Raw genomic sequence first — 57,671 nt, 5'->3', positions numbered from 1 at the left:
TGAACAGCGAAATACACGCTGCCAGTGCCTGGTTGGCCGTGCTGGCCGTCGGCATGACGCTGTGCTGGGCCTGGCGACGCCAAGTGGAAAAGGCCGGCATAAGCTTGGCGGTAGCGGTGCTGCAAGGCGGCCGCCAGCACATTGGCGCCCAGGTAGCACAGCTGCCACTGGGTTGGTTCACCCCTGACAACACCGCGCGGCTCGGGCATGTGATCACCCAGGGCACGATGGCCGTGGCCCAACTGCCGGCCCATGTGCTCACGCCCTTGATCAGTGGCAGCGTCACGCCGCTGGTGCTGTTGGTAGCGCTGTTCATCCTGCACCCGCCGCTGGGGCTTGTCGCCCTGCTAGCGCTGCCGGCGCTGGCTGCAGTGCTGCTGTTCAGCGCACGCCTGGGGCGCCGGGCCGATCACGCCTTTCACCAGCACTTCGCCGCCGCCAGCCAGCGTATGGTGGAGTTCGCCCAGGCACAGTCGGTGCTGCGGGCCTTCAATGGGGAGGGTGGGGGCACACGGTTGCTGGCGCAAAGCCTGGAGCGCCAGCGCAGCAGCGGCATGGGCCTGATCATTCGTGCTTCGCTGTCAGTACTGCTCAACAGTTGGGCCGTGCAGGCAACATTTGCCGCGCTGTTGGTGGCCGCCGGCCTGTGGTTCGGCGATCAGGCGGGTGGCCAAGCGCAGGACGCAGTTGCGGTGATCGTGGCACTGGTGCTGGTGTGCCGCTTCATCGACCCGCTGCAGGACGTGGCCAGCCATGTCGATTTCCTGCGCGGGGCCCATGGCCAGCTGCAGGAAATCGAACGGATCCTGGCAGCCAAGCCGTTGCCAGAACCCGCCTCGCCCCACCGGCCGGTGGACGGCGCAATCAACCTGCAAGGGGTGAGCTTGCGCTACAATCCCACCGGGCCCGACGTGCTGCAAAACGTGAACCTGCACATCCCGGCAGGCAGCATGACCGCCGTCATCGGCGCCTCGGGCTCAGGCAAGACATCACTGATGCGCCTGATTGCACGGTTCTTCGATACCACCGAAGGCAGTGTGCGCATTGGCGGCGTCGACGTGCGGCAAATGGCCCGCGCCAGCCTGACCGACACAGTCAGCCAAGTACTGCAGGACACCTGGCTGTTCCAGGGCAGCATCGCCGACAACATCCGTATCGGCAAACCCGATGCCAGCGACGCCGAGGTACTGCAAGCGGCGCACATGGCCGGCTTGGGACACACCCTCGAACGGCTGCGCGGGGGCCTCGATACGTCCGTGGGCGAAGGTGGTGCGCAGCTTTCCGGTGGCGAACGCCAGCGTGTGACCATTGCCCGTGCGCTGATCAGGCAAGCACCAGTACTGCTGGTGGACGAAGCCACCGCCGCCCTTGATGCCGAGAACCAGGCCGTGATTGCCCAGACGCTACACAGCCTGCATGGGCGTTGCACCTTGGTGGTCATCGCACACCAGCTCAGCACCGTGGCCATGGCCGACCATATCGTGGTGCTGGACGCCGGGCAGGTTGTCGAGCAAGGCACACCGGCCACACTGCGCGCCAATGGCGGGCACTATGCACGCATGCTCGAACAGCGCCACGCCGCCAACGGCTGGCGCATCGGGGCACCGAGGGTGGAACACGACTGATGCGTGTTGCATGCCTCATCCTGTTCCTGGTGTTGTGCGCGGCCTCACTGGCTGTCGGCGTTCGTGAGCTGGCCTGGTCTCAGCTGCTTACCCTGCAAGGCGACGCCTGGTTGACCCTGACCGCAAGCCGCCTGCCACGGCTGGCCGCATTGATACTGGTGGGTGTCGGGCTGGCGGTATGCGGTGTGATCCTGCAGCAGATCGTGCGCAACCGTTTCGTTGAACCCGGCACCACCGGCGGGCTCGATGCCGCGCGCCTGGGCATCCTGCTGTCGCTGGGCCTGGCGCCCGCGGCCGGGGCACTGCCGCGCATGCTGTTCGCACTGGCCGTGTGCTTTGCCTCCAGCCTGCTGTTTGTCGCCCTCATCCGCCGCATACGCGCCCGCAACGCGGTGCTGGTGCCGGTCATCGGCCTGATGTACGGCGGCGTGCTGAGTGCGCTGGCCGAGTTCTACGCCTACCGCTTCAACCTGCTGCAAAGCATGCAGGGCTGGTTACTGGGTGATTTTTCCAAGGTGGTGCAGGGCCGCTACGAAATTCTCTACCTGATTGTACCGATCGTGTTGCTCACCTACCTGTACGCACAGCGCTTCACCGTGCTGGGCATGGGCGAAGGCATGGCCACCAGCCTGGGCCTGAACTACACCGCCAACGTGACGGTGGGCCTGCTGCTGGTAGCAGTGACGGTGTCGGCCAGCGTGATCATCGTCGGCGCCATCCCCTTCGTCGGCCTGGTGGTGCCCAACCTGGTCGCCCTGCGCCATGGCGACAACCTGCGCCGCACCCTGCCACTGGTGGCGCTGGGCGGTGCGGCCTTGCTGCTGGTCTGCGACCTGCTCGGGCGGTTGCTGATCTACCCGTTCGAAGTGCCCATCGGCCTGACTGCAGGCGGCCTGGGCGGGCTGATCTTCCTCGGGCTGATCATCTGGAGGCAGCGATGAAAGGCCGACACTGCTTGTGGCTGGCCGTGGTCGCTCTGGCCACGCTGTTCGTGTTCGTCAACGCCGGGGCGGATTTCGCCTACCTCATCCCCAAGCGCCTTGTGCGCCTGGCGGCCATGGTGATCGGTGGCGTGTGCGTGGCCTGCTCCGCCATCGCCTTCCAGACCCTTTCCGGCAATCGCATCCTCACCCCGGCGATCATGGGCTACGAAGCCGTGTACCTGCTGCTGCAGGCGCTGCTGGTGCTGGGCATGGGCGTGCAGGGGCTGATCGTGCTCGGCAGTGACGGCAATTTCCTGCTCTCGATGCTACTGATGCTCGGCTACTCCTGGGCCCTGCACCGCTGGCTGTTTCGTGACGGCAAAAACAACGTGTACTTCCTGCTGCTGGTCGGCCTGGTGCTGACCATGGTCATGGCCACGTTCACCCAGTTCGTCCAGCTGAAAGTCAGCCCCGGCGAGTTCTCGATGCTGCTGGGCTACACCCAGGCTTCGTTCAACCGGGCATCGCCACAGTTGCTGCTGTATTCGGCCGTGCTGGTGGCGGGCGTGTGTGTGCTGCTGGCCCGGGCCGTACCGGTGCTGGACGTGCTGGCACTCGGGCGCGACCAGGCCATTTCACTGGGCGTGGACTACCGGCGCAACGTGCGCCTGCTGCTGGCGCTGATCGCAGCGTTGGTCGCGGTGTCGACCAGCCTGTTGGGGCCCACGGCATTCATGGGCGTGTTCGTCGCCAACATCACCTATGCGATGGCCGGCACCTTCCGCCACCGGGTCACCCTGGCCCTCGGCAGCGCCGTGGCCATTGCCGTGTTCATTGCCGCCCAGTTGCTGGTCGAGCATGTCTTCAACTACAGGACCACCGTCGGCATCCTCGTGAACCTGGTGTGTGGCACCTACTTCCTCGCCCTGATGGTGCGCAACCGGGGAGCCGCATGATTACAGTCCACGACCTGCACAAAACCTATGGCAGCAAAGAGGTGTTGAGCGGGGTAAGCGCCAGCTTCCCGCGCGGGCAGCTGACCTCGCTGATCGGCCCCAATGGCGCCGGCAAGACCACCCTGCTGATGATGCTGGCCCGGCTGCTGGCGCCTGCCAGCGGTGACATACGCCTGGACGGGCAAAGCATCGACAGCATCGCCATCGGCGACTATGCCCGGCGCGTGGCCACCCTGCGCCAGTCGGTCGACTTCAACCTGCGCCTGACCGTCGACGAACTGGTCGCGTTCGGCCGCTTCCCCTACAGCCGTGGTGCGCTCACCGCTGCAGACCGTCGGGCCATCGACCAGGCCATTGCCTTTCTGTCCCTGGAGCCGCTGCGCCAGGCCTACCTCGATGAACTCAGCGGCGGCCAGCGGCAAATGGCCTTTCTGGCCATGACCATCGCCCAACAGACCGACTATCTGCTGCTGGACGAGCCGTTGAACAACCTCGACATGCGCCACGCCGTGCAGATCATGCGCGCCCTGCGTCGGCTGTGCGACGAGTTCGGCCGCACGGTGATTTTGGTGGTGCACGACATCAACTTTGCAGCCGCCTACTCCGACTGCATCGTCGCCATGCAGGGTGGCCGTGTGCATTGCAGCGGCAGCGTCGAGCAGGTTGTGACCGAGCGACAGCTGCACGCGCTGTACGGGCTGGATTTCGACATCACCCACAGCGCGCGCGGCCGCCTGTGCAACTACTTCAACCCACCCGGAGAACAGCAATGAACCGCAACCACCCCGCCAACGGCTGGCCATTGGCGCTACTGCTAGCCGCCACCCTCGCCCTGCACGGCTGCAACGAGCCCACGGCAGCCACAGCGGCACCGGCGAACACCACGCGCCATGGCGACTACACGCCGTTAACCGTACAGCACAAACTGGGCACCACAGTGATCAGTCAACTGCCACAGCGCACGGTGGCTCTGGACATGAACGAAGTGGACTTCCTCGACCAGTTGGGCGTACCCGTGGCGGGCATGCCCAAGGACTTCGTGCCGGACTTTCTTGCACGCTATAAGGATGCCGGGCAAACAGCAGATGTCGGCTCGATCGTGCAGCCCAACCTGGAGCGGGTGCATGCGGCGCGGCCTGACCTGATCCTGATCACCTCGCTGCAGGCCAACCACTATGACGAACTGAGCGAAATGGCGCCGACCCTGCACTTCGATGTGGACTATCGCGACAGCGAAACCGGGCATGTCGCCATGGTCAGGCAGCACCTGCTCAGCCTTGGGCAGGTGTTCGGCAAGCAAGGCTTGGCCCAGCGCAAGGCTGACGCACTGGAGGCCAAGCTGGCCCAGGCGCGCAGCGTCACCCGCGACCGCCCGGAGCGGGCCCTGGTGGTGCTGCACAACAACGGCGCCTTCAGCGCCTTCGGCGTGCAGTCGCGCTACGGCTTCATCTTCAATGACCTGGGCGTCAAGCCGGCCACCACTACCCTGGATACCGGCCTACATGGCCAGCCGATTTCCAGTGAGTTCATCCAGCAGGCCAACCCTGACATCCTCTATGTGGTGGATCGCACCGCCGTCATGGAGCACCGCCCAATGATGACGGCAGACACCTTGGACAACCCCCTGCTGCGCCAGACCAACGCCTGGAAGCACGGCCGCGTGGTGTTCGTCGACCCGCAGGCCTGGTACGTCACGGCCGCCAGCCCGACCTCACTGGCTTTGATCGCGGATGACGTGATCAGGGGCTATCAGGACTAGGCACTGCCTTTTTGCAAATGCCTGTCACTGCGTGAGCGCGTGATTCTCATTTGCCTTACGTCTTCGCTTTTTAAATGCAAAAACACAACCCGCCATTTGTCCCTCTGGAGCCATCGCGTGTCCATCCGTACCTTGCACACACTCTCGTCCCCTACCTTGGCATTGCCTGCGCTGCCGCGCACCCCGCTGGCACATGCCGTATTCATTGGCCTGGCCCTTGGTAGCTGCACACTGGCGCCAATCGCCGCACACGCCGACGCAGCCAACCCCCACGAGGCCGCTGAAGAAAAACCCGCCGCTCCGGAATTGCCCGCCACCCTGATCGACGCCCAAGCCAGCGCTGCCGATCCACTGCCACCGGTGTATGCCGGCGGCCAGGTGGCCACCGGCGGGCGGGTGGGCCTGCTGGGCAACAAAGACTTCATGGAAACGCCGTTCAGCACCGTCAGTTACACCGACACCTACATTCAGGATCTGCAGGCCCGGGACATCACCGACGTTATCGCCGCCACCGACCCGTCAGTGTTCAGCAACGGCCTGACCGGCACCTACAGCGAGAACTACTCGATCCGCGGCTTCCAGACCAGCGTCAGTGACATGACTGTCGATGGCCTGTTCGGCATGGCCCCCTACTACCGCGCCTCACCCGAAATGTACGAACGCATCGAAGTACACAAAGGCCCGTCGGCGCTGCTTAACGGCATGCCGCCCGGCGGTTCGGTGGGCGGTGTTGTCAACCTGATTCCCAAGCGCGCTGGCGACACGCCGCTGACCCGGCTGACCGCCACCTACGCTTCCGATGCCCAGCTTGGCGGCCATGTCGACGTTGGCCGGCGCTTCGGTGAGGGCAACCAGTTTGGCGTGCGCTTCAACGGCATGTACCGCGACGGCGACACTGCCATCGACGATCAACGCCAGCGCAATGTGCTGTCTTCTCTGGCCCTGGACTGGCGTGGCGAACGTGGCAAGCTGTCGCTCGACCTGTTCGATACCGACGACCACATCAGCGGCCAGAACCGCGGCATGGGCCTGGCCGCTGGGGTGCCAGTCCCCAAACCGCCAAAAAACGACACACTGCTCAACCCCGACTGGGCTTATGTGGAAACCAAGGACAAGGGCGTCATCCTGCGCGGTGAGTACGAGCTGAACGACCAGTTGCTGGCCTATGGCGCGGTCGGCACCAGCAAGACGGACTATCGCTACAGCGGCGCACTCACAGCCACGGTGAACAACAGCGCCGGTGATTTCACCACCGCGATGGGCCAGTTGCAGATGGAGATCCACAAGACTTCTGCCGAGGTGGGGCTGCGTGGCCATTTCGACACCTTCGGCATCAACCACCAATGGTCGGTCAACGCCACCCAGTACAGCGACACGCAAAAGGACTTCGGCCGCCGCGCCGCCGGCTCGAACTGGACGACCAATATCTACAACCCTGTCTGGGGCCCGAAGGTATCGGAGGCCTGGCCACTGATTGCCCACACGGAAAACGACCTGAAAAGTTATGGCATCGCCGACACCCTGTCGGTGCTGGATGACAGGGTGCAACTGACCCTCGGCGTACGTCGCCAGGAAGTGGTCACCGACACTTACAACACCAATACCGGTGCCCGCAACAAACCAGGCTATGACACCCACGCCACCACCCCCGCCGGGGCCATCCTGTTCAAGCTGACCGATGAGCTGTCGCTGTACGCCAACTACATCGAAGGCCTGAGCAAAGGCGCGGCCGCACCGATCACCGCTGCCAACTATGGCGACGTGTTCGCGCCGTACAAATCAAAACAGAAGGAAATCGGCCTCAAGCTCGACCTGGGCACCTTCAGCCACACCTTGGCGCTGTATGAAATCAAGCGCCCGGGCAGCTACACCGACCCGGTCACCAACATCTTTTCGTTCGGTGGCGAGCAGCGTAATCGGGGCGTGGAATGGAGCTTCTTCGGTGCCCCTCTGCCCGACGTGCGCCTGATGGGGGGCGTGGCTTATGTCGACCCCAAGCTGACCAAGACCGCAGGCGGTGCCAACGATGGCAAGACCGCCACGGCCTACCCCAAGGTGCAGGGCAAGCTGGGCATGGAGTGGGACATCCCCGGCCTGGATGGGCTGACCCTGACCGGCAACGTGACCTCACAGTCCAAGCAATACATCAATGCCGAGAACAGCCTGTCGATTCCGGGTTACACGATCTTCGACGTTGGCGCCCGCTTTGTGACCCAGGTCGCCAACAAGCCGGTCACCTTGCGAGCGAACATCGCCAACCTGGGGGACAAGGACTACTGGGGTGTGCCACTGACCCAGACCCTGGGGTTGGGGGCGCCGCGGACCTATCAGCTTTCGGCTAGCGTGGACTTCTAACCGGGTCCCGCTGCGGCGCCAGATACGGCCTCTTCGCGGGCGCGCCCGCTCCCGCAGGTCCAGCACAACCCTCAGACTTGTGCTGAACCTGTGGGAGCGGGCATGCCCGCGAAGCAGACGACGCGGTCAATGATCAATACATCAGCCGCGCAACTGGTACCAGGTGGTCTTGAGTTGCGAATACTTGTCGAACGAATGCAGTGACAGATCGCGGCCAAACCCCGACTGCTTGCCCCCACCGAACGGCACCGTCACATCCAGCGCATCGACCGTGTTCACCGATACGGTACCGGCTTTCAACGCCCGCGCTACCCGGTGCACCTGGTTGAAGTCGTCGCTCCACACCGAGGCTGCCAGGCCATAGATGCTGTCGTTGGCCAGGCGCACGGCTTCTTCTTCCGTGTCGAAGGCGCTGACCGCCAGTACCGGGCCGAACACCTCCTCCCGCGCCAGGCCCATGCGGCCCTCGACACCGGCAAAAATGGTGGGCTCGATGTAGTTGTCCGACCCTTCGATGGTCAGGCGCCGACCGCCACACACCAACCGTGCGCCCTCTTGCCCGGCGCGCACGATGGCAGCCTCGATACGGCCGGTCTGCTCGGCATCGACAATGGCCCCGGCGCGGCTCGCCGGATCCAGCGGGTTACCGGGCAGCCACTGGCGAGCCTTGGCCTGCAGGCGCTCGATGAACTCATCGTGGATGGCACGCTGCACGTACAGCCGCGAGTTGGCCGAACACACCTCGCCCTGGTTGAAGAAAATGCCGAAGGCGGCCTTTTCCGCAGCCAGGTCCAGGTCCTGGCAGTTGTCGAACACCAGGTTTGGGCTCTTGCCGCCGCACTCCAGCCACACCTGCTTGAGGTTGGACTGCGCCGAGTACTGCATGAAGTACTTGCCCACCTGGGTGGAGCCGGTGAAGACCAGGCAGTCCACATCCGGGTGCAGGCCCAGCGCCTGCCCGGCCTGCTCGCCCAGGCCCGGCACCACGTTCAGTACGCCTTCCGGCAACCCTGCTTCCAGCGCCAGTTGGGCCAGGCGCAGGGCCGAAAACGGTGATTGCTCGGCGGGCTTGAGTACCACACTGTTACCGGCAGCCAGCGCCGGGGCCAGCTTCCAGGCGGCCATGTCGAGGGGAAAATTCCACGGCACCACAGCCGCGACCACACCCAGTGCTTCGCGGGTGATGGTGGCCAGCGCCGTGGGCGCCGTGGGCGCCACCTGGTCGTACAGCTTGTCCAGCGCTTCACCGTACCAGCCGAACACATGTGCCGAGCCCGGCACGTCTATGTTGTAGGCGTCCATCACCGGCTTGCCCATGTTCAGCGAGTCCAGCAACGCCAGTTCTTCACGATGGGCCATGATCAGCTCGGCCAGGCGCAGCAGCACTTTCTTGCGCTCGCCCGGCGCCATGCGCGGCCAGGGGCCTTGCTCGAAGGCTCGACGGGCGCTGGCGACGGCCAGGTCGACCTCGGCATGGCCGCAGGCGGCAACCTGTGCCATTACGTTGTTGGTGGCGGGGTTGATGGCTGCGAAGGTAGCGCCATCCCGTGCGTTGACGGGTTTGCCACTGATCAGCGCTTTGGATGGCAGGTACAGGTCCGAGGCGCGTTGTTGCCAGAATTCGAGGGTGTACATTTGTACTCCAGGCGACCGCGGTGGCGATCATTTTTTGCGGAAGTGACAGGTACCACACAGTCCGCAAGCGCGCCGCGCCTCCTCTGTGGGAGCGGGCGTGCCCGCGATTCAGGCGACACGGAGGATGGCACCGGCTTCGCCGGTGTTCGCGGGCATGCCCGCTCCCACAGGGGAAACCGGTTGCCCTTGGCAACGGCTTAGAGCTTGCCGACCAGCCGCGCCGTGCGGTCTACGGCTATCCGGGTCTTCTCCACCAGCTCATCCAGCTCGCTGTGGTTGGCGATCAAGGCCGGGGCCATGATCATCCGGCCCAGAGTCGAGCGAATGATCACCCCTTCCTCGAAACCAAAGGTGCGGCACTGCCAGGCCAGGTCGTTCTCGTTGGCAAAGCGCTTGCGCGTCGGCTTGTGCTCGGCGAACTGCAGCGCCGCCACCAGTCCGGCCCCTTGCACCTGGCCGATCAATGGGTGGTCGGCAAACACTTCCCGCAGAATGCGCTGCAGGTACGGCCCCGTGTCGTCCTTCACCTGGCGCACGATGCCTTCGTCACGCAGCGCCTTCAGGTTGGCGATGGCCACTGCCGCCGCCACCGGGTGGCCGGAATAGGTCAGGCCGTGGGCAAATACCCCGCCGCGTTCCACCAACGCCTCGGCAATGCGCTTGCCAAGCACCAGGCCACCCATGGGCACATAGCCACTGGTCAGGCCCTTGGCAATCGACAGGGTGTCGGGCTCGAAGCCGAAGTATTCATGGGCGAACCATTCGCCGGTGCGGCCAAAGCCACCGATCACCTCATCGGCGCACAACAGCACGTCGTACTGGCGGCAGATACGCTGGATTTCCGGCCAGTAGCTTTCCGGCGGGAAGATCATGCCGCCTGCCCCCTGGAAGGGTTCGGCAATGAAGCCGGCAACGTTTTCGGCACCCAGTTCGAGGATCTTTTCCTCCAGCTGCAGGGCGCAGCGGCGGCCGAACTCGGCCGGGGTCAGTTCACCGCCCTCGGCGTACCAGTAGGGTTCGTCGATGTGTGCCACATCCGGAATCAACCCGCCCATGTCGTGCATGAACTTCATCCCGCCCAGCGCCGTGGCCGCCAGGGTCGAGCCGTGGTAGCCGTTCCAGCGGCCGATCATGACCTTCTTGCCTGGCTGGCCAACCACCTGCCAGTAGCGGCGCACGGTGCGGATCAGTACCTCGTTGGCCTCGGAGCCCGAGTTGGTGTAGATCGCGTGGCTGTAGTGCCCCGGCAGCAGGCTGAACAGCAACTCGGACAGTTCGATCACCGCCGGGTGGGTGGTGTGGAAGAACATGTTGTAGTAGGCCAGCTGATCCATCTGCGTAGCCGCGGCGGCCGTCAGGTCACGACGGCCATAACCGAGCTGGGTGCACCACAGGCCAGACATGCCATCCAGGTAGCGCTTGCCCTCGCTGTCCCACAGGTGCAGGCGTTCGCCCCCGACGATCACCCGCGGCCCTTCGGCGTTCAGCGCCTTCTGGTCGAGGAAGGCATGAATGTGGTGGGCGGCATCGGCTGCCTGGTAGTCACGGGTCTGGCGTTGCGGGGCGAAAGGCGCGTTCATTGTTGGTTTTCCTTTGCGGTGGGGTTGCAGGGCAGCTGGCGTTCAGCGCAGCTTGCCCATGTAGCTTTCCAGCGGGTCCTTGCCCAGCACGCCCTGGGCATTGGCCAGTGCATCGATGAACAGGGAGAACAGTTCGGACTGGGTGCCGATGTCGAGCTTGGCGTAGACGTTCTTGCGGTGCGACTTGATGGTGTCTTCCGACACCCCCAGCCGCTCGGCCAGCGACTTGGTCGAGTGGCCACGCAGGATCAACTGGGCGATACGGCATTCACGCTCGGTCAGCAGCGAGCTGCCAAAATTGTTCAGCGCGGCATGGATACGTTGCTCGAGGATGTTCTCGAAGCGCCCTGCGCGGCTGTCCAGCCCGGCAAAATGCTTGCCGAGTACCGCCAGTACCCAAGGCGTGATGAGCCCGAACAGCGTGCGGCTTTGCCCATCCAGCTTGTCGGTGAAAGCCAGCGACACCGCCAGGCTTTGCCCGGGCGCCACCTGCAGGATGTAATTGAGTTCATCCTCCAGGTGCGAGTGGCGGTAGAACGATTGGTAGTATTCGCTGACCTCGAAGTGATCGGGTGCCACTTCGAACAGGCCGTAGCAGCCGGATTCGACCTGTTCCACGCAAGCACCGTAGAACGGGTCGAGCAGGTAGAAGCCCGACAGGTAGCGGCTGACATTGCCCTCGGGTTGCCAGGGCGCCTTGTCATCCTGCTCGAACAGCGCACAGGGCATGCCGTCGTGCGGGTACAGGTAAACCGTGGTCGCCTGGATCGGCCGTATCACACCCAGTGCAGCAAACAGGCTGGCGGCAAAGCCCGGCCGGCCGATAGCCTCGGTGACCTTGGCCTGGTGCTCGAACCATTGAGCTGAAAGCAATTGATTGGTCACTGTAAGCCTGCCGTTTCTTCTCAGTGGCACCGCCGCCAGTGCGGTGCGTCGTTGAGCAGATACTCCCACGGCGCTGCAGGCACCGGAATCACCCTTTGGGGTGAGCCGGGCAAGGGCTGTGTCCGCTCACCCCAAAGGGTGATTCCGGGTGCCTGCAGGGTGTGGGAGCATCAACCCGCCCCAGCGCTGCGAGCTTTCCGCTCGACCTCCTTGCACTACACCTGACGGTCGCGAGCCTGCTCGCCTGCCGCGGTGTCCTGCATCCCTTTTCAGGAGTTAGCAATGCATACAACAACAAGTACAGCCCATAGCCCCGCCCCGCATGCAACCTCGCAACCCGGCACCAGCACCGGCCGCTTCCGCAAGTCCATGAGCATGACCGCCCTGGTGCTGTTTGGCCTGGCCTACATGGTGCCCCTGGCCGTATTCACCACCTACGGGCTGGTCACCCAGATGACCAAAGGGCACCTGCCCACCGCCTACCTGCTCACGCTCGCCGCCATGCTGCTGACCGCCTACAGTTACGGCCGCATGGTCCAGGCCCACCCCTACTCCGGCTCGGTCTACACCTACACGCGCAAGGCCTTCGGCAGCCATATCGGCTTCATCACCGGTTGGACACTGCTGCTCGACTACATCTTTCTGCCGCTGCTCAGCTACCTGCTGATCGGCATCTACATGTCGGAATACTTCCCGACCATCCATGCCTGGGTGTGGGTAGCGGGTTCCATTGCCCTGGTCACCTTCCTCAACCTGATCGGCATCGAGTCGATCACTCGGGTCAACTGGATCCTGGTGGTGGTGCAACTGGTGTTCATCATCGTCTTCGTCGCTTTGTCCATTCTCAAGCTCAGCGGACAGGCGGAGCCGGTGTCGCTGCTGGCCCCCTTGCACCACGAAGGCTTCAGTGTGCCGTTGATCATGACCGGCGCCGCCGTGCTGTGCCTGTCGTTCCTCGGCTTCGATGCGGTGTCGACCATGGCTGAGGAAACCAGTAACCCGACCTACCGCATTCCCGTGGCGATTCTGGCGGTGTCGTTGATCGGCGGCCTGCTGTTTCTGGTGGTGTCTTATTGCGCACAGATGGTATTCCCCGACTGGGGCAGCTTCGCCGACCCGGATTCGGCGTCGGTCGACGTGATGCGCCGGGTGGGCGGCGAGCTGCTGGTAACCGCCTTCACCGCTACCTACGTGGCGGGCTGCTTCGCCTCGGCCATGGTGTCCCAGGCCAGCGTGTCGCGCGTACTGTTCGCCATGGGCCGCGACGGCGCCTTGCCGCGGGCATTCGGCCAGCTGGTGACGAAAAAGCGCGTGCCGGCCACTGCCATCCTGGTGGTCAGCCTGCTGTCGCTGATCGCCCTGGTGATCACCCTGGATACCGTGGCGAACATGATCAGCTTTGGCGCACTGTTCGCCTTTTCGGCGGTGAACCTGGCGGTGGTCAAGCACTACCTGGTTGACCAGAAACTACGCGGTTACCGCAACTACCTGCTGTACGGCGCCATTCCCGGCCTGGGCTTTCTCAGCACGCTGTGGCTGTGGAGCAGCCTGACCAGCCTGTCGTTCGCCATCGGCCTGTGCTGGATGGCGTTGGGCCTGTTGGTGCTACTGGGGCTGACCCGGGCGTTGCGCGTGAAGCTGCCAGAGTTGCAGATGGCCGAGTGAGCCCTGACGCCTTGCATGACCGCTCCTGCAGGGCATCGCGAGAACCCGGGTGATAACGGCTCGTTATCACCCGATCCGTATTAATCATTATTCAGCCCCCCGTTCGCCCCCTACAGTCCTGACCAACGATTGTCATTGCCAACGGGAAACGAAATGTCCATCGAACACCGCCTGAACCACATCGCCGGCCAGCTCAGCGGCCACGGTGACGTGCTGCTGCACAGCCTCGACGCCCACACCGGTGAAACACTGCCATACGCCTTCCACCAGGCGACCGGCGACGAGGTGGAGGCCGCCGCGCAGGCCGCCGAGGTGGCTTACCCGAGCTACCGCAGCACCCTCCCCGACCAGCGCGCCGCCTTTCTTGACGCGATCGCCAGCGAACTGGACGCGTTGGGTGATGACTTCATCCAGGATGTGATGCGCGAAACCGCACTGCCTGAAGCACGCATCCGCGGCGAACGCAGCCGCACCAGCAACCAGCTGCGCCTGTTTGCCGAGGTGGTACGGCGTGGCGACTTTTACGCTGCACGCATCGACCGCGCCCTGCCCCAGCGCACCCCGCTGCCGCGCCCGGACCTGCGCCAGTACCGCATCGGCGTGGGCCCGGTGGCCGTGTTCGGCGCCAGCAACTTCCCTCTGGCCTTCTCCACCGCTGGCGGTGACACCGCTTCGGCGCTGGCCGCCGGCTGCCCGGTGGTGTTCAAGGCACACAGCGGACACATGCTCACTGCGGCCCATGTGGCCGCGGCCATCGACCGTGCAGTGACCGGCAGCGGCATGCCGGCAGGCGTTTTCAACATGATCTACGGTGCCGGTGTGGGCGAAGCGCTGGTCAAGCACCCAGCCATCCAGGCAGTCGGCTTTACCGGCTCGCTGCGAGGTGGCCGCGCCCTGTGCGACATGGCCGCAGCGCGCTCGCAGCCGATCCCCGTGTTCGCCGAAATGAGCAGTATCAACCCGGTGATCGTGCTGCCGCAAACTCTGCAGGCTCGCGGTGAACAGGTGGCGACCGAGCTGGCCGCCTCGGTGGTGCTGGGCTGCGGGCAGTTCTGCACCAACCCGGGCCTGGTGGTGGGTATCCGCTCGCCACACTTCGAGCATTTCCTGCAAACGCTTGTGGCACGCATGGCAGACCAAGGCCCGCAGACCATGCTCAACGCTGGCACCCTGCGCAGCTACCAGAATGCTGTGCAGCACCTGCTGGCGCACCCGGATATCCAGCATCTGACCGGCCAACCGCAAACGGGTAACCAGGCTCAGCCGCAGTTGTTCAAGGCCGACGTGAGCCTGCTGCTCAATGGCGACCCGCTGTTGCAGGAAGAAGTGTTCGGCCCTTGCACCGTGGTGGTTGAAGTGGCCGATGCCCAGCAACTGGCCGAAGCATTGCGTCACCTGCAAGGTCAGCTGACTGCCACCCTGATCGCCGAAACTGACGACTTGCGCACCTTTGCCTCATTGGTGCCGTTGCTGGAACGCAAGGCCGGGCGCTTGCTGCTCAATGGCTACCCGACCGGCGTGGAGGTTTCCGATGCCATGGTGCATGGCGGGCCCTACCCGGCCACCTCCGACGCCCGCGGCACTTCGGTCGGCACCTTGGCCATCGACCGCTTCCTGCGCCCGGTGTGCTTCCAGAACTATCCGGACGCACTGCTGCCGGATGCGTTGAAAAACGCCAACCCGCTGGGGATTGCCCGATTGCTGGAGGGTGTGAGCAGCCGCGAGGCGGTGTGATCTTTCATGGCTGCAACCCGTGCCGGCCTCTTCGCGGCTCTAGCCGCCAAGAGGCCGGCACTCGCACTTCGAGCTGTATACAATCAGTAAAAAGCTTGCTTACAATACCGAGCGCCTATGACATCGGTAATCGCCGATGCGTATTGCGCAGGCTTGCACCATGTCATCTACAAATCCTGCAAAAACGCTCCTCGTCAAAAACGCCGCACTGCTGGTCACCATGGACGGCGAACGCCGCGAAATCAAGAACGGCGGCCTGTTCATCGAAGGCAACCTGATCAAGCAAGTCGGCCCCAGCGATACCCTCCCGCAGCACGCCGACGTGATTCTGGACATGGCCGGCAAGGTGGTCATCCCAGGCTTGGTCAATACCCACCACCACATGTACCAGAGCCTCACCCGCGTGGTACCGGCAGCTCAGGATGGCGAGCTGTTCAACTGGTTGACCAACCTGTACCCGATCTGGGCGCGCCTGACCCCCGAGATGATCGCGGTGTCGACCCAGACCGCCATGGCCGAGCTGATCCTGTCCGGCTGCACCACCTCCAGCGATCACCTGTATATCTACCCCAACGGCTGCAAGCTCGACGACAGCATCCACGCCGCTGCCGAGATCGGCATGCGCTTCCACGCCGCGCGCGGCAGCATGAGCGTGGGCCAGAGCCAAGGCGGCCTGCCACCTGACGCGGTGGTGGAAAAGGAAGCCGACATCCTCAAGGAATCGCAACGCCTGATCGAGGACTACCACGATGCCAGCCACGGCTCGATGCGCCGCATCGTGGTCGCGCCATGCTCGCCGTTCTCGGTCAGCCGCGACCTGATGCGCGAAGCTGCCGTGCTGGCGCGCCAGTATGGGGTGTCGCTGCACACCCACCTGGCCGAGAACGTCAACGACATCGCCTACAGCCGCGAGAAGTTCGGCATGACCCCTGCCGAGTACGCCGAAGACCTTGGCTGGGTCGGCCATGATGTATGGCATGCCCACTGCGTGCAGCTCGACCAGCACGGCATCGAGCTGTTCGCCCGCACCGGCACCGGCGTCGCCCACTGTCCATGCTCGAACATGCGGCTGGCCTCAGGCATCGCCCCGGTACGCAAGATGCGCGACCACGGCGTACCGGTAGGCCTGGGGGTCGATGGCTCTGCCTCCAACGACGGCGCCAGCATGATCGGTGAAGTGCGCCAGGCGCTGTTGCTGCAACGGGTGGGCTTCGGCCCTGACGCGATGACCGCACGCGAAGCACTGGAGATTGCCACCCTGGGTGGCGCGAAGGTGCTCAACCGCAATGATATCGGTGCCCTGGCCCCGGGCATGGTCGCCGATTTCGTCGCCTTCGACCTGGGCCATGTGGCGTATGCCGGCGGCCACCATGACCCATTGGCGGCACTGGTGTTCTGCACCCCGACCCAGGTGCATACCAGCGTGATCAACGGCCGCGTCGTGGTGAAAGACGGCCAGCTGGCCACCGTCGACTTGCCGCGCGTACTGGAACGCCACAACCAGCTGGCCCATCAGCTGGTCAGTGGCACTTGAGGCCTGGAATCAGCTCGGCATCGCCGGGTTGAATGAAGGTCATGCGCAGCCCTCTGGGCTGCGCTGCCATGTAGAAAAGCTGCGGGTAGCGCGCACTGCGATGTCATGTCCACTCAAAGGTCCATGACCATCTCATGCCAGGCCATACCGCCGTGGTCCGACGGCGACGGTTTCACGTATCGGTAGCCCAGCTTCTGGTACAGGGCCACATGCTGCTCCTTGCACATCAGGTGAATGGTCTGCTTGCCCGCCGCACGCATGCGTCCGATGAATTCGTTCATCAACACTTTGGCGTAGCCTTTGCCTTGGTGGGCCGGGTCTACAACCACCGACATGATCACCACGTTCGCTGCCGCCGGGTCATGGCCGACCAGCTCTTTGAAGGCCTCGTCGGACATCACGACCTCGTGGGCGCAGCCACTGTTGATGAAACCCACGATCTCGCCGTCACTTTCCAGCACCAGGAAGCCTTGTGGGTATTGCGTGATGCGCGTGCGGATTTTCTCCAGCGTGGCCGCCTCATCCCCTTCATAGGCGCCAATTTCGATGGCGTAGCAACGCTCGGCATCGGCGGGAACGGGGGTGCGGAACTGAAACGCGCTCATGGCAGGTATCCTTGGCAATGGTAAAAGCAGCCGCCATGATAAATGAGCATCGACCTTGCACTCCATCATTGCGAACTCGGTCAGGTCGAGTGTGTGACGCTTGCTGCCTGCCAAGGATGGCAAGCATCATGGGGGCCTTGCTCTATTGCCACGGATACGCCGATGACCGCTGTAACTTTTCCCTTCACCGAACCCAGCCGCTGCAAACGCCTGAAGGCGGCCAGCAGCAGGGATCATGACAGCGTCGATCAACTGGTAATGGCTGCGCGGCCTTTCGAGAACCGCGAGCGATATGGTCGCTTCCTGCAGGTGCAGCACCGTTTTCATGGCAGCCTGCTGACGTTGTATCAGGATGAACAGCTCAACCAGCAACTGCCGGGGTTGGCGGCGCTGTCACGTTTCACGGCGGTCGAGGCAGACCTGCGCGACCTCGGCCTGCCGCTGCCAACGCCCACCCAACCGGTCCGTGTCAGCTCGGCCCAGGCCTTGGGATGGCTGTATTGCAGTGAAGGTTCGAACCTGGGGGCGGCGTTTCTCTACAAGCACACGCAACGTCTTGGGCTGGAGGGTGACAAGGGGGCCCGCCACCTGGCCCCTCACCCGGATGGCCGAGCGCTGCATTGGCGCGAATTTGTTGCCCGACTGGACAGCCTGGTGCTGGGGGAGCAGGAGGAAGCAGAGGTGGTAACGGGGGCGATTGCAGCGTTCGACAGTTATCGGGGGCATCTGCGTGAGGTATTTGCAGGCAGTTGACCAAGCGCAATGGCAGCTTTAGCGAGTGCTGCACATCACCAACCGCCACAGCGATTTTCTACAAGTTGTTGCTGTAGCGAACTTTTTCTTGATTCCCTGTCTATGTGTGAGGCACAGAAAGGTAGCGGAACGCGAGACAAGGTTCGCCCCACACCTGCTGGCCAGATGGCTCATTCGTTATCAGAGGTTGGCTACGCTCATGAAAATACATGTCGCAAGGTTGGTGCTGCTCGGCGTGTTCTCGCTCGCGGCGGTGGGCACGGCATCGGCAACGCAAATGAAAGCCGCCGAACCGGTTTCACCGGCTGTCCAGTCACCGTTAAAGCCAGCCGGCAACCCTTGGTCGAGCGTGACCAGCGTGGCCGTTGAACAGCCGGCCACGCTCCTGGCGCATGATGACGATCGCTGGCACGACCACCGAAGCGACTGGCGCCGCGAACAGTGGCGGCGTGAACAAGCCCGTCGGGACTGGGAACGGCGGCGCGACTGGGAACGGCGCCGTGATTGGGAGCGCCGCCATGAGCGCGCCATGCGCCAGCGTCATCATGACGCGCATCATTACTACCGCCGTTGAAGCCCGTGCGATCGGTGTAGGGGCGGTGTCAGTCGGCCAGCTGGGAAGCCTCGCCCACCGCCTCTGCCTCCATCTTCAAGCGGTCCGCCTTGCAGATGTACTTGGGCTTGCGTGGCGCCAGCTTGGCACTGGCCTTTTTGGCATGCGCCTGCAATAGCTGCTTGATCTTCTTACGACGGTTCATGGTCTACGGGGCCTGTCAGTACGTTTTCGCTGCCGCCATCATACCCCGGCGGCCAGGGGAAAACGCGGTGAACGGCCCAGCTTATGCCTGCTACGGCCATGCAGGTCACAGGATTCAACGCGTTGACGTTATTTTCACAGTCCGCAGATTAGCGTCACGCCCTTTCCGGCCACGCGCACAACCGCTGGCCGCCAAGGTACCACGAGGCATACGTGTCACACACTACATCACCCGCCGCGCACAAGCGCGTGGACTGGGCCGGCCTCGGCTGGCTCTTGCTGTTCTTCTGGTATTTCTCCGGTGTAACCCAAGCGTTGCTGCTGTTCAGCGGGACGACCGGCTTCGCCGGTTTTCGCGATGCACTGTTCCTCAGCAGCCTGTGGCTGGCGCCCGTCCTGTTGCTGCCGCGCTTCACCCGCGCCACCACGGCAATCATCGGTCTGGTGCTATGGGCTGCATCGCTGGTGGGCCTGAGCTACTTCGGCATCTATCGCCAGGAGTTTTCACAAAGCGTCATCTTTGTGATGTTCGAGTCCAACACCGCCGAGGCTGGTGAGTACTTCAGCCAATACTTCAGCGTGGGGCTGGGCCTGGCACTGGTGCTGTACACGCTGGTTGCGGTACTGCTGTGGCGGCGCGTGCGCCCGGTCAGCCTGCCACTGCGCAGCCGCCTGCCGGTGGTCGTGCTATTGCTGGTGGCCAACCTGGTCGTGCCGTTCTACAAGCAGATGGTGACCCAGGAGCGCAACTTCGCCGATGCGCTCGAAAAAGTGCAGCAGCGAATGGAACCGGCCGTACCCTGGCAGTTGCTGGTGGGCTACCGACAGTACCGCCAGCAACTGGACAACATGCAGAAACTGCTGGCCCAGAATGCCGCACTGCCACCGCTGCAAAACCTGCGAGACAGCAGTGGTACTGCGCCACGCACCCTGGTATTGGTGCTCGGCGAGTCGACTACCCGAGAGCACATGCACCTGTATGGCTATGACCGCGACACCACGCCCAACCTCGACGCGCTAGCCGCCAGCGACAAGGGCCTGACCGTGTTCCGCGACGTGGTATCACCGCGCCCGTACACCATCGAAGTGATGCAGCAGATCCTCACGTTCGGCGACGAACAGAACCCGGACCGCTTCCTCACCGACCCGTCGCTGATCAACCTGCTGAAACAGGCAGGCTACAAGACCTTCTGGATCACCAACCAGCAGACCTTGACCAAGCGCAACACCATGCTCACCACCTTCTCGCAGCAAACAGACGCGCCGGTGTACCTGAACAACCAGCGCAACCAGAATGCCCGCCAGTACGATGACGTGGTGCTGGCACCGTTCGAGAAAGCCCTGCAAGACCCTGCGCCCAACAAGTTCATCATCGTGCACCTGCTGGGCACACACATGGACTACCGCTACCGCTACCCGGACGACTATGCGCACTTCAACGACAAGCAAGGTGTGCCAGCCAAGCTGACGGCGGACCAGGTAGAAACCTACAACTTCTATGACAACGCGGTGCGCTATAACGACTATGTGGTGTCGAGCCTGATCAAGCGTTACGCGGCAGGCAACCCCAACGGGTTCCTGATGTACCTGTCCGATCATGGTGAAGACGTGTACAGCTCCGGTGACCACGACCGCTTGGGGCGCAACGAAGGCGCACCGACCCGGCCGATGTACACCATCCCGTTCCTGCTGTGGACCTCGCCTAGCTGGCAGGCCGAGCACCCGCGTGACTTGCAGGCAATGGCCGATCGCCCCTACAGCAGTTCGCACCTGATCCATACCCTGTCAGACCTGGCCGGGTTGAGCTATGACCGCTATGAACCGGCCAAGAGCCTGGTGAGCCCAGCGTTCGTGGTAGCACCACGCTGGATCGGCGACCCGTACCGCAAGGATGGCTTGCGCGAGTTCGACCACCTGCCGCTGGACAAGGCCGACGGGGTACGGGAAACAGCCAGCACCCGGCAGTAATGAGGCCAAGGTTCATGCAGGGCAGCTACCCTGCCGGGCACTCCCCCGCACCGCCTCGGCCAACTTGCGCAGGTTGGCCTGGTGCGCGTTCACCAGGCTGGTGATGCTGTTGTCTGCGGCAGTCTGTACTGACGTACGGCAGGTCAGCTCGGCCTGCCCTTGCTGCTTCAGGCGCCACACGGCCTCCAGCGAGGCGTAGCGCCCTGGTACCGTGTCGAAGCGTTGTACATCCACTCGCAGTGACGCCTTGCCGCCGCCTGCCGGGCCGCCCAACTGGTCCTGCAGGGCGCTGCGGAATTCATCCACCAGGTTGGCGCCCCACCACTCCGTCTCCAGAATGGCCAGGCCGCTCTGCCCTTGCCGCACCACCAACTGTGGGCGGTCGACCTGGGGCGGCACAGCCACCCTGACCACCTGGATGCGCTGGCCGCTGTCACGTATCGGTTCGCTCGGTACCAACGTGTGGTAGTTGTTCGGCGTACTGCTGCAGCCCCCGAGCCACACCAGCAGGCTGGCCACACATACATTGCGCAGTCGTTGCATCGGCTGTCTCCTCAGGGTTCAAGGTCTGCGGGCCCGGCCGCTTTCGACCGGCCACGAATCAGCGACTCGGGGTGGCGGCCCAGGTAATCGGCAAGGTCACGTAGCGAACGCGACATGCGCTCCAGCTCGTCCAGTGTTTCACCCATTCGCTCGCGCTGCGGCGAATCTTCGGAAATGGCCGAGTTGGCCGTGCGCAGGGTCTTGTGCACCTCGTCCAGCGCCACTTTCACCTCCGGCAGCGTCTGGCCATTGAACTGCTTGAGGCTGGCGCGCAGTTCACGCAGGCTGCCGTCCAGGTTACCGGCGATGCTCTCCAGCGGCAGCTTGGCAATGCGCTCCACCACCCGCTGCAGCTGTTCCTGCAACTGCTCAAGGCTGCCGGGCAGCGTCGGGATCATGATGGGGTTGGCAGCCATGTCGAAGGTCACCTTGGGGGCATCCGGGTAAAAGTCCAGCGAAATGAACATCTGCCCGGTGATCAGGTTGCCGCTACGCGCCTGGGCCCGCAGCCCATGTTCGACAAAGGTGCCAATCAGTTTCCGCGCCCCTTCCATATCGCCCTCGGTGTGCTTGAACACCGCCAGCATCTTGCGGTGCACCGGCCCTAGCCGCTGCGGGTAGATCACCGCATCGACCACTACCGGGAAGGTCTGCCGCGTAGCATCGTAATCGAGCTGGATCGAGGTGACCCGGCCAAACTCCACCCCCTTGAACTCCACGGGCGCGCCCACCGACAGGCCACGCATGGCCTGGTCGAAGCGCAACTGCAGGTACTGCGCCTGGCCATGCGGAGGCGACAGCGCCATGTCGCGGTCGGCGAATAGCTGGAAGCGGGCCTGGTCGGCAGCAGGCTCGGCTTGCGCGGCGAAATCGGGCGAGCCGAAGGCCAGCCCGCCCACCAGAATCGACGACAGCGATTCGGTATCGACTTTCAGGCCATTGGCACCTATCTGCATGTCAATGCCACTGGCATTCCAGAAGCGCGTGTCAGCAGTGACGAACGTGTCGTAGGGCGCCTGCACGAACACGCCAATCTCTACCCCCTTGCCATCGCCCTGGAGGGCAAAGGACACCACCTCGCCCACCGGGATCTTGCGGTAGTAGATTGAAGAGCCGATATCCAGCGAGCCCAGGTCGCTGGCGACAAGAACAAAGCGCTTGCCCTTTTCGTCATAGGTGATCGGGGGTGGCAGCTCCAGGCCGACAAAGGACTTTTCCGGCACCTTCGACTCGCCGGAATCAGCCCCGATGAAGCTGCCCGAAAGCAACGTGTCCACCCCGGAAACCCCGCCCACGCCGATGCGCGGTCGCACCACCCAGAAGCGCGCCCCCCGGGTAGCAAATGAACGGGCATCGTTGGAGAGCTGAACCTTGGCCACCACGCTCTTCTTGTCGTCGGCCAAGTCCACCGTGGTCACTTCGCCAATCACCACACTGCGGTATTTTACCTGGGTCTTGTGCGCCACCAGTCCCTCCCCGCTGTGGAAAGAAATGGTAATCACCGGCCCTTGCTGCATCCAGTTGCGCACCACCAGCGAAGCGCCGATGAGGATCGCCAGGATCGGCACGATCCATACCAGCGACACACTCCAACGTCGGGTGCGCACTTCAACCTGCCCAGGGCCCTCGCGCTTGTCAGTCTGTTGCCCCATCAATGCGACCTCCCCTCGTTGGCATGGCTATCCCAGATCAGGCGTGGATCAAAGCTCATCGCAGAGAACATGGTCAGCACTACCACCATGCCAAAAAACAGAATGCCCACGCGCGGCTCGATGGTGCCCAGCCCGCGCAGTTGCACAAGCGCAGCCACCAGCGCCACTACCATCACATCGAGCATGGACCAATAGCCGATCAGCTCGACGAAGCGGTACAACTGCGTACGCTGCCGGCAGGCCCAGGAAGAACCACGCTGGGCAGTGAACAGCAGCAGGCCAAGGGACAAGAACTTGATGGCGGGCACACCCACGCTGGCAATGAAAATGATCAGCGCGATGTCCCAGGCCCCGGCTTCCCAGAACTCCAGCACGCCACCGCCAATGGTGCTTTCTGTACCACTGCCGAGCATTTCGGTGTGCATCACCGGCAGCAGGTTGGCGGGGATGTAGAAAATCAGGGCTGCCAGCAGAAACGCCCAGCCACGGCTGATGGAATTGGCCTTGCGTCGGTGAATGACGGCGCCGCAACGGTTGCAGGTGTGCGCGCCACTGCGCGTGTCGCATGCCTGGCCACAGCCATGGCACAGACACAAGCCAAGGTCGTGCGCATTGACCGGGACAGTCATACCTGTTCCCACAAGTCGCGGATGTCCTTGCCGGCAATGTGGATGATCAACATGCTCAGTGCGGCCAGGGCCAGCAGGCCGATACCGGGGATCACATCGAGCAGCCCCGCCAGCTTGATCACCGCCACCATCGCCCCCAGCAGACACACCTCCAGCATGCTCCAGGGCCGCAGGCTTTCCAGGCCACGCATGCACAGGGCAAAGCCGGGGGCACGCTGGCCGGCGAGGGCAAAGCCCAACACCCAGCACAACAGGGCAATTTGCAGCAGCGGCGCAAAAATGATCGACAGCGCCATGACCAGGGCGATGAAAGTGATACTGCCGTGACTGAGGATCTGCACGGCGTCCCACAATGTGGCCGAGTGGGTCAGCCCCTGCATGCCGATGGTCATCACCGGGTAATAGTTGGCGAACACCAGCAGGACACCGCCAGTCACACTCAGTGCCAGCCGCTGCTCGATGGTCAGTGACCTGTGCCGGTACAGCACGCCGCCACAGCGCTGGCAAAGGGCACGTTGATGTTTGAGCAACGGTGCACGGTGGTACACCGTGTCGCAATACTCGCAGATGATCAGATCTTGCGGCTGGCTCATGGTTTGCCCGCAGGTAGCCTTGGATCAGGCCAAGAGGCTAATCGGAACAGCGTCTGATATCCGGTGTAGACCATCTGGGCAAAACTTCCATCACGACCTCAAAGGCGAACTATCCTGTGAGGCGGGCTTTCCGCCCGGTGGAGGTGTGCCATGCGTACGTTCACGTGGAGTTACCTGTTGATGCTGCTTTGCGCAGCATCGGCCGCCCAGGCGCAGTCGGTGGTGCCGCTCAAGGGCCAGAGCAGCCAGCAGATGCAACTGGATATCAACGATTGCAATACCGTCGCCACCAATGCCGCAAACGGCACAGCGACGTCCAGCGACCCCCATGTCGGTGGCCGGGTTCGCGGTGCAGCTGCGGGTGCCGCCGCCGGTGCTGTAGGTGCGCAGGTGCGCGGCAACCAGCATGACGAGTTGTATGACCGGGTGGGTGACGATGCCAAGCAGCAATACCGGCAGAACCGTGCTGGCGAAGTGGCCGCCGCCGGGGCCGCGGTCGGTGGCATGCGCCAGCGTCAGGACCGGCGCCAGGACCGGCGCGGCCAGGACGAGGCCAAAACCCAGGCCCATGCCAGTGCCTACAGCGGTTGCCTGCAAGGGCGCGGCTACCAGGTCAACCCCTGAGCAATCGCCACGCCATGCGCCTCCTGCCGGGGTGGCATGGCGTGCTCAGTTCAGGAACTTCGCCAGCTCTTCCCGACAAAACTCCACGAACAACTGCGCCGGTTTGGTCAGCTGGACTCGCTTCAACCACGCCGCAGCCAGCCCCGACAGCGCCACCGGCTCGGCAATGTCGAGCATTGCCAGGCGCTGGCCGTCATAGGTGTATTCCGAATGCGGACGGGTTACCAGCAACGAAAAACCGAAACCCTGACCGACCATGCCGCGCACCATCTCGATCGACGGCGAACTGAAGACGATGTTCGGTGCCAGGCCCATCTCGTTGAACAAGCTGACGAAGTAGGTACGGCTAGGGGCCACGTCCAGCAGGATCATCGGCTCGGGGCACAGGTCGCGCAGCGAGACCTGGGCCTGGCTGGCAAAGCGGTGGTTCTCGGGTAGCAGCACATAGGGCTTCTGCGGCGGCATCAGCGGCTCGGCCTCGATGGTGCCATCCAGGTCGTGGTCATAGAGAAATGCCAGGTCGAATGTTCCAGCGGTCAGGCCCTGGATCAGGTCCTGCTGTTCACCGTCGCGCAGGCGAATGTCCACACCCGGGTAACGCTGGCGAAAGCCGGCGATCAGGCGCGGCAGGTACAGTGGCGCCACGGTTTCGAAACAGCCAATGTCGATTTGCCCGGCGACGGTATCGTTGTCGGCCAGGGCGTTCTGTTCGAACTCATGGGCCATCTGCAGCAGCGACTTGGTCTTGGCGTAGAAGCGTTTGCCGCTGGGCGTCAATGACACACCCTGGGCGTGGTGGCGGATGAACAGCTGCACACCGAAACTTTCCTCCAGGCTCTTGATGGCCGTGGAGATGGACGGCTGGGCGATGTACAGCTGGCGTGACGCTTCGGCCACACTGCCCGCTTCCACGGTGGTGACGAAGTACTTCAGTTGTCGCAAGGTATAGGCAGCCACAGGGTACCTCTCTGAAGCGGGTCTTGGCAGGCTGGGATCATGCCTCACACTTTACCCTTGGCTGCCGCTCTGCGGGCGCTGAGCGCTGAAGGATTTACCTATGCCTTGAACAGGTTTTTTGTAGGGTCTGCCAGTACCTCAGCTCACAGGCCATTGCGCAAACCGGAGCCGCACCACGCTTGCGCCTGGAACGGGGCCCCGTGGCACAGCAACCACTGGTCAAAAACGCCCGAACGTCTTTACTGATAGTCATCGGCCCCAGGTAAACGGTGTGTGCTTATGAAGATCGTGGTCACCAGCATCCTCGTCGACGACCAGGCCAAGGCCCTGGCTTTCTACCACTACGTACTCGGTTTCGAGCCCAGGCACGACATCCCCATGGGCCGGCACCGCTGGTTGACCCTGACTTCGCCCAACGACCCCAATGGCGTCGAACTGCTGCTGGAACCCGACGCGCACCCGGCGGCCAAGGTGTACAAGGCCGCGCTCAAGCAGGATGGCATCCCCGCCACCTCGTTCGGCGTGCGTGACATCCAGGCCGAATACACCCGGCTATGTGCAGCCGGTGTGCAGTTCATCCGGCCACCAACCCCAATGGGGCCGGTTACCGTGGCGGTGTTCGATGACACGTGCGGCAACCTGATCCAGATTGCCCAGAAGCACTAGCCGGTTGCCCTTTCCCCAATGCGCACCCACAAGGAAAACAGATGCGCCACGAATTCAGCGAAGTGCTCAACGACCTGGTCGACTACTTTCTGCTTGGCGATATCCAGTTGCTCGAACGCTACAAGCAAGACCAGCAACTGCCCGACGACCTGGCCCATGCGTTCACCCACGGCGACAGCGGCGACCAGGCTGTGCGCGAAGGCATCGTGCTGCCGCTGGCCGGTGTCGACAACCTGCCCTACCGCATCCTCTTCACCCTCGATAACCACACACCGGCCCTGCGCGAGGCCGGCAGCCGCCTGAAGCACCGGCGCAATGGCTATGTACTGCGGATCGAGCACGGTGCGCTGATGCTGTACACCTGGCGCATCCTGCAGCACTTCACGCCCAAGACCCTGGGTGACCTGATGGCGCGTTACCAGCTGCCAGGGCGGCCGATCATCGAGCTGGACAATGGCTGGTACGACGTGGAGGTGCTGGCGGGGGCGCTGGTGCGCGACGGGTTGTACGAGCCAGCGTTCGAGTTCGTGCTGAAGAAGCGCTGGAGCCGGGGTGAGGCGACAGCTGTGGATACCGGGTATGCATTCGGGCTTCGTGGCTACTTCGACTGATTGATCACCTGTGCCGGCCTCTTCGCGGGCAAGCCCGCTCCTACACAGCGTTCGAGGCCTGTGCTGGCCCTTTCGCGGGTGAACCCGCTCCTACAGCAGTACCTGTAGGAGCGGGCTTGCCCGCGAAAGGGCCAGCACAGGCAAACTCGACCTTCAGGTGTGATTGATATCCCGATCCTTGGTCTCCGGCAGGAAGAAGATCCCCAGCACCGCCGTCATCACGGCAATCACGATCGGATACCACAAGCCGTAATAGATATCCCCGGTCGCTGCCACCATGGCAAACGCCACGGTCGGCAGGAAGCCGCCGAACCAGCCATTCCCGATGTGATAAGGCAGCGACATCGAGGTGTAGCGGATGCGCGCCGGGAACAGCTCCACCAGCCAGGCGGCAATCGGCCCGTAGACCATGGTCACGTAGATCACCAGAATGGTCAGCAGCAACAGCACCATCGGGTAGTGGATTTTCGCCGGGTCGGCCTTTTCCGGGTAGCCCGCCTCTTTCAATGCACCACTCAGGGTTGCGGTAAACGCTTCGCTTTGCACTTTGAAGTCCGCCGCGGTCAGGCTGCTGCCATCAAAGCTCGGCAATACCCGTTCGCCAATGCGGATCTGTGCCACGCTGCCGGGCTCCGCCGCTTCATTGGTATACGGGATGGCGCGCTTGGCCAGCAGGCTCTTGGCAATGTCGCAGGAGCTGGTGAATTTGGCCTTGCCCACCGGGTCGAACTGGAATGCACATTGGCCCGGGTCGGCCACCACCACCACCGGGTTCTGCTCTTGGGCAACGAATACATCCGGGTTGCCGTACTCGGTCAGTGCCTTGAAGATCGGGAAGTAAGTCAGCGCGGCGATGATGCAGCCGGCCATGATGATCTTCTTGCGGCCAATCCGGTCGGACAGGCTGCCGAAGAAAATGAAGAATGGTGTGCCGATCAACAGTGAACCGGCAATCAGCAGGTTGGCGGTCTGCGGCTCGATCTTGAGCGTCTGCAACAGGAAGAACAACGCGTAGAACTGTCCGGTATACCACACCACGGCCTGGCCGGCGGTGCCGCCGAGCAGCGACATGATCACCACCTTGAGGTTGTCCCAGCGGGCGAACGATTCGGTCAGTGGCGCCTTGGATGCCTTGCCCTCGGCCTTCATCTTCATGAACACCGGCGACTCGTTCAGCTGCAGGCGGATGTACACCGAAATCGCCAGCAGCAGAATCGACAGCAGGAACGGTATCCGCCAGCCCCAGGCCTCGAACGCTTCCGTCCCCATGGCCGTGCGACAGGCCATGATCACCAGCAGCGACAGGAACAACCCCAGGGTGGCGGTCGTCTGGATCCAGGCAGTGAAAAAGCCGCGTCGGCCCTTGGGCGCATGCTCGGCCACGTAGGTGGCCGCGCCGCCGTACTCACCGCCCAGCGCCAGCCCCTGCAGCAAGCGCAGGGTGATCAGGATGATCGGCGCGGCCACGCCGATCGTGGCGTAGCCCGGTAGCAGGCCCACCACTGCGGTGGACAGGCCCATGATGACAATGGTGATGAGGAAGGTGTACTTGCGCCCGATCATGTCGCCCAGACGGCCGAACACGATGGCGCCGAACGGTCGGACGGCAAAGCCGGCGGCAAAGGCCAGCAAGGCAAAGATGAACGAGGTGGTTTCATTGACGCCAGCAAAGAAGTGCCTGGCGATAATCGCGGCGAGTGAGCCGTACAGGTAGAAGTCGTACCACTCGAATACCGTGCCCAGGGACGAGGCGAAGATGACCTTGCGCTCCTCCTTGGTGATACCGCGTTGGGGCGCGCTGCTGCCCGTGGATGCACTGTCGAGAACCGCCATGGGTTGCCTCCGTCATGTTGTCATGCAGGCCGGAGCACCTCACACTCACTTCACCGTCGCACCCAGGCCCTGGCGCTTGCTTTGGTTGCGCGAAGCACGACGAGGCGGGCCGCCTCGGATCGCAGCAAGGTTTATGAAGCATAATTGGGATTGGCTGGATATCCACCCGCCTGGCCCTGCACGAGAGGGCGGCCTGGACAACACCCAGCTCCGGGGTGCTGGGCGATAGCGGGCTGACTGACGATTTTGTTGGGTGTTTCACCCACCAGGCACTACCGGCCCCTTCAACTCGACCTGATTACCATCCGGGTCGTAGCAGTACAGCGAAAGCCCCTCGCCTTCGGCACCATACCGCTTCTCTGCAGGCTCCACCTTTACCCCGGCGGCTTCCAGATAGGCCGTCAACGCGGCCTCGTCGAACGGCTCGATGCGCAGGCAGAAATGGTGCAGGTTGCGCCCTTCCACGCCCGGGGCAGCTCCGCCTGGCTGCCCCAGCGGGCCATCCAGGGTCACCAGGTCGATCATCGCCGTGCCCGTGGCCAGGTGCACCATGCCCAAGTCTTCGCGCACGCGGCTGACGGTGCAGCCGAGCAGCTCGGTGTAAAAGGCAACACTGCGCGGCAGGTCGCTGACCCGCAACACAAGGTGATCGATGTGCTTGATGGTGAAAGGCCGCATGCCGGGCTCCCTGTGGCGTGTTTGCGAATACGTTCGCCACCATAGCCCAGGTTCACCCGGCGTGACCAGAATCAGCTACTCGTTCACCAAGCGTTGCAGTACGCCACCTTCATGGCGCGTCAGGATACGCAGCAGCTGGTCGACCAGCGCCCGGTCCGGCGCATCCAGGTGGAAGTGGTGCCCGCCTGGGTGCCAGGAGACTTTCGCCTGGCTGGGCAAGGCGGCCTGACGCCGGGTAAAGGCCTCGCCGGTGAAGGCCCCCTGGCGGCCGAACAGCAGGTACAACGGGCAGCGGATCTGGCTGAGCAGGTCGCAGGCTTCGCGCTCGGTCAGGGGCATGGGTTCGGGCAATACCAGCCGCGGGTCGTGGCGCCAGCAATAGCCATCGTCCAGCTGTAGCAGGTCGCGCAGCGCCAGCAGCCGAGCGGCACCTTCCGACAGTTCGGTGTCCAGCCGCTCGCGGCGTTGCGCAAGGGCGGTGTCCAGGTCGTCGAAGCGACCAACATCCGGCTCGGCAAAACCCGGCAACTGGCTACGCTGTACCATGCGCTTGAGCCGGTAGGCCCGCGCCAGGTGCTGCACGCGGTCATCCTCGGCCACCGTGAACGGTGCCCCCATTCCGTCGAGGAAGGTCATGCTGGCAATGCCACTGGTCATGGCCGCCAGCAGCGACGCTATACCGGTACCCATCCCATGGGCCAGCACATGAAATTGCGCCAGGCCCAGGCTGTCGGTCACCGCCAGCATGTCTTCGGCATGCTCCCACAGGTAATAGCCGCTGTCGTGGCGACGATGCCCAGAACGGCCATGGCCAATCAGGTCGGGGGCCACCACGAAGCAGCCGTCCAGCATCGGTGCCAGGCGCTCGAACGAGGCAGCGTTATCCAGCCAGCCATGCAAGGCCAATATGGGAATACCGTCTTCTGCCCCCCAGGTGCGAACCGCTATTTCAACGCCATCGAGGTCTAGCAGGTGGTCTTTCGGACTGCACAGCGAACGCATTGCAATTCTCCTTGGCTGAAGCCTGCACCATGACCTGCCTCACCCTCTCGCAGATCCTCCCTCGCTGCCAGCCCCCCACCGACCCGCGCATGCGCAGGACCGACCGCGGCCAACAACTATCTACCGCACCCCGTCGCCTTGATCAGCGTGGACTATCTCCCCCCACAAAAGAGATGGTGACCATGACAACCCCGACACCGTTGCATCAAAGCCAGATAACCCGATCGTTACCGAAATGGAGCAAGGCGCTCCAACCCTCGCATACACGCAAAGTGGTGCAGAGCCTGTACAAGGAGTATCTCGATGAAGATGGCAGCCCTTACGCGTGGTATGCCACTGCCGATGAGCCAATGCGTGAGCAGCTGCACAACGCGTTGCAAACCCGTAACAAACGTCTGGCGCAAGTCAAAAAGGCGCTGGGCGAGTTCAAGGACATCATCGCGTTCTGCGGCCCGCTGTTGACCGAGCGGTTGAAGCTGAATGTGCCTGTAGACAGGGCGCAGTATGTGTTCCAGCCCTTTGAGTCAGAGGCCAACATCTGGGTCGGCGTTCCCGATGTGGAAACGCCTTTGGTCCCGGACGTGGAAGCGGATGTGCTGGCTACTCGCCCGGTCGGCCAACCGCAAACACGCAGCTTGCTGGAGGCTGCCCTGCACAACTTCGAGGGGCTGGACGAAGTCGGCCCCTACAGCAGGCTCACCAACGCCCCAGGCAGCGACACGCCCCTGGCAGGCCTGACGATGGCGGACTTCGTCGGGCATTGTCGGGCGCTGGACCTTGGCAAACGTTATCAAGACCATCTGCTTGCAACCCATGAAGGCGCCAATCGCGCTGAAATCCAGCGCCTGTCGATTGCAGCGAACCGTGAGGCCTTGAGGGTCCAGGCATTGATCGCCAAGCTCAAAGGCCTGCTGAGCGAGGCCGGGCTCGATGCGCTTGGGCAACTGTGCGACGGCAAGCCTCACCCCACCTATGAAAACGAGGCGTTGCATTGCTGGCACTTCAACTTGTTCGATATCCCCGTCCACGAAATACTGTTCATCGGGCCAGACAACCCTTACCGCACGAACCCCTGCATTGTGTATGTCCCTGGCGACAGCGAGCACCCGGTAAGGGAGTTCGCTTCTCGTCAGGAAGCGGGCAAGCACCTGCGCAGCCGGTTACTGCAAAGCGAGTTTCGCCGAACCTTGGTGCATTTCGCCTACAAGGACCGGCAAAAAGAACTTGCCGTAAAGCTGCAAATCGCGCTGTTCGAAGAGGATGAAGCGGGCATACGCAAACCCCGAATCATGCCAGTGATCCCTTTCACGCTCTCGCCGATCCGAACCGACCCTTGGACGAACTTGTACAACGCACACCTTGCGCGCATGAAGGCCGACGCAAAAACCATTGCAGTCCCTACAGCCGAAGTCGACGCCAACGCCCGCAACGAGCGTCTAAAGTACTGGTTCGACCTGGGGATGAACGTGCTGAATGTCGCCGCGTTCTTCGTGCCGGGGTTGAACACGGTCATGCTAGGCGTTTTTGCTTACGACCTGATGAGCTCTGTTTTCACCGGGTTCGAAGCCTGGGAAGAAGGTGATACCCGGCAGGCACTGGCGCAGCTGGAATCATTGGCCATCAACGCGGGCGTGATTGCCGGCTTTGCAGTGGGCACCAGGATCGTCCAGGCGTCTGGCTTTGTCGATGCACTGAAAAGTGTATGGCATGAAGACAAGGAAGTGCTTTGGCACCCTGACATGAAAACCTATGCGAGCACGGCGGCTATTCCTGAGGGGGCTCAACCCGATTTGCTCGGCCATGTGCACGTCGACGGAAAGACCTACCTGAAGCTGGATGGGACCCTGTACGAGGTGTTTCAGGGCGCTGATCAGCAATGGCGCGTGCGCCACCCCGAGGATGCGCAGGCCTATGCCCCACGCTTGCTGCATCATGGTAACGCCCGCTGGCAACTGGCCCATGAGCAGCCTCTGGAATGGGACCGTGAACAGCTCGCGCGCCGCCTCGGCAGCCATAGCGCAGGCCTGGACGACAGCGAACTGGACCATGCCATGCGCACTACCGGTACCGATCCAGACGTGCTGCGCCGTGCCCAGGCAGCGGGCCTGCGTCCACCCGCTTTGTTGCTCGACACGCTGCAGCGGCTGCAGCTGGACAATCAGACACAACAGATCATCAACTGCGTACGCCATGGGTTGCCGCTGGCTGCGTACAAGAACTTTGCCTTGCCTGAGTTGCTGCGCCTGCCGGGGTGGCCCGAGGGACGCGTGCTGAAGGTTTACCAAGGGCCAGAACCCTGGGGCGAATCGGTGCGCTACGGCCCCCCTCACACGCTGGGCCAGACAGAAATCGAAATTACCCGTACCGACCTGGACAATGGCCAGTTGAGCCAGACCGTGCTGGATCAGATGGATGAAGAAGCCATTGAGCAGTTGCTCGGTGATACACCCACTGAGCACCGATCGTCCGCACTGAACAACAAGCTCGCGCAACACCTGGAACAGCATCGCGAGGCGCTGTTCGAGAGCCTGCAACAAAGACGCCGTCCCACACACACACCCACTGCACAAACCCTCGCCCGGCAGTTTCCCGGGCTGCCGGACAGCGCGCTTGAAGAATTGCTTGCCAACCTCAGCAACGCCGAACGGGAACGCCTGACCAACGGCCGGGTGCCGCTTCGCGTTGCCGAGGAAGCACGCCTTCTGCAAGCTCGAGCGCGGCTTGATCGTGCCCTCCTCGGCCTGTTCAGGCCCAGCCTGGCCAACGACGACAGTCTACGCATCAAGCAGGCGCTGCAAGCCGCGCACCCGCAGGCTGACCCGGCCCGGTTACTGCAACTCGCCCTTGGTGATCGCCAGCACTGCGCCTCACTGCTCGGCCAGCAACCCATCAACCCCAGGTTCCGCTCCCCTTTGCGATTGGCCAACGGCCAGCTGGGCTATCCCCTGAGCGGCCGTGGCCTGCAGGGACGAGCCTTGCCGGCTGCACGTCGACTCCGGGCGCTCTACCCCGAACTCAGCAGCGAGCAAATCAGTGGGCTACAAGCCGAACTGGCTCGAGGAGGCGACCTGGGTAGCGCGATCAACCAGCTGGAGGTCGAGCAGCGTACCCTCAACCGAGATCTCAACCGCTGGGTAAGCACCGCCCGCACCCTTGAAGAGCGCTTTGATCGCCAGCAATGCACCGAGCGACTGATGAGTGCTTCCCGCCGTGAAGGCGGCGCGCAAGCCGAAACACTGGTACTGGACCGTATGCAGCTCGAAGCGCTACCCGCTTTCACTGCACGCATGCCGCATATCCGCAATCTCAGGCTCGAGGGGTTAAAGATGCGGCGCCTGGAGGGCAGCTTCCTGACGAACTTCCCTAACCTGGAAACCCTGGAAATCGTCGGCAACCCGGACATCGATGCCGAAACATTGTTCGAGGCGCTCAGGTCGGCACCGCGGCTACGCGAGCTGGGCCTGACAGACAATGGCCTGACCACCCTTTCACCCACCGCCCAACAGGCCATCGGAGCAATGCCCGGCTTGCGACTCCTGTGGCTCAGCCGCAACCGGCTGCAACTCGACACCACCAGTTTGGGCTTCCTGACGCGCTTGCCCCTGGATGCCCTCGGCCTGGCCCACAATCAAATCACCCTCGACGAAAGCCTTGCCGCCCAGTTTCAGGACATGATCCACCCCGTACTACTGCACTTATCAGGCAACCCACTGCAACTGGCACCCGACCTGCGCTTCATGGCCCGTCTTGTCCACCTGGAGCTTGAGCGTTGCGAACTGCAGCAGTGGCCCGACAGCCTGACCGTCCTGATGAGCCAGCCCCAGTACCAACTGCGCTATCTGAACCTTTCGTCCAACCGCATTCGTACCCTGCCAGACTTGCCTGGTGTGCTGCGTACCCCGTTTGCCCGCGATGTCGCCGCGCACTTGCCGGAGCGCCGTTGGCTGTTCAACTACAACACCCTGGAAGCCCAGACACGTGCACGCCTGGGCAGCAGCGGCGTCAACGTCTTCGAACACGCAGAAGACGTGCCACTGTGGCAAGGCGTTTTCCGTGGCGAGGCGAGCAATGCCGAGGAGCAGCTGTGGAGCGACCTGTTCGACCAAGGTGAAAACGCAGCGCTGCTGGGCGTACTCGAACGTCTTGCCCAGTCGGCAGAAGCGCAGCGTGATGGCGAGGCCCTGAGGGCGCGCGTCTGGAAGCTGCTGGATGACGCTGCCCACGACACCGTGCTGCGTGAGCGCCTCGCCACCGTGGCCGGCGATTTCCCGCCAACCTGTGGCGACGCAGGTGCTGATGCGTTCAGTGCCTTGGAGATAGAAGTGCTGGCCCACGAAGCGGCAGCCGTCGCCGGTAGTCGACCCGCTGATCTACTGAGCCTGTATGGCAAGTTGTATCGACGCAGCCAGGTCAATCAACTGGCCGATCGCATCAGCTGGAGAAGGTCCTTGCGCAAACAGGCGCTGCTCGACGGGGCCTTCGATGAAAACCTCCCCCCCTACGATGAGCTGGACGACCCCTCAGCCTTTCCAGACAGCGAACTTCAAACGGGGCTGGTGGACGATGTCGAGGTACGTTTGGCCCTGCGCCAGTCGTTGGCCAGCGCGCTGGACTACCCTGAGCCGAGCCGAGGCATGCTGTACCGCAATACGGCCAGAATCAACGACACAATCATCGAAATGGTGAAAGCTGAGGTCCTTTCCCTGGACAGGGATGCCATCGCTCGGGAGCAATGGTTGACCCAGCAGCCGGGCTGGGTCGAGTACTTGAAACGAGAGCATGCGGCACAGTTCAGCCTGATCACCGACTTCTGGCGGCCAGGCCTTGACTACCTCTATTACTGCCTGGATGAAACCGCCGACCCGGTGACATCCCTGGACAGCTCTGTGCGACGAGCCTTGGCCAGGGTCATGCCTGAAAGCCCGGTGGATGCTGAGGGCAAGCTGCGGCGCGTCGTGCTCAACGAGCAGCAGTATCGCCAGGGCGTGGACGCGCTGACTGCCGAGCAGCAGCAGGTTGAAACCGGTCTGCTGATCAGCCTCACCCGCCAGACGCAAACAATCGGCCGCTGAACCCCACTCACTGCCCGCGCAGGTCTTCGAAGAAGGCCTGCTTGCCGTCCACCTGGCTGGACGCCCGTGGGGCCGCTGCGGCGTCACCATTGGCGGCCTCCACGTGCCAATAGCAGTGCTGTACTGCACGGGTCACCGCCACGTAGGCCAAGCGCTGTACTTCTTCCTTCTGTGCCGTATCGAACGGTTGGGCATCACCTGCCTTGCCCAGCCCGGCCTGGCGGTATACCTGGTTCTTGTAGGGTGAGCTGGTCAGGTACTGGCAGTCACCCAGCATGAATACCGCATCGGCCTGCAAACCCTTGGCACTGTGATAGGTCAGCTGGCGCAGCCGGCGCTGTTCGGCCGGTAGCGCCGCCTCGGCGTGCAGCACGCTTTGCAGGTGCTCGTTCATCAAGGCCCGGTCACTGCCCTTGCGGTACAGCATCATGACCGTCTCACCCCGCTGGTAGTGCTCGACAAGCGTTTCGCCCAACGCAGCCTCGTCACGGTCGAACACCTTGACCGGCGAGCCGGGCAACTCGGCCGCCGGGCCACTGGCGCGGGCTTTCTTGCCGGCAATCGCCGGGGTGCCCTTGACCAGGTGCTCGGCCGCATCGATCACCTGTTGCTGGCAGCGGTAGTTGTCGACCAGCATCACCCGCGTGTTGGCCGGCGACGGGAACGCCTTGGTGAACTCCATGAAATACCTGGGCGAACTGCCACGCCAGCCGTAGATCGATTGCCAGTCGTCACCCACGCACAGCAACGACGAATGCTGGGCATGGCGCCCGGTGTGCATGGCCGGGCCGCGGCGCCGTATTTCAGCGAGGCTGGCACGCAACCAGCTGACGATCTGCGGCGACACGTCCTGAAACTCGTCGATCAGCAGGTGCGCCAGCGGCCGCAGCAACGGATCGGGCAGCAGGTGCAGGTTTTCCGGGTTGTTCTCGCCAAACAGGGCGAACATGCGATTGTAGCTCATCACCGGCGGCGACTGGTCCAGCAGGTGCGCTTCCAGGGCCTTCCAGTAAAGCGCCAGGGCCTCGAAGAACAGTGCATCGCTATCGCCGGACGGGAAGCTCATCGCCGCCACCGCATTGTTCACCTCCAACCCAAGGTTTTCGATGAAATTGGCCGCACTGACGAACGCATCCAGCAGCGGTGCCGGGGCCAGTTCGCCCTTGACCTTGTACTCGAAGCCAGGCCCTGCCACGGCATCGCCCGCCAACGATGCCGCCAGGCGCCTGGCCATGGCGTAGTTGTCGAGCCAGATCAGCGGCCTGTCGCAGAACGCCTGCAGCAGCGTGCGCTTGACCGCCCACTCGGCACGCACGGTCAGCTTGGCGCCGGGGCGCTGGTACTGCGCGCTTTGTGCGGGGTCGAAGCCCAGCACCACCAAAGGCCCCTGGCCTTCCAGGCGGCCATGCACATGGAAGCGGCTGCCACGGATGTCGACCGTTTCGCGACAGGGCTCGATGCCCTTGATCGGCCAGACGCCAGCGGCGAACCACAGGTCCTCAATCACGTCACACAGTTCTTCGTCGCGCTGGGCGGCCAATTGGGTCACCTGTGCGCGCTTCTGCACATCGGGGTTGTTCGGGTCCAGCGGTTTCAGTTGCAAGGCTTCGCTGCGCAACTGGCCGACCAGCTCGGCAAAACGCGGGCTCTCGTCCAGCAAGCTGCTGTAGCACTGGTTCAGCTGCTGGCGCTGGGCATCGTTCAGCCGCAGGTCGAACGGGTTGCTGTCGGCCTCGGCCTCACGCCCCGCAGGCATCTCGTGGCCCAGTGTTTCAAATGCACGCACCTGGCCGAAGCCGGGCAGGCTGCGCACCAGCGGCAGGATGCGCGAATGGAACGTGCGCACCAGCTCGCGGGCCTGCACAGGCTGCAGGTTGATCTGCCACAGGGCGAACACCTGCAGCAGGCGCTTGATGAAGTCCTTGCGCGATTCGCGGGTGAAGGTGACCACGGTCATCGCATCCAGCTCGTAACCCAGGTAATGACGCAGCAGCAGGATGCGCAGCACCAGCGACGTGGACTTGCCTGCCCCGGCGCCTGCCACCACGCAGGTAGACGGGGTGTCACTGAAGATCAGCTTCCATTGCGCGGCGCTGGGCTGGGCTTCGGCGGGCAGGCGCTGGGCGACATCGGCCTTGAAGCGCTTCTTCAACTCGGCCGTCAACGGCAGGCGCCAGTCGTCGAACAAGTTGTCATCCTGGCCTGGCACGGCGGCGCTGTCGGGGCGCGTATCGCGGATCACCAGCACCTGGCGCCCCGCTTCATAGCCCTCCACCCGACCACGCTCGAACCCTTCACGCACGCCATCGGCATGGCCAGTGCGCTGGCCTGTGGCGTGGCCGAGGAACCACGAGTCGCGGTGCTGCGCTTGCAGCCGGGTCAGGCCACGCCCCAGCAAGCGGGCGGCCAGGCGGCGAAACCAGGGCAACTGGGCAGGAGGGGTAAGGTCGGCGGGGGCCAAGGGTTGCTCGTGGGCCACGGTCACTCCGTTGTAAATCAAAACAGCAGGCATGTTCGCCGCATCGACGAAAAATCGCCAGCGAATGCTTGCAGATCAGTGGATTAGGCGATGAAGCAAATAAAACGCCGCCGAAAAAACATCTATAAAACAGATTGTTTTAAGCCGATATTTACGCTTATTTTCGATGTTTCTTTAGCGCATCATGGCGTCATTCCACTGATTCAAGGAGCACGACCATGCTGCAACTGCGACCCTTCGAAAGCCTCGGCCACGCCAACCATGGCTGGCTCGATGCCCACCACCATTTCTCGTTTGCCGAGTACTACGACCCGGCACGCATGCACTGGGGTAACCTGCGGGTTTGGAACGACGACCTGATCGCGGCCGGCAGCGGCTTCCCGCCGCACCCGCACCGCGACATGGAAATCATCACTTATGTGCGTGAAGGCGCGATCAGCCACCAGGACAGCCTGGGCAACAAGGGCCGTACCGAAGCCGGTGATGTTCAGGTAATGAGCGCCGGTACCGGCATTGTGCACAGCGAGTACAACCTGGAAGACATCGATACACGAATTTTCCAGATCTGGATCGTGCCGGAGCGCACCGGTGAAGCACCGCAGTGGGGTAGCCGGCCGTTCCCCAAAGGCGAGCGCGGTGAGGGCTTCGTGACCTTGGCCAGCGGCCGCGCGGGTGACGAGGACAGCCTGCAGATCCGTACCGATGCCCGCCTGGTGGCTGCCACCCTGCGAGCCGGTGAAACCGCCGAGTACCACTTCGATGCCGAACGCCGGGGTTACCTGGTGCCGGCCAAGGGGCTGGTGGAGATCAACGGATTGCGGGCCAAGGCGCGCGATGGCGTGGCGATCGAGCAGGAAGCGGTGCTGCGGGTGACCGCCATCGAGGACAGCGAGATCGTGCTCGTGGATGTGGCCTGAAAACCAGGCCTGTGACGATCCATGTCGCAGCGCAAGGCGGCTCCCCTGGAACAACCGCTAACCCGTCGGTTTAGCAGTGTTTTGTGGGGGCTGGCTTGCTGCGGTGGAGCTCTCCGGCTATCGCAAGGCAGCGATCATACATTGGCGCCATCAGCCAGCCTGCACTAGCGTTGTGCCACCAGCCAGCCCGACGTTCCTGCGGAGCACTCGATCATCATGCCAGACCTGCGCCCGACCCCGACGCTGTGCCTGGAATACCGTGCCGAACAGCCCATCCACGACGCTTTCATCCAGCAGGCCAGCCGCTGCCCGGCGGCCATTGCCATCATTAGCCAGCACACAACCTGCAGCTACTCCCAACTGGAGCAGATCAGCGCGGGCATTGCCGCGTTTCTGGTTAAAAACGCCGCCAGCGGCACCGATCGTGTGGTCATCGTCACCCACCACGCACCGTTGGTGCACTTCATCGACTGGCATGTGCGCCAGCACGGCTTTACCCAGGCCGACACCTTCTCGCTGCTTTCTGGCCTGGGCCACGACCCGGTATACCGCGACGTGTTCACGCCACTGTCGCTTGGCGCGACCATTGCCTGCCCGGCCCAGTCGACCCTGACCGACCCCTCACGGCTGGCCGGCTGGCTTCACCAGCACGGTGTGAGCGTGATCCACCTCACCCCGCCGCTGGGCAAGCTGATCGAAACTGGCGCACACCTGAACGGCCAGGTTCTCGCCCAACTGCGCTACCTGTTCTGGGGTGGCGATGCACTCAGCCCGACGCAGTACCAGCAGGTCCGCGCCATCGCACCGAATGCCGTCAATGTGAACTTCTACGGCACCACCGAAACCCCACAGGCCATGGCTTTCCATACCCTCGACCCGGAAATGGACAATGCCCGGGTGCCCTTGGGAAAAGGCATTGCCGATGCACAGTTGCTGGTGGTCAACCCGGCCAACCAGCTGGTCAGCGAGGGCGAGACAGGCGAGATCCTGATCCGCAGCCCCTACCTGTCGCGGGGATACTGGGACGACCCGGGGCTGACCGAAGCCAAATTCATCGCCAACCCGTTCACCGCTGACGCGGCCGACCGCTGTTACCGCACGGGTGACCTGGGCACCTATCTGGCCGATGGCAGCGCCCGTTTTCTGGGGCGCGCTGACAGCCAGGTGAAAATCCGGGGGCATCGCATCGAGCTGGCGGAAATCGAGAACGCCATCTGCCGTCTCCCGCAAATAGGGCAATGCGTGGTCCTGGCCAACCACGACAGTGCATCGACCCGTCTGGTGGCCTATTGCGTCGCGCAGCAGGACATCCGTGCTGACGAACTGCGCCAGGCCCTTAGCGGCCAGCTGCCTGACTACATGGTTCCGGCGCTGTTCGTGTTCCTTGATGCCCTGCCGCTCACCCCCAACGGCAAGGTCGACAAACGCGCGCTGCCTGCGGCATTTGACGACAGTATCAACCCACCGTTGTCACCCTTGGCCGAAAAGCTGAGTACAGCCTGGGCCCGCATCCTCCAGGTACCGCGCCTGGACGCCAGATTGAGCTTTGTCGAACTGGGCGGCGACTCGCTGTCGTTCGTGCAGGCGTCGCGTGTGCTCGAAGCACTCATCGGTCACCTGCCTGAACGTTGGGAAACCCTGCCGGTGTGCCAGCTGGCCGAGCTGAGTGCGCCGCCCAAAGGCGCGTGGCGGGTAATGGAAATGCCGGTGTTCATCCGCATGCTCGCCATCATCCTGATTGTGGTCGGCCACCTGGGTGATTTCGACCACTGGCCGATACTCGGCGAAACCTCGGTGCTGTTCCTGGTCTCCGGCATCGCCCTGGCGCGCTTTCAGCTCAAGGCCATCGAAGCGCGTGGCGATGCACGCACGCTGCTCAGGCCACTGGCAGCCATCGTGGTGCCAACCCTGTTGTACAGCGCATTGATCCAGCTGGTATTCGCCCGGCTGCACTGGCAATCGCTGCTGCTGGTTTCCAACTGGTTCCCCGCCAGCGAGGTCAGCCTGTTCAACTATTGGTACATCGAAGTGTTGGTGCAGATGATCGTGATCATTGGCCTGGTGCTGTCGATCAGGCGCGTGCGTCAGGTGCTGGTTGCCGACCCGTTTCGCTGGCTGATCATCGCTGCCTGTGCACTGGTGGCGCTGGATGTGTTCCTCAACCAGTTCGTATTCGACGCCAGTGCCCTGCTCAATCGGGTACCCCAGCACTTCCTGGCGGTGATGGTGCTGGGCATGGCCGTGCACCATGCCGACACGACCTCACGCAAATGGGTGGCCAGTGCGGTGGCCGTGCTGGTGGTTGGCGAGCTGGACCTGATGGCGGTTGCCGGTGTTGGCTGGCAAGCGCTCACACGCTATGTCGACATCGCCCTGCCAGCGATACTGGCGCTTGTCTGGTTCCGCTCGGTGCCAGTACCCGCCCTGGTTGCACGGGCAGGTGCGGTGATCGCTTCGTCAACCTTGTATATCTACTTGACGCATTTCCAGTTCGAGTCGGTGGCGGAGCATGTTTTCGGGCACCCGCTGTTCGAGGTGGCCCTGGCACTCGCTGGAGGGGTACTGGTGAGCTATTGCTGGAACACCCTGTTGCGTCTGCTGTTTACCCGCAGGCGCAAGCAGCATCAGGCCCGTGGAGCCGATCCAGCTGAACGCGTCACCTCTGCCTGAACGAAGATGCCCCGCCAGCGCATGCACTACGCGCGTCCGGCCAGTTCAGCCAGCACCTCGGCCGAGGTGGTGACCTGGCGGAAGTGGTGCTTCCACAGGTCGGTCCCCAGCTTGCCCGAGCGGTCCAGCGACGACCCTATTGTCATGTCTGTCACCAGCGTGGGCATCAGCCCTGCATCGAACAGGGCAAAGCCGGCGGCCAGCACGCAGGTTTCGGTCTGTAGCCCACACACAAGCACCCGCTCTACACCCAGTTGCCGGATGTAGTCGATAGCTTCGGCACTTTGCCCATAGCCATGCTTGACGAACACCTGGTCGGCCTCGACCAGGCTCTCGTCCTCGGCCGCCGGGTGCCAGCCGAGCTGGCGCTCGAACGGCGTGACCTGTTCATCGTGCAACTCGACCGAGGCTATGGTGGGAATGTTCGCTGACAACCGCCGCAAACCATCGACCAGCCACTCGGGCGGGCTGAAGGTGGACTGAACATCGACGATGAGCAAAACCTGGCGCATGGGCGGATTCCGGCACGGGCAAAAGGCGCGAAGTATAACGCGAAGCAACTGCCGTGGTCGCTGGACAGGCCCGGGGAAACATTCAGCGACTCTTTGCGCGGGAAAAGGGGCTGCTGATGGTGCCGGCGATGATGCCCCAACCGATATGCAAAATGGCGCGGAGTATGACGCGTGGCGCCGGGCTTGATCATCGGTCGTAGGGCATTCTCCATCGACGCTACCCGCACCAGCCCGTGATAGCAGCCAAACCGGTAGCAATGCCACACCAGGGCCTGGTCAACGCTCATTGGCGCAGTGGTGGTTGATATCATCTACCCATGGTTCAATCTGCCTGAACGGTTGTGATATTACGGTGTTCGGCAAGTGGCAGGACTAGCAGGACATACCCTTCGAAGACACCATAATCACCGCTATCGAAGGTTGCGCTTATCAATGCGAAGCGGGCTGTCTCGTCTATACCCGGTGTATAGACTCCTGCCGAAACACTACCGGGTCCGTAGCGCACCTCCCAGTTGACGCCCTCCGGCGGGAACGGGGTTTGACTGACATCCAACACCGCTTTCGTACCAGCAGGGTCAACAGTGGCGCTCAGCGTCATGGGCGTCAACTGCCCCATCTCGGTGATCAGTACACAGGTACTGGTTTGTTGGCTTTCAGGGTCTGTCACCTGGATTTCTTCAACGACATAAGCAACTGTGCCTGTGTCGGCTGGGCTGGTGACCGTCACCGCCTGCCCCGTGCCCAGAGGTTCGTCCTGATAACGCCATTGCAAGGTCGCAGGATTGCCGAGCGTCCAGGCATTGAAATCGACGTCTCTGCCTGCCTGGGCAACCACAACCGCAGGGTTGGCTTGCAGCGTTTCGCGAACCACGGTGATCAAGGCCTTGCTTTGAATTGCCGGAATCAAAATATTGGTGGCTGTTACCAGCACGTGTGCGCATGACTTTGTCATGTCGCTGGCACTGGGTGCGGTAAAGACGCCTCCGTTAATAGACAGAGGAACACCTTCTGCAATGCCGGAAACGGCCTCAACGGACCAAAGCACCCGCGCCCAGGCAGGCTCGGCCTTGAATGTCGTGGTTTTACCTGCGAGCAGGGTAGTTTCCATCGGACTGACGTTGAAATAACCAGCAGCGGGATTTACCTTGCCGAAAAAAGCTATATCGTGCGGGGCCAAGAGTCTTGTCCCCGTTAAAATGCTCTGAAAATTTAACCTCAGCACATCGCTCGCTATTTTACTTGTGCGAGACTCGAAAATCAGATTGGTTTTCAGATTTTCCACCACACCATCCTGAAGCGTGATAAACCCCGAAGTACCAAAGCTGGTAAGACGCGTCCTGAGCAAGTCACTTAACCTGCCCATCGCCGGTTTTACCAAACGCCCGAGAAACTCGCTCGCAGAGCCGGAAGAATCACGTGCAGGCGGAGGCTTTATGTCGCCAAAAATCGGTTGAAAGCCAACCCGCTCGGCAAACCCATAGGATTCGCACACCAGTTGTGTCAAGCCTTCGGGATCAAAGCTGTATGCCAACTCTGCTTCATAGTGAAAATCTGCTTGCACAGGCGCCAGGAAATCATCCAGGTCAAAGTCTTCAAAGACCAGTCTGTCTCGTATTTCGCCCCTGGCGTCATCGATATTACTAAACCTGACCATCAGGTTGCCACGCATGGACAACCTCACCTTCCACTGGTTATCTATATTGCTGATGGTCAACGCATCGGTCATGTCTATGTTGGCTTCAAAAAATTCAAAAGTCCCCGTCACAGTCCAATTTGCGCCAAGCGCAGGAATCGTTACCGTCTCGTCAACCCACTGGTGCGGCAGGGTAATATATCCCTTCTTGCAGACAACCGCCGGTAAGTCGCCATCACGCCGGAGCAACTCAAACTCAGCATCCTTGATCACACCGCCGAAGGCGCTTACGAACTGCGCGAGCAACAACCGTTCCGTATTGAACAGGACGGTTGCAGTATAGTCACCATCATTGGGTATTGCGTACTTGTAATCCGCGCCTGGAAAATGCCCCCCCGCTCCATCCTCCATATCGACAAACAGCACGACTGCACCCTCCACATCGGTGGGACCCCTTCCCCTGGCCTGGGTACGCAGGCTAAACGAGACGGGGCGATGCAACTCGACATTGCGCTTTGACAAATGGCCAATCGGAAACTGACGCTGTTCATCAAGCAGCGCCGAAAATTTCTGCCTGAAGAATTCGGTCAGCAAGCGCGTCTCGCCGGTGTAGCACGGCATTGAAAAATTTTCCGTTTCACTGAGATCCAGACGGATCGTGTCAGTTTCATCCACGTGGCCACCAGACGCCTCCAGGTCAATGTCCAGACTCAGATCCGCGTTTTGCACACCCCCTAGCACATCCAACTGGCGCACCTGCCACTGTTGACTCTTGAACATCAGCGCGTACGCATTGGCTTCGGCAATTGTAATCAGCAGGTGCGCCTTGTTACCAGCAAGGTTCACATCGAAAATCAATCTAGGCAACGTGAGACTACAATTGGACAAGGCAAAACGATAGTCAGGCCCGTTGCCGATGAATCCGGAAATGGGCGGTAAACGATTCGCTGTATTGAAGCGCCGAATGGACGTTTGCTTCAATAGCGCATTAATCTTTCCTCCATCAATGAAGAAAACCATGTCCCAGCCCAACAGGCGTGTTTCTTCACCTAACCATTTGACCAGTTCAGCGGTTGAATAATCCATGTTTCTCTCCGCATGTCCATTGTTGGCGCCAAACACTCGAACGACTGTTCAGAACACTCGCGCTTCATTTGATGTGCAGACGGATTTCGCTACAACTGGCAGTTTTGTCAGGTGCCATGCCTTTTACGTGGCTCATTTTTCCCCTGCCTAGGCCCGAACCACCGATGTAGAGGCCGCCCCTTTCGATGCGATCGTTGCCAGTTTCAAGGAAGGGGGCACCAGCCCTGCAGGCTGCCGTAGCTGCGACGTATTCCTTCAGGCCATGATCGGTCACCCTGCCGCGGACACCCTGAGCCATGCCCGTAGACCTGCAAGCGTTGTACCCCAGGCTGATCCACCTGATGCTGGATACGGTATTCGTGGTCGACAGGGACAACCAGATTGTGTTCGTCAGTGATGCCTGCAAGACACTGCTGGGCTACGAGGCCTGCGAACTGATCGGCACGCCGATCACCCGCTACATGCACCCTGACGACCTCGCGGCCACGCGCGCCTCGATCATGCGGGTGATGAACGGCCAGCCGCACTACGACTTTTGCAACCGTTACCTTCGCAAGGACGGCAGCGTGGTGCACATTCTGTGGGCGGCCTGCTGGTCTGATGAGGCCCAGGCGCGTATCGGCGTGGCGCGGGACGTTACCGCCCAGCGCAAGGCCGAAGACGAACTGCGCTTCCTCGCCCATCATGACCCGCTGACCCGGCTGGCCAACCGCGCCATGTTCAATGAACGGCTGGACACCGCCCTGGCCGCGGCCCGGCGTCACAACCGCAGGCTGGCCCTGCTGTTCCTCGATATCAATGACTTCAAGCAGATCAACGACAACCACGGCCATAGCGTGGGTGACCGGGTACTGTGCACGCTGGCCCGCCGCCTGGAACGCTGCGTTGGGGCGGCTGGCACGGTAGCGCGGATGGGCGGCGACGAATTCACCGTGCTGTTGCCCGATTGCCCATCGCCGGAGGCCATTGCCACGCACGTACAGCACATTCTCGCAGTCATGGCCGATCCGCTCGACGCCGAGTTTGCCGGCATCGATGCACCGTCCTGCAGTATTGGCGTAGCCCGCTTTCCCGAAGACGGCAACGATGCCGACATGTTACTGCGCCATGCTGACGGGCACATGTATCGAATCAAGCGCCAACGCGCTGCAACTGGCTGAAGGCAAGGGCACACCGCATGGCTGAACAACCGCAAGCAACTGCCGGGCAAACACCCGCCTCAGTCGGCCTGGGCCAGGCATTGCTGTTCTGGCTGAAGCTGGGCTTCGTCAGTTTCGGCGGCCCGGCCGGGCAGATTGCGATCATGCACCAGGAGCTGGTGGAGCGGCGCCGCTGGATCAGTGAGCGGCGTTTCCTGCATGCCCTCAACTACTGCATGTTGCTGCCCGGGCCCGAAGCCCAGCAACTGGCCACCTACATCGGCTGGCTGATGCACCGCACCTGGGGCGGAGTGATTGCCGGCGCTCTGTTCGTGCTCCCGTCGCTGTTCATCCTGATCGGCCTGTCATGGGTCTACCTGACCTGGAGCGAAGTTCCGGTGGTCGCCGGGATTTTCGAAGGGATCAAGCCGGCCGTGACCGCCATCGTCGTGCATGCCGCCCACCGCATTGGCACGCGAGCGCTGAAGAACGGCTGGCTATGGGCCATTGCCGCTGCCTCGTTCGTGGCCATTTTCGCGCTTGACGTCCCCTTCCCGCTGATCGTGCTGGCGGCCGCACTGCTGGGTTATGTCGGCGGCCGGCTACTGCCGGCACAGTTCGCGCCCGGAGGGGGCCACAACGCAGCCAGGGCCAGCCAGCGCCCGGCACTGATCGACGACGATACCCCGATACCCGCGCACGCCCGCTTCAGCTGGGGCCGCTTGGTGACCTTGCTGCTGACGGTTGCGGCGCTTTGGCTTCTGCCCATGAGCCTGCTGATGGCAACCTTTGGCTGGCACGGCACACTGACGCAAATGGGCTGGTTCTTCACCAAGGCGGCGCTGCTGACCTTCGGCGGTGCCTATGCGGTGCTGCCCTATGTCTATCAAGGGGCTGTCGGCCACTATGGCTGGCTGTCGCCCACACAGATGATCGATGGCCTGGCGCTGGGCGAGACCACGCCTGGGCCGCTGATCATGGTGGTGGCCTTCGTCGGTTTTGTCGGTGGCTACCTGCAGCCGATGTTCGGCGCCCACCAGGCGTTCCTCGCGGGCGCAGTGGCAGCGGGCCTGGTGACCTGGTTCACCTTCCTGCCCTCGTTCCTGTTCATCCTCGCCGGAGGCCCGCTGGTGGAGTCGACCCACAACGAACTGAAGTTCACCGCCCCACTGACCGGGATCACTGCGGCGGTGGTGGGGGTAATCCTCAACCTTGCGCTGTTCTTCGGCTACCACGTGCTGTGGCCGGCCGGGTTCGATGGCGCGTTCCACTGGTCCTCGGCTGTGATAGCGCTCGCGGCGGCTGTGGCGCTGTTCCGCTACAAGCGCGGGGTGATACACGTGTTGATCGGCTGCGCCGTTGCCGGGCTAGCCCTTCACCTTTTCCGCTGATGGAGCCGATCATGCGCAACCCTGAAGACGCCTTGCTCGACAGTTGGCACCATAACGCCCAGGCCTGGATCGACGCCGTACGCCACGGCGCCATCGAAAGCCGTCGCCAGGTCACTGACCAGGCCATCCTGCTGGCCATCCTCGGCCGCCAGCCCGAACGGGTGCTCGACCTGGGCTGCGGTGAAGGCTGGCTGCTGCGCGCGTTGGCCGACCGGGGTATCGAGGCCGTGGGCGTCGACGGCGACAGAACCCTGGTGGATGCAGCGCGGGCTGCGGGCGCGGGTGAGGTGCACCTGGCCAGCTATGCGCAGTTGGCTGAGGCGAAGGTGCATGTTGGCAAGGACTATGAACTGATCTGCGCCAACTTCGCGCTGTTGCACCAGGACATCATTGAACTGATGTCGGCCATGCGTACTTTGCTGGTACCCGGCGGTGCGCTGGTGATCCAGACCCTGCACCCGTGGAGCGTGGCTGATGGGGATTATCAGGATGGCTGGCGAGAGGAGTCTTTTGCCGGGTTCGCCGGGAATTGGCAACCGATGCCTTGGTATTTCCGCACCCTGGCCAGCTGGCTGAATGCGCTGGACATGGCGGGGTTGCGACTGGTCAGTCTGCAGGAACCGCAGCATCCGCAGAGCGCGGTGCCGCAGTCGTTGTTGATGGTGGCTGAGCGTCACTGAATCGGGCCGTAACAATCCTGTGGAAGCAGGGTTCACCCCGCTCCCACAAGACAGGCCGGTGCAGGCGACTACAGCACCGGCTTGCGCGCCGCCCCGCTACGGGCCTTGGCCATGGCTGCCAGGCGCACCGCAACGTTGGCAGCGCCGTAACCAGCGTACCCCGCCTTGCGCTGGATGATCTCGAAGAAGAAACGCTCCTCGAACGGCTCGGTATAGACGTGGAACAGCTCGCCACCTTGAGCGTCGCGGTCATACAGCACGTTGTAGTACGCCAGCTCACTGAGGAACTCGTCGTCGAAATCGAAACGCGCCGCCAGGTCGTCGTAGTAGTTCAGCGGGATTTCCAGCAGCGGTACCCCTGCCAGCTTGGCCCGCGCCACTTCGCGGAATATATCGTCACAATCGAAGGCGATGTGATGCACGCCCGAACCACGGTAGCTTGAAAGCGCATGGGCAATGGCGGTGTTGCGGTTTTCCGAGATGTTCAGCGGCAGGCGCAAGGTGCCGCACTGGCTGCGCAGGGCGCGGCTCTTGACCAGGCCATACGGGTCGGGCAGCACCACTTCGTCGTCGGCGGCGAAGTCGAACAAGCTCTTGTAGAACAGCACCCAGCTGTCCAGCGACTCGGCCGGCAGGGCCAGGGCCATGTGGTCGATGCGGCGCAGGCCGCCGGTAGCGGTTGTGTTGTTGTCCAGGCTGAAGTCGGTGTCGTACAGGGTGTGGCCGGCAGTGCCCTGCTCCACCAGGTACAGCAGGCTGCCATCGGGCGCTCGCACCGCCGGCACTTCGCATTCGTTGGGGCCGACCAGGCCGCGGAACGGCTGGCCACGGAAGGCGGTGGCCCGCTTCAGGGCCGCTTGCTGGTCCTTGACCCGCAGCGCAGTGGCGCACAGCGACGGGCCATGGGCCTCGAAGAAGTTGTGGCCGAAGGAATACGGTTCAGCGTTCAGCACAATGTTGATATCACCCTGGCGCAGCAGTTGCACTTCTTTGCTGCGGTGCTTGCCGGCTTCGGCAAAGCCCAGGCGCTTCAGCCAGTTGCCCAGGCGCGCGCCGACGGCTTCGTCGACCGCAAACTCCAGGAACTCCACGCCGTCGTAAGCACTGGCCGGCGACGGGGTGAACAGTACGCCAGGTTCGATCGGCGTGTTTTCCTGCTCCAGGCGCAAGCGGGTCTGCTCTTCGAGGTACAGCAGCGAACGCAAGCCGTCGGCGGCATTCTGCCGGGTCGGTGCGGCGCGGAAGCCGTCGTTGAAGATTTCCAGCGACAGCGGGCCACGGTAACCCGTGGCGAGGATCGGCGCCAGGAAACCGGCCATGTCCATTTCGCCCTGCCCCGGGAAGCAGCGAAAGTGGCGGCTCCACTCCAGCACATCCATGGCCAGGATCGGCGCATCGGCCATTTGCACGAAGAAGATCTTGTCGCCGGGGATGTCGCGGATCGCGCTGGGGTCACCTTTGAGCGACAAGGTGTGGAAGCTGTCGAGGATCACCCCGAGTGCCGGGTGGTCGGCCTGGCGCACCAGGTTCCACACTTGCTGGTAAGTGTTGACGTGGCGGCCCCAGGCCAGCGCTTCGTAACCAATGCGCAGGCCACGCTTGCCGGCATGTTCGCCCAGCAGGCGCAGGTCGTCGACCAACAGTTGCTCGTCACCCAGGGCATCGGCCTGGACGTTGCTGCACACCAGCACCAGGTCGGTACCCAGTTCCTGCATCAGGTCGAACTTGCGTTCGGCGCGGTCGAGGTTTTTCTGCAGGCGGTCACGGCGGCAGCCTTCAAAGTCGCGGAAAGGCTGGAACAAGGTGATGGCAATGCCCAGGTCGGCGCACATCTGGCGCACCTGGCGCGGGCTGCCAGCGTAATAGAGCAGATCGTTCTCGAAGATCTCGACGCCGTCAAAACCGGCGGCGGCGATGGCTTCGAGCTTTTCCGGCAGAGTGCCGCTCAAGGACACGGTAGCGATCGAACGCTGCATGGCGGGAGTTCCTTGTTGTTGGAGGAATACGGTGCCATTCGGGCAAACAAGCCCTGTCACAGTTTATGGCACGATCGATTATTCGCAGGTAAAGTCGTCGCTTCAATCTCTTTGTACGGAATGGTTAGTTTTGCGTTCGATTATCGCACAAAACCCGTTTTAGCGAATTGCTAGACCGCGGGCCCGTGGTCAACATGGACCACAGACGCAGGCACACCGACCGTTGCCTCCTGCCTTGGCATAACCTCTGGCGGAACCTGCGCAAACAACAATAACAACGGAGACAACGATGGCTCACTCCAGCTCGCAAGCAAAGAAAGCGACCGCCAGTGGATGGATAGGCTCGGCACTCGAGTACTACGACTTCTTCATCTACGCCCAGGCCGCTGCGCTGATTTTCCCGCAGATTTTCTTCCCTAACACCGACCCGAAAATGGCCATCATTGCCTCGTTGGCCACCTATGGCGTGGGCTACCTGGCACGCCCGATCGGCGCCTTCGTACTGGGCCACTGGGGTGACACCCGCGGTCGCAAGAACGTCCTGCTGCTGTGCATGTTCCTGATGGGCCTGTCGACCATGGCTGTCGGCCTGCTACCCACCTACCACGACATCGGCTACCTCGCACCGGCCTTGCTGGTGGTGTTGCGCCTGATCCAGGGCTTTGCCGTGGCCGGGGAAATTTCCGGTGCCAGTTCCATGATCATGGAGCACGCGCCGTTCGGCCGAAGAGGCTACTACGCCAGTTTCACCCTGCAAGGTGTGCAAGCGGGCCAGGTTCTGGCGGCGGCGGTATTCCTGCCACTGGCTTACTTCATGCCTAGCGAAGCCTTTACCGAATGGGGCTGGCGCATTCCGTTCCTGATGAGCGCAGTCGTGCTGATTGCCGGCTTCATCATCCGTAAGGAAGTGCACGAAACCCCAGCGTTCGTTCAAGAAGAGAAACAGGACAAGGTTGCCAAGTCGCCCATCAGCGAGGCCTTCCGCCACAGCTGGAAGCACATGGTGCTGGTGATGTTCATGGCCCTGATGAACGTGATCCCGGTCGTGGCCACCATCTTCGGTGCGGCCTACGCGGTGCAGCCGGCGTATGGCATCGGCTTCGACAAGAGCGTGTACCTGTGGATTCCGGTGGTCGGTAACATCGTCGCGGTGCTGGTGATCCCGTTCGTGGGCAACCTGTCGGACAAGATCGGCCGTCGCCCGACCATGATCGCTGGCTGCCTGGGCTCTGGCCTGCTGGCCTTCGTCTACCTGTATGCGATCAGCATCCAGAACGTGCCAATGGCATTCGCCGCCTCGATCGTCATGTGGGGCATGGTCTACCAGGGTTACAACGCGGTGTTCCCAAGCTTCTACCCAGAGCTGTTCCACACCCGCTACCGCGTTACGGCCATGGCCATCGCGCAGAACATCGGCACCATGCTGACCGCCATGCTGCCCGCGCTGTTCGCAATGGTTGCCCCACCCGGCTCGGACAACATTCCGCTGGTAGTCGGTGGGCTGGCCTTCTTCATCACCGGCGTGTGCGCCCTGGCGGCCTACATTGCCCCGGAAACCCACCGCCTGGCGATGGACGACCTGGGCAACCCGGACGCCAAGCCGATGGAAAAGGCAGCCTATGAAGCCAGCCGTAAAGGTAGCTTTCAGGCGGTGAGCCACTGATAGATTGCAGGGGCTGCTTTGCAGCCCCTTCGCGGGCAAGCCCGCTCACACAGGCACCGTACAGGCTTCAGCCCTGATGCGATGCTGTGAGAGCGGGCTTGCCCGCGAAGGCTTCAGCCTTTGATCACGTCCTGCAGACGTGCCCACAGCCGCTGCACATCCCCCCGCTCGGTCGGCAGCGCACCGATCGAAACCCGCACCATCCACCGCCCGTCCAGTGTAGCCGGCGTCACATAAGCATCGCCGGATGCATTCAGCCGCTCGGCCCAGCCCTTGGTATGCGCATCCAGCGCATCCCCTTCAAGCCCGGCCGGTCGATGGCGAATGCACAAGGTTTGCAGCTGTACTGGCGCCAGCACTTCCCACTCCGCCGCCGCCTCGACCTGCCCCGCCAGCCATTGGGCATTGTCCAGGTCACGCCGCAGTCGCGCCTGCAATGCGTCGACACCCTCGCTGCGCAACATGAACCACAGCTTCAACGCACGGAACCGACGGCCCAGCGGAATCCCCCAGTCGCGCAGGTTCTTCACCTCGCCATCCACCGCCGACTGCAGGTAGCTGGGATTGGTGCTCATTACCCGGATCAGGTGCTGTGGATCGCGCACGTAGTAGATTGAGCAATCGAACGCCACACCCAGCCATTTGTGCGCGTTGACCACCACCGAATCGGCCAGCTCTATGCCGTCCCACATCCAGCGGCACTCGGGCAGGATCATCGCCGACCCGGCCATGGCCGAGTCAACGTGCAACCACAGCCCATTGGCCTGGGCGATTTCACCGACCGGGCGCAGCGGGTCGAGGGCAGTGGTCGTCGTGGTGCCGGTGGTGGCAACCACGGCGCACGGCTGGTTTCCGGCAGCCAGGTCCTGTTCGATCGCCGCCTGCAGTGCCTCTGGGCGCAGGGCGTAGCGTTCGTCGGTGGGAATCAGGCGGATATTGTCGCGGCCAAAACCTGCCAGCAGTGCAGCCTTGTCCACCGAGCTGTGGGCGTGGGCGCTGACATACACGATCAAAGGCTTGGGCTCGGCCTGCAGGCCACCACGTACCAAGGCGTAGTCAGTGGCGCGTTCACGGGCGCTGATCAGCGCCACCAGGGTGCTGGTCGAGGCGGTGTCCTGGATCACGCCACTCCACTGGCCAGACAGGCCAAGCAACTGGCGCAGCCAGTCGAGGGTGGTTTCTTCCAGTTCGCTCAGGGCCGGGCTGGATTGCCATGACAGGCCCAGCACCCCAAGACCGGTGCTGAGGAAGTCCCCCAGCACCGAGGACAGGGTGCCATTGGAAGGGAAATAGCCATAGAAGTCCGGGTGCTGCCAATGGGACAGGCCGGGCATGACCCACTGGTTGACATCATCGAGGATAGCCTCGAAGGGTTCGCCTTGGCGGGGCGCGGTTTGCGGCAAGGCAGCCTTGAGGTAGCCAGGTTCGACCTGGGCCATGACCGGGCGTTCGCCGACGGTCTGACGGTAGTCGGCAATCAGGTCGATCAGTTGGTGGCCGTACTGGCGGAATTGTTCGGGGGTCACGCTAGCTCTCCTGGGAGTTATCCATTGCCTGTGCAGGCCCTTTCGCGGGTAAACCCGCTCCTACAGCCGCGAAGCAGCCGCACAATCAACACAATGCCCCAGTCTAGGCACCTATCCCCAGCCGAATAACCCCGCATCACGCATAGCTGCTATGGCAAACCCGCATGCCCACCCTGCACCCCGAACTGCGACTGGCGCCACAGCTCGAACACCCGGTTGCGCAACCAGCGGTGCTCGGCCGAAGCCTGCAGGCGCTGGTGCCACACCACCCAATAGCGCTGGCTGTGGTCGATGAAGCCCAGTGGTCGCCAGGCCAGGTCATGCAAACGGCTCAGCTGTCGGGCAATGTGCTCGGGGACCGTGGCCACCGCCTGACTGTTGGCAATCACTTGTACCGTGGCGCAGAAGAACGGCACTTCGAGGCTGACCCGCCGCTGCAGGCCTTGTGCACGCAAGTGCCGATCGATGAAGCTGTCCTTGTCGCCACCGCCCGAAATGCGCACATGCTTGTACGCCAGGTAGTCGGCCTGGCTGAGCGCGGCCTGCGCGGCCAGCGGGTGATCCTGGCGCATCAGGCATACCGCGCGGTCCTCACCCAACAGCCGTCCGTGCAGGTTGGGCGGCGACTCGTCGAACAAGGTAGTCGCCAGATCGATTTCTCCGCTGGCCAGCAAGGCGTACTGGCCGGCCTGCCAGGTGCGGTACTCCAGCGATACACCTGGCGCTTCGCGCTCCAGCGCCGCCACCAGCAGCGGCAGCATGTGCTCGGCCACATAGTCCGAAGCGGCCAGGCAGAACCGCCGCTCGCAACGCGCCGGGTCGAAGATGGCGGGCTGGCGCAGCGCGTGCAGTTCTTCGAGCACCTGGCGCAAAGGCTCGACCAGGGCTTCGGCGTGTTCGCTAAGCACGTAACCACGCCCTTGGCGCACCAGCAACGGATCATCGAAGGCTTCACGCAGGTGGGCCAACTGGCGGCTCAGGGCCGATTGGCTGACGCCCAGGCGCTCGGCCGCGTGGCTGAGGTTTTTAAGCTGCAACAGGTGGTCGAGGGTGCGCAGGTGGGCGAGGCTGAGGGAGGCGAAGGTGGGGTTCATGCAGGCTCCCTGCGGTGGAATTCAAAAGCCTATTCGCGGGCAAGCCCGCTCCCACAGGGTTCTCACATCGTTCAGCATCGTGAAAAACCTGCGGGAGCGGGCTTGCCCGCGAACAGGCCGCAACGCGGCCCCGACGATTACTCGGTCAGGCCAACATAGACGTTCTGCACGTCATCGTGCTCGTCGATCGCCTCGAGAAACGCTTCGACCTCGGCCAACGCTTCGGCACTCAGGCTGGCCGCGCTTACCGGGTTTTTAGGGGTGTAGCCGATTTTCGCCGCGGTTACGGTGAAACCATGCTCCGGCAGGGCCTTCTGCACCGCGTCCAGGTCGGTGGTGTCGGTAATGAACAGGGTCGAGCCCTCTTCTTCACCTTCCTCGAAGTCCTGGGCACCGGCTTCGATCGCGGCCATTTCCGGATCAGCGTCAGCGCTCGCAGGCGTGGCTTCGATCAGGCCTACATGGTTGAAGTCCCACGCTACCGAACCGCTGGCACCGAGCTGGCCCTTGCGGAACAGCACGCGGATCTGCGCGACGGTGCGGTTGATGTTGTCGGTCAGGCACTCGACGATCAGCGGCACCTGGTGCGGAGCGAAACCTTCATAGCTCACCGCATGGTATTGCACGGCATCACCGTCCAGGCCTGCGCCCTTGCGGATTGCCCGATCCAGGGTCTCGCGGGTCATCGAAGCCTTCTTGGCTTGCACGATGGCCAGGCGCAGGCGCGGGTTCATGTCGGGATCGGCACCCGACTTGGCAGCGATCTGGATTTCCTTGGACAGCTTGCCCATGATCTTGCCTTTGGCATTGGCCGCTGTTTCTCTATGTTTGGCTTTCCACTGTGCGCCCATGTCGACTCTCTTGTTTCAGCGGCCGGTTCAGGAAGCGACCGGCCAAAAGTGGGTGCATTTTATACGCCCTCGAGCATGGGATCGACAAGAAATCTCATCAGCCTTTATCGGCTTTGCCCGCCGCCGCGGCAAACCGCGCCAACCGCACATCCAGCCTTCGTGGGCGCACACCACGATCTTCGGCCTGCTCCTTGCGGCGAATGGCATTGCGCACCACCAGCGAGCCCAGGTAGCGGATCGGCTCGGGCGGGAACAGCCCCAGCGGCCCTTTGACCAGCGGCGACCGGGTCCACGGGTTGTCCAGCCCCAGCGCCAGCGACGAAAGAATCTGCCCGCCCATGTGGCACGGGCCAACACCGCTGCCGGAGTAACCAAAGCCATAGAACACGTTGCCCTGCCCGTCCAACCGCCCAAAGAACGGCAGGCCGGTCACCGAGCGATCCGACGGCCCGTTCCAGCTGGCCGCCAGTGGCACCTCGGCCAAGGCCGGGAAAAAGCCGCCAAGGCTTTCGCGCAGCAAACGCCGATACGGCGACGGCTGGTCGAACACCGGCAACATGCGCCCGCCATAGGCAAACGTGTTGCCGCCCTTGCCGAGCATCAGCCGGCCATCGGAGGTGTTGTGGTAGTAATGCACGAAAATACGCGAGTCGAGCACGCTGATGCCGCTGTCCAGGCCGATCTGGCGCAGCAGCTCGGGGCACGGTTCGGTAATGACCATGTCGCTGGAAACGATCGCCACACTGCGCTCGAACTGCGGGAAGACGCGCGCCATCCAGGCATTGAGGCCCAGCACTACACGGTCGGCGCGCAGCGTGCCGTGGGCCGTGCGTACCTGCACCGGGGCGCCGTGTTCCAGGCCGGTCATGGCGGTGCCTTCGTAGAGGCGCACGCCGCGCTGTAAGGCCACGCGGCGCAGGCCGCGCACCAGTTTGCCAGGCTGCACGGTGGCGGCGGCCGGCGAGAACCAGCCCTCCAGGTGCCGTGCCGAACCGGCCAGGCGCTGCACCTGCTCCAGCGGCAAGCGGCGGAACGAGTTGATGCCCTTGTGCTCCAACGCGGCGATCACCGCGTCGGTGGCACCGACCTGCGCTGCGTTGGTGGCCGTGTACAGCGTGCCGTCCAGGCGGAAGTCGCAGTCGATGCCATTGGCCGCGCAGAACACACCGATGTCTGCGATGCTGCGCTCCGACTCGCGCACCAGCCGCACCGCCTCCGCCGCCCCGAACAGGCGTTCGAGGGTGAAGTACTTGGCCGACCAGGACAACGCACACCCCCCATTGCGGCCGCTGGCACCGGCACCACAGATGTCGGCCTCGATCAGCACCACATCCAGGGCCGGTACCGCTTCCTTGAGCATCAGTGCCGTCCACAGGCCGGTGTAGCCGCCGCCGACAATGCACACATCGCAACGGGTATCGCCTTGCAGCGGCGGGCATACCGCCTCCTGCGCCGAATCCAGGGCCTGTTGCAGCCAGAAGGGTCTCATTCGCTCGCTTTCCTTTAAGTACGCAGTGGCTTGATTGCCATGCTGGTGTTCGGTGCCACGTCGGTGCCTTGCGCGCTGCTGGCCGGGCGGCTGTTCCAGTGCGGCAGCAACACCAGCGCCGAGAACAGCGCACAGCCTGCGAACACGATGAACACCGTGACGCCGTCGAAGTAACCCGGCAGCAGCCCACCCAGCACCGCGCCCACCGAGCCACAGCCATTGACAAAACCTGCTGCGGTGGCGCCGGCCTTGGCGGTGCCGAAGTCGATGGCTGCAGCGCCGCTGATCATCGAGTCCGGCCCGTACAGGGTCAGGCCCATGACGAACAGCAGGGCCACCACCAGCAGCACGCTGCCGGTGTGCATGGCCGCCATGAACAACGCCAGTGTCACGGTCAGCAGCACCAGGCTGATCACGCAGGCCGGCATGCGTCGGGCGCCAAACAGTTTGTCCGAGGCCAGGCCGATCATGATCGGGCCAAGCAGCCCGGCCAGTTCGAAAGCAGTCGGGATGATTGCCGCGCCCACTTTGCCCACCGAGGGCATCTGCTCGAAGACGATCACAGGGCCCCACAGCAAGATGGCGTAGCGCGCCGGCTTCAGCAGGAAGTACGCCAGGCCCAGGGTCAACACCGTGCGGTTGCGCAGGATCTCCCGCAGGGGTGCCCATACGCTGCACAGGCTGCCGGCCGGGGCCATGCTTTGCGGCTCGGGCTCAACCGCTGGCAAGCCGACGTCCTCGGGTTTGTTGCGCTGCAGGAAGAAGAACAGCACCGCCACCAGCGCCACCACTGCCGCGCTTGAGAAGAACGCCGCATGCCAGGTGCCCACCAGGGTGTAGGCCCACCAGCCCGCGAACGGCGAGGCCACCAGGCCGCCGAAGGCATAGCATGAACTCCACAGGCCCAGCACCCGCCCGCGCTGCGAAGCCGGGAAGAAGCTGCCGATGTTCTTGCACAAGCCGGCCCAGCC

At 63.0% G+C, this 57,671-nt stretch carries 44 protein-coding genes (2 of these 44 cut by a window edge); 22 read left to right on the top strand and 22 right to left on the bottom strand.

The features are described 5' to 3' along the window. From ACF8FG_RS05510 to ACF8FG_RS05485, 6 genes are all read left to right on the top strand, one after another. On the top strand, positions 1 to 1,625 hold the 3' portion of the coding sequence (locus ACF8FG_RS05510; protein WP_144180282.1) for an ABC transporter ATP-binding protein. 133 nt of this gene lie to the left of the window's left edge; only the last 1,625 of its 1,758 coding nucleotides appear in the window; the start codon falls outside the window, past its left edge; the stop codon is at positions 1,623 to 1,625. Further along, entirely contained in the window at positions 1,625 to 2,566 is a 942-nt protein-coding gene (locus ACF8FG_RS05505) for an ABC transporter permease (RefSeq protein ID WP_019438992.1), read from the top strand. The genes ACF8FG_RS05510 and ACF8FG_RS05505 overlap by 1 nt, the downstream gene beginning before the upstream one ends. Continuing rightward, positions 2,563 to 3,504, top strand: a complete 942-nt coding sequence (locus ACF8FG_RS05500) for an iron chelate uptake ABC transporter family permease subunit (protein WP_019438991.1) — start codon at positions 2,563 to 2,565, stop codon at positions 3,502 to 3,504. Before ACF8FG_RS05505 ends, ACF8FG_RS05500 begins: the two co-directional genes overlap by 4 nt. Then, positions 3,501 to 4,277 carry an ABC transporter ATP-binding protein gene (locus ACF8FG_RS05495; protein WP_014591456.1) on the top strand — a complete coding sequence of 259 codons (777 nt, stop codon included), beginning with the start codon at positions 3,501 to 3,503 and terminating at the stop codon, positions 4,275 to 4,277. Before ACF8FG_RS05500 ends, ACF8FG_RS05495 begins: the two co-directional genes overlap by 4 nt. Next, positions 4,274 to 5,263 carry a siderophore ABC transporter substrate-binding protein gene (locus tag ACF8FG_RS05490; RefSeq protein ID WP_014591457.1) on the top strand — a complete coding sequence of 330 codons (990 nt, stop codon included), beginning with the start codon at positions 4,274 to 4,276 and terminating at the stop codon, positions 5,261 to 5,263. The genes ACF8FG_RS05495 and ACF8FG_RS05490 overlap by 4 nt, the downstream gene beginning before the upstream one ends. Positions 5,264 to 5,380: 117 nt before the next feature. Next, positions 5,381 to 7,618: a TonB-dependent receptor gene (locus ACF8FG_RS05485; protein ID WP_392518627.1), complete on the top strand. Its 2,238-nt coding sequence runs from the start codon at positions 5,381 to 5,383 to the stop codon at positions 7,616 to 7,618. Positions 7,619 to 7,759: 141 nt separating this feature from the next. Here ACF8FG_RS05485 and ACF8FG_RS05480 read toward each other — a convergent pair whose 3' ends face one another. From ACF8FG_RS05480 to ACF8FG_RS05470, 3 genes are all read right to left on the bottom strand, one after another. Continuing rightward, positions 7,760 to 9,253, bottom strand: a complete 1,494-nt coding sequence (locus ACF8FG_RS05480) for an aldehyde dehydrogenase (RefSeq protein ID WP_076403193.1) — start codon at positions 9,251 to 9,253, stop codon at positions 7,760 to 7,762. Positions 9,254 to 9,450: 197 nt separating this feature from the next. Further along, a complete protein-coding gene (locus tag ACF8FG_RS05475) occupies positions 9,451 to 10,833 on the bottom strand; it encodes an aspartate aminotransferase family protein (protein ID WP_134698364.1) in 1,383 nt (460 codons plus the stop codon). A 42-nt stretch (positions 10,834 to 10,875) separates the two neighbouring features. After that, entirely contained in the window at positions 10,876 to 11,718 is an 843-nt protein-coding gene (locus ACF8FG_RS05470; protein ID WP_014591460.1) for a helix-turn-helix transcriptional regulator, read from the bottom strand. Between the two features lie 282 nt (positions 11,719 to 12,000). Here ACF8FG_RS05470 and ACF8FG_RS05465 point away from each other — a divergent pair, with 282 nt between their 5' ends. The 3 genes from ACF8FG_RS05465 to ACF8FG_RS05455 all read left to right on the top strand — a co-directional run bounded on the left by ACF8FG_RS05465 (position 12,001) and on the right by ACF8FG_RS05455 (position 16,651). After that, complete coding sequence (locus tag ACF8FG_RS05465) at positions 12,001 to 13,383, top strand: APC family permease (RefSeq protein ID WP_119713510.1); 1,383 nt, start codon at positions 12,001 to 12,003, stop codon at positions 13,381 to 13,383. A 153-nt stretch (positions 13,384 to 13,536) separates the two neighbouring features. Next, positions 13,537 to 15,117, top strand: coding sequence for an aldehyde dehydrogenase (NADP(+)) (locus tag ACF8FG_RS05460; protein ID WP_119713509.1), 1,581 nt, complete (start codon positions 13,537 to 13,539; stop codon positions 15,115 to 15,117). 160 nt (positions 15,118 to 15,277) lie between these two features. Further along, positions 15,278 to 16,651, top strand: coding sequence for an 8-oxoguanine deaminase (locus ACF8FG_RS05455; RefSeq protein ID WP_014591463.1), 1,374 nt, complete (start codon positions 15,278 to 15,280; stop codon positions 16,649 to 16,651). Between the two features lie 113 nt (positions 16,652 to 16,764). Here ACF8FG_RS05455 and ACF8FG_RS05450 read toward each other — a convergent pair whose 3' ends face one another. Continuing rightward, positions 16,765 to 17,256 (bottom strand): GNAT family N-acetyltransferase, encoded by a 492-nt coding sequence (locus ACF8FG_RS05450; RefSeq protein ID WP_014591464.1) that lies wholly within the window; start codon positions 17,254 to 17,256, stop codon positions 16,765 to 16,767. 162 nt (positions 17,257 to 17,418) lie between these two features. Between ACF8FG_RS05450 and ACF8FG_RS05445 the strand changes: the two genes are divergently transcribed. Both ACF8FG_RS05445 and ACF8FG_RS05440 read left to right on the top strand, forming a co-directional pair. Then, a complete protein-coding gene (locus tag ACF8FG_RS05445; protein WP_014591465.1) occupies positions 17,419 to 18,009 on the top strand; it encodes a biliverdin-producing heme oxygenase in 591 nt (196 codons plus the stop codon). Between the two features lie 199 nt (positions 18,010 to 18,208). Next, positions 18,209 to 18,583: a hypothetical protein gene (locus ACF8FG_RS05440; RefSeq protein WP_014591466.1), complete on the top strand. Its 375-nt coding sequence runs from the start codon at positions 18,209 to 18,211 to the stop codon at positions 18,581 to 18,583. Positions 18,584 to 18,611: 28 nt separating this feature from the next. On the opposite strand, the gene ACF8FG_RS05435 is transcribed toward ACF8FG_RS05440, so the two are convergent. Next, a complete protein-coding gene (locus ACF8FG_RS05435; RefSeq protein ID WP_014591467.1) occupies positions 18,612 to 18,767 on the bottom strand; it encodes a DUF2986 domain-containing protein in 156 nt (51 codons plus the stop codon). A 212-nt stretch (positions 18,768 to 18,979) separates the two neighbouring features. Between ACF8FG_RS05435 and ACF8FG_RS05430 the strand changes: the two genes are divergently transcribed. Further along, positions 18,980 to 20,734: a phosphoethanolamine transferase CptA gene (locus ACF8FG_RS05430; RefSeq protein ID WP_014591468.1), complete on the top strand. Its 1,755-nt coding sequence runs from the start codon at positions 18,980 to 18,982 to the stop codon at positions 20,732 to 20,734. A gap of 12 nt (positions 20,735 to 20,746) precedes the next feature. On the opposite strand, the gene ACF8FG_RS05425 is transcribed toward ACF8FG_RS05430, so the two are convergent. Genes ACF8FG_RS05425 through ACF8FG_RS05410 form a run of 4 tightly spaced genes read right to left on the bottom strand, consistent with a single transcriptional unit; the run spans position 20,747 to position 24,151 of the window. Beyond that, positions 20,747 to 21,277 carry a membrane integrity-associated transporter subunit PqiC gene (locus tag ACF8FG_RS05425; protein ID WP_019438985.1) on the bottom strand — a complete coding sequence of 177 codons (531 nt, stop codon included), beginning with the start codon at positions 21,275 to 21,277 and terminating at the stop codon, positions 20,747 to 20,749. 11 nt (positions 21,278 to 21,288) lie between these two features. Beyond that, positions 21,289 to 22,929, bottom strand: coding sequence for an intermembrane transport protein PqiB (locus ACF8FG_RS05420; RefSeq protein ID WP_076403199.1), 1,641 nt, complete (start codon positions 22,927 to 22,929; stop codon positions 21,289 to 21,291). Further along, positions 22,929 to 23,558 carry a paraquat-inducible protein A gene (locus tag ACF8FG_RS05415; RefSeq protein WP_144180276.1) on the bottom strand — a complete coding sequence of 210 codons (630 nt, stop codon included), beginning with the start codon at positions 23,556 to 23,558 and terminating at the stop codon, positions 22,929 to 22,931. The genes ACF8FG_RS05420 and ACF8FG_RS05415 overlap by 1 nt, the downstream gene beginning before the upstream one ends. After that, positions 23,555 to 24,151 (bottom strand): paraquat-inducible protein A, encoded by a 597-nt coding sequence (locus tag ACF8FG_RS05410; protein ID WP_014591472.1) that lies wholly within the window; start codon positions 24,149 to 24,151, stop codon positions 23,555 to 23,557. Before ACF8FG_RS05410 ends, ACF8FG_RS05415 begins: the two co-directional genes overlap by 4 nt. A gap of 150 nt (positions 24,152 to 24,301) precedes the next feature. On the opposite strand from ACF8FG_RS05410, the gene ACF8FG_RS05405 reads away from it, so the two are divergent. Next, complete coding sequence (locus ACF8FG_RS05405; protein WP_014591473.1) at positions 24,302 to 24,775, top strand: YMGG-like glycine zipper-containing protein; 474 nt, start codon at positions 24,302 to 24,304, stop codon at positions 24,773 to 24,775. A gap of 45 nt (positions 24,776 to 24,820) precedes the next feature. On the opposite strand, the gene ACF8FG_RS05400 is transcribed toward ACF8FG_RS05405, so the two are convergent. Beyond that, entirely contained in the window at positions 24,821 to 25,732 is a 912-nt protein-coding gene (locus tag ACF8FG_RS05400) for a LysR family transcriptional regulator (protein WP_014591474.1), read from the bottom strand. A 279-nt stretch (positions 25,733 to 26,011) separates the two neighbouring features. Between ACF8FG_RS05400 and ACF8FG_RS05395 the strand changes: the two genes are divergently transcribed. Together ACF8FG_RS05395 and ACF8FG_RS05390 are read left to right on the top strand one after the other, a co-directional pair. Next, entirely contained in the window at positions 26,012 to 26,398 is a 387-nt protein-coding gene (locus ACF8FG_RS05395) for a VOC family protein (RefSeq protein ID WP_003250815.1), read from the top strand. A gap of 41 nt (positions 26,399 to 26,439) precedes the next feature. After that, positions 26,440 to 27,009 (top strand): hypothetical protein, encoded by a 570-nt coding sequence (locus ACF8FG_RS05390; protein ID WP_014591475.1) that lies wholly within the window; start codon positions 26,440 to 26,442, stop codon positions 27,007 to 27,009. Positions 27,010 to 27,162: 153 nt separating this feature from the next. Here the strand turns inward: ACF8FG_RS05390 and ACF8FG_RS05385 are convergent, their stop codons facing one another. From ACF8FG_RS05385 to ACF8FG_RS05375, 3 genes are all read right to left on the bottom strand, one after another. Next, positions 27,163 to 28,842 carry an MFS transporter gene (locus ACF8FG_RS05385; protein ID WP_014591476.1) on the bottom strand — a complete coding sequence of 560 codons (1,680 nt, stop codon included), beginning with the start codon at positions 28,840 to 28,842 and terminating at the stop codon, positions 27,163 to 27,165. Positions 28,843 to 29,100: 258 nt separating this feature from the next. Further along, entirely contained in the window at positions 29,101 to 29,520 is a 420-nt protein-coding gene (locus ACF8FG_RS05380; protein WP_003250810.1) for a VOC family protein, read from the bottom strand. Between the two features lie 75 nt (positions 29,521 to 29,595). Then, the gene (locus tag ACF8FG_RS05375; RefSeq protein ID WP_003250808.1) at positions 29,596 to 30,522 is read right to left on the bottom strand and encodes an alpha/beta fold hydrolase; all 927 of its coding nucleotides are present in this window, start codon (positions 30,520 to 30,522) and stop codon (positions 29,596 to 29,598) included. A 182-nt stretch (positions 30,523 to 30,704) separates the two neighbouring features. Between ACF8FG_RS05375 and ACF8FG_RS05370 the strand changes: the two genes are divergently transcribed. Next, positions 30,705 to 35,594: an NEL-type E3 ubiquitin ligase domain-containing protein gene (locus tag ACF8FG_RS05370; protein WP_318077692.1), complete on the top strand. Its 4,890-nt coding sequence runs from the start codon at positions 30,705 to 30,707 to the stop codon at positions 35,592 to 35,594. Between the two features lie 7 nt (positions 35,595 to 35,601). On the opposite strand, the gene ACF8FG_RS05365 is transcribed toward ACF8FG_RS05370, so the two are convergent. After that, a complete protein-coding gene (locus tag ACF8FG_RS05365; protein ID WP_019438981.1) occupies positions 35,602 to 38,106 on the bottom strand; it encodes a UvrD-helicase domain-containing protein in 2,505 nt (834 codons plus the stop codon). Positions 38,107 to 38,291: 185 nt separating this feature from the next. Between ACF8FG_RS05365 and ACF8FG_RS05360 the strand changes: the two genes are divergently transcribed. Next, positions 38,292 to 38,990, top strand: a complete 699-nt coding sequence (locus ACF8FG_RS05360; RefSeq protein ID WP_014591479.1) for a pirin family protein — start codon at positions 38,292 to 38,294, stop codon at positions 38,988 to 38,990. A gap of 216 nt (positions 38,991 to 39,206) precedes the next feature. Further along, positions 39,207 to 41,660, top strand: a complete 2,454-nt coding sequence (locus ACF8FG_RS05355; RefSeq protein WP_144180273.1) for an AMP-binding protein — start codon at positions 39,207 to 39,209, stop codon at positions 41,658 to 41,660. A gap of 26 nt (positions 41,661 to 41,686) precedes the next feature. On the opposite strand, the gene ACF8FG_RS05350 is transcribed toward ACF8FG_RS05355, so the two are convergent. Then, positions 41,687 to 42,172: an isochorismatase family protein gene (locus ACF8FG_RS05350; protein ID WP_003250798.1), complete on the bottom strand. Its 486-nt coding sequence runs from the start codon at positions 42,170 to 42,172 to the stop codon at positions 41,687 to 41,689. A 322-nt stretch (positions 42,173 to 42,494) separates the two neighbouring features. Next, positions 42,495 to 44,891 (bottom strand): hypothetical protein, encoded by a 2,397-nt coding sequence (locus ACF8FG_RS05345; protein ID WP_014591481.1) that lies wholly within the window; start codon positions 44,889 to 44,891, stop codon positions 42,495 to 42,497. A 296-nt stretch (positions 44,892 to 45,187) separates the two neighbouring features. Here ACF8FG_RS05345 and ACF8FG_RS05340 point away from each other — a divergent pair, with 296 nt between their 5' ends. The 3 genes from ACF8FG_RS05340 to ACF8FG_RS05330 are packed head-to-tail and all read left to right on the top strand — an operon-like array spanning position 45,188 to position 48,101. Beyond that, complete coding sequence (locus ACF8FG_RS05340; RefSeq protein WP_019438977.1) at positions 45,188 to 46,051, top strand: sensor domain-containing diguanylate cyclase; 864 nt, start codon at positions 45,188 to 45,190, stop codon at positions 46,049 to 46,051. Positions 46,052 to 46,068: 17 nt separating this feature from the next. Beyond that, positions 46,069 to 47,421: a chromate efflux transporter gene (gene chrA / locus ACF8FG_RS05335; protein WP_014591483.1), complete on the top strand. Its 1,353-nt coding sequence runs from the start codon at positions 46,069 to 46,071 to the stop codon at positions 47,419 to 47,421. Between the two features lie 11 nt (positions 47,422 to 47,432). Continuing rightward, a complete protein-coding gene (locus ACF8FG_RS05330) occupies positions 47,433 to 48,101 on the top strand; it encodes a class I SAM-dependent methyltransferase (RefSeq protein WP_318077696.1) in 669 nt (222 codons plus the stop codon). A gap of 68 nt (positions 48,102 to 48,169) precedes the next feature. Here ACF8FG_RS05330 and quiC read toward each other — a convergent pair whose 3' ends face one another. Then, on the bottom strand, positions 48,170 to 50,077 hold the full coding sequence (quiC, locus tag ACF8FG_RS05325; protein ID WP_318077697.1) for a 3-dehydroshikimate dehydratase QuiC: 1,908 nt from the start codon (positions 50,075 to 50,077) through the stop codon (positions 48,170 to 48,172). A gap of 289 nt (positions 50,078 to 50,366) precedes the next feature. Between quiC and ACF8FG_RS05320 the strand changes: the two genes are divergently transcribed. After that, positions 50,367 to 51,740, top strand: a complete 1,374-nt coding sequence (locus ACF8FG_RS05320; RefSeq protein ID WP_019438974.1) for an MFS transporter — start codon at positions 50,367 to 50,369, stop codon at positions 51,738 to 51,740. 113 nt (positions 51,741 to 51,853) lie between these two features. Here ACF8FG_RS05320 and ACF8FG_RS05315 read toward each other — a convergent pair whose 3' ends face one another. From ACF8FG_RS05315 to ACF8FG_RS05295, 5 genes are all read right to left on the bottom strand, one after another. Beyond that, a complete protein-coding gene (locus ACF8FG_RS05315; RefSeq protein ID WP_014591487.1) occupies positions 51,854 to 53,266 on the bottom strand; it encodes a DOPA decarboxylase in 1,413 nt (470 codons plus the stop codon). 149 nt (positions 53,267 to 53,415) lie between these two features. After that, entirely contained in the window at positions 53,416 to 54,360 is a 945-nt protein-coding gene (locus tag ACF8FG_RS05310) for a LysR family transcriptional regulator (RefSeq protein WP_014591488.1), read from the bottom strand. A 137-nt stretch (positions 54,361 to 54,497) separates the two neighbouring features. After that, positions 54,498 to 55,211 (bottom strand): YebC/PmpR family DNA-binding transcriptional regulator, encoded by a 714-nt coding sequence (locus ACF8FG_RS05305; RefSeq protein ID WP_004575404.1) that lies wholly within the window; start codon positions 55,209 to 55,211, stop codon positions 54,498 to 54,500. Positions 55,212 to 55,308: 97 nt separating this feature from the next. After that, a complete protein-coding gene (locus ACF8FG_RS05300; RefSeq protein WP_014591489.1) occupies positions 55,309 to 56,700 on the bottom strand; it encodes an FAD-dependent oxidoreductase in 1,392 nt (463 codons plus the stop codon). A 14-nt stretch (positions 56,701 to 56,714) separates the two neighbouring features. Beyond that, a protein-coding gene (locus tag ACF8FG_RS05295) for an MFS transporter (RefSeq protein WP_076403218.1) crosses the window boundary here: on the bottom strand, positions 56,715 to 57,671 show its 3' portion. The gene runs 360 nt beyond the window's last position; 957 of the gene's 1,317 nt are visible here — the last part of the coding sequence; its start codon lies off the right edge, out of view; the stop codon is at positions 56,715 to 56,717.

The sequence above is a fragment of the Pseudomonas sp. YQ_6 genome (genome assembly GCF_043103245.1).
In the GTDB taxonomy this organism is placed as follows: Bacteria; Pseudomonadota; Gammaproteobacteria; order Pseudomonadales; family Pseudomonadaceae; genus Aquipseudomonas; species Aquipseudomonas alloputida.
This window is presented reverse-complemented; position numbering and strand designations above follow the sequence as displayed.

Bases quoted from the DNA above. Each gene is read 5' to 3' on its own strand.
- ACF8FG_RS05505 (WP_019438992.1), top strand. From the start codon at position 1,625: ATGCGTGTTGCATGCCTCATCCTGTTCCTGGTGTTGTGCGCGGCCTCA.
- ACF8FG_RS05500 (WP_019438991.1), top strand. From the start codon at position 2,563: ATGAAAGGCCGACACTGCTTGTGGCTGGCCGTGGTCGCTCTGGCCACG.
- ACF8FG_RS05495 (WP_014591456.1), top strand. From the start codon at position 3,501: ATGATTACAGTCCACGACCTGCACAAAACCTATGGCAGCAAAGAGGTG.
- ACF8FG_RS05490 (WP_014591457.1), top strand. From the start codon at position 4,274: ATGAACCGCAACCACCCCGCCAACGGCTGGCCATTGGCGCTACTGCTA.
- ACF8FG_RS05480 (WP_076403193.1), bottom strand. From the start codon at position 9,253: ATGTACACCCTCGAATTCTGGCAACAACGCGCCTCGGACCTGTACCTG.
- ACF8FG_RS05475 (WP_134698364.1), bottom strand. From the start codon at position 10,833: ATGAACGCGCCTTTCGCCCCGCAACGCCAGACCCGTGACTACCAGGCA.
- ACF8FG_RS05465 (WP_119713510.1), top strand. From the start codon at position 12,001: ATGCATACAACAACAAGTACAGCCCATAGCCCCGCCCCGCATGCAACC.
- ACF8FG_RS05460 (WP_119713509.1), top strand. From the start codon at position 13,537: ATGTCCATCGAACACCGCCTGAACCACATCGCCGGCCAGCTCAGCGGC.
- ACF8FG_RS05455 (WP_014591463.1), top strand. From the start codon at position 15,278: ATGTCATCTACAAATCCTGCAAAAACGCTCCTCGTCAAAAACGCCGCA.
- ACF8FG_RS05450 (WP_014591464.1), bottom strand. From the start codon at position 17,256: ATGAGCGCGTTTCAGTTCCGCACCCCCGTTCCCGCCGATGCCGAGCGT.
- ACF8FG_RS05445 (WP_014591465.1), top strand. From the start codon at position 17,419: ATGACCGCTGTAACTTTTCCCTTCACCGAACCCAGCCGCTGCAAACGC.
- ACF8FG_RS05440 (WP_014591466.1), top strand. From the start codon at position 18,209: ATGAAAATACATGTCGCAAGGTTGGTGCTGCTCGGCGTGTTCTCGCTC.
- ACF8FG_RS05435 (WP_014591467.1), bottom strand. From the start codon at position 18,767: ATGAACCGTCGTAAGAAGATCAAGCAGCTATTGCAGGCGCATGCCAAA.
- ACF8FG_RS05425 (WP_019438985.1), bottom strand. From the start codon at position 21,277: ATGCAACGACTGCGCAATGTATGTGTGGCCAGCCTGCTGGTGTGGCTC.
- ACF8FG_RS05420 (WP_076403199.1), bottom strand. From the start codon at position 22,929: ATGGGGCAACAGACTGACAAGCGCGAGGGCCCTGGGCAGGTTGAAGTG.
- ACF8FG_RS05415 (WP_144180276.1), bottom strand. From the start codon at position 23,558: ATGACTGTCCCGGTCAATGCGCACGACCTTGGCTTGTGTCTGTGCCAT.
- ACF8FG_RS05410 (WP_014591472.1), bottom strand. From the start codon at position 24,151: ATGAGCCAGCCGCAAGATCTGATCATCTGCGAGTATTGCGACACGGTG.
- ACF8FG_RS05405 (WP_014591473.1), top strand. From the start codon at position 24,302: ATGCGTACGTTCACGTGGAGTTACCTGTTGATGCTGCTTTGCGCAGCA.
- ACF8FG_RS05395 (WP_003250815.1), top strand. From the start codon at position 26,012: ATGAAGATCGTGGTCACCAGCATCCTCGTCGACGACCAGGCCAAGGCC.
- ACF8FG_RS05390 (WP_014591475.1), top strand. From the start codon at position 26,440: ATGCGCCACGAATTCAGCGAAGTGCTCAACGACCTGGTCGACTACTTT.
- ACF8FG_RS05385 (WP_014591476.1), bottom strand. From the start codon at position 28,842: ATGGCGGTTCTCGACAGTGCATCCACGGGCAGCAGCGCGCCCCAACGC.
- ACF8FG_RS05380 (WP_003250810.1), bottom strand. From the start codon at position 29,520: ATGCGGCCTTTCACCATCAAGCACATCGATCACCTTGTGTTGCGGGTC.
- ACF8FG_RS05375 (WP_003250808.1), bottom strand. From the start codon at position 30,522: ATGCGTTCGCTGTGCAGTCCGAAAGACCACCTGCTAGACCTCGATGGC.
- ACF8FG_RS05370 (WP_318077692.1), top strand. From the start codon at position 30,705: ATGACAACCCCGACACCGTTGCATCAAAGCCAGATAACCCGATCGTTA.
- ACF8FG_RS05365 (WP_019438981.1), bottom strand. From the start codon at position 38,106: ATGCCTGCTGTTTTGATTTACAACGGAGTGACCGTGGCCCACGAGCAA.
- ACF8FG_RS05360 (WP_014591479.1), top strand. From the start codon at position 38,292: ATGCTGCAACTGCGACCCTTCGAAAGCCTCGGCCACGCCAACCATGGC.
- ACF8FG_RS05355 (WP_144180273.1), top strand. From the start codon at position 39,207: ATGCCAGACCTGCGCCCGACCCCGACGCTGTGCCTGGAATACCGTGCC.
- ACF8FG_RS05350 (WP_003250798.1), bottom strand. From the start codon at position 42,172: ATGCGCCAGGTTTTGCTCATCGTCGATGTTCAGTCCACCTTCAGCCCG.
- ACF8FG_RS05345 (WP_014591481.1), bottom strand. From the start codon at position 44,891: ATGGATTATTCAACCGCTGAACTGGTCAAATGGTTAGGTGAAGAAACA.
- ACF8FG_RS05340 (WP_019438977.1), top strand. From the start codon at position 45,188: ATGCCCGTAGACCTGCAAGCGTTGTACCCCAGGCTGATCCACCTGATG.
- chrA (WP_014591483.1), top strand. From the start codon at position 46,069: ATGGCTGAACAACCGCAAGCAACTGCCGGGCAAACACCCGCCTCAGTC.
- ACF8FG_RS05330 (WP_318077696.1), top strand. From the start codon at position 47,433: ATGCGCAACCCTGAAGACGCCTTGCTCGACAGTTGGCACCATAACGCC.
- quiC (WP_318077697.1), bottom strand. From the start codon at position 50,077: ATGCAGCGTTCGATCGCTACCGTGTCCTTGAGCGGCACTCTGCCGGAA.
- ACF8FG_RS05320 (WP_019438974.1), top strand. From the start codon at position 50,367: ATGGCTCACTCCAGCTCGCAAGCAAAGAAAGCGACCGCCAGTGGATGG.
- ACF8FG_RS05310 (WP_014591488.1), bottom strand. From the start codon at position 54,360: ATGAACCCCACCTTCGCCTCCCTCAGCCTCGCCCACCTGCGCACCCTC.
- ACF8FG_RS05305 (WP_004575404.1), bottom strand. From the start codon at position 55,211: ATGGGCGCACAGTGGAAAGCCAAACATAGAGAAACAGCGGCCAATGCC.
- ACF8FG_RS05300 (WP_014591489.1), bottom strand. From the start codon at position 56,700: ATGAGACCCTTCTGGCTGCAACAGGCCCTGGATTCGGCGCAGGAGGCG.